The following is a 57,671-nucleotide window of genomic DNA, read 5'->3' on the forward strand; positions in this document are numbered from 1 at the left end:
CGCGTGACGTCGAGATAGGCCTCGTCGAGCGAAAGCGGTTCGACGTCGGGCGTGTAGTCGCGGTAGATCGCCATGATCGCGCGCGAGGCGGTGCGGTACTTCTCCATCGCCGTGGGCAGGATCAGCAGCTCGGGACACTTGCGCATCGCGAGCGCCGACGACATCGCCGAATGAATGCCGAAGCGCCGCGCCTCGTAATTGCAGGTGGCAATGACGCCGCGCTGGTCGGGCCGCCCGCCGACGGCGAGCGCGCGCCCGCGCAACGACGGATCGTCGCGCATTTCGACCGACGCATAAAAACAGTCGCAGTCGCAGTGAATGATCTTGCGAGCGGTGCCTGATGCGGCCGGCGGCGGCATAGCGGAAGATGACGCGTTCAAGGTATCGATACTGTACAAAGATACAGTATTATTTTCAAGACAACTGTCGGCGATCCGTCCCCTGGCTGTACCGCTGCCGCGGCACCATACCGTACCTGTACGCCGTCGAACGCGAGCCTATACTCGTGCGCACCAGACAGCTTGCGGACTGAAGAACGATGATGAAGACAATTGGTGTGATTGGCGGCATGAGCTGGGAATCGTCCGCCGAGTATTACCGGCTGATGAACCAGTACGCCAAGGCGCGTCTTGGCGGTCACCACAACGCACGCTGCCTGATGCTGACGGTCGATTTCGCCGGTATCGAAGCGCTCCAGCGCGAAGGTGCCTGGGACGCACTTGGCGAGCAGATGGCCGAGGCCGCCGCACAACTCGAACGCGGCGGCGCGCAGATCGTGCTGCTCGCAACGAACACGATGCATCGCGTGCATGCTTCGATCGAGGCGGCGATATCGACGCCGTTTCTCCACATCGCCGATCCGACCGGCGCGGCGCTGAAGGCCGCTGGCGTGACGCGCGCGGGGCTGCTCGGCACGCGCTACACGATGGAGCAGGACTTCTATCTGGGCCGCCTGCGTGACCGGCATGGCATCGAAACCGTGGTGCCCGGCGAGCGCGATCGCACCGACGTGCATCGGATCATCTACGACGAGCTTTGCCACGGAATCGTGAAAGCAGATTCGCGGCGTGTTTATCAGCGCGTAATCGAAGACCTGAAAGCACGCGGTGCGCAGGCGGTGATCCTGGGCTGCACAGAAATCACGCTGCTGATCGGCGCCGACGATTCGGCACTGCCCGTGTTCGATACCACGGCATTGCATGCGCGCGCGGCCGTCGATTGGGCGCTTGATTCCGCTTGATGCGTAAAAACGGGGGAAATGCGCAGTGAAAAATGAAAAACCCGCATGACTTGCATCATGCGGGTTTTTTGAAACTTGCTAACGGCTAGCTTTGGTTGCGGGGGTAGGATTTGAACCTACGACCTTCGGGTTATGAGCCCGACGAGCTGCCAGACTGCTCCACCCCGCGTCCGTTAGAGATAAAAATTATAGCCAGCCGCGATCATCGTGTCAAACATTTTCTCGACGCGGGGAAATAGCGCGGTATCAAACGTGTCGCCGGTCTAAACGTTTAAGCACACGGCGCATGCGAATTAGTCTGCACTGCGAAGCGGATCACAATGCTGCTTCAAAACGGAATCGGCGTCGGCGTCGAACAACGGCAGCACCTCCGCTGCCCATTCGAGCCACACCTCCTGCGTGCGTATCCCCGCCTTCAGAATCGCATACTGCAATTGCTGGCCGCGCGTGAGCGACGGCGTTCCGAAGTCGCGCTGCTCGATCTCGCGGTACAGAACAAGCTGCGCCCGGTTCTCATCGATCAGGCGCAACAGTTCGTCGCGAAGCCCCAGCGGACCGACCACCGCATCCGCGCGCAGCTTCAACAGGAACGCATTCCGATCCTCGCGTCCGAGCGGCGTCTCGCGCACCCAGCGCACGACTTCCTCGCGCCCCACCGCCAGCACGCAATAGACCTTTCTGCGCGTTGCGACCTCGGCCTCGTCTTCGACAACGGCGACCCACCCCGCTTCCACCATGCGGCCCAGTTCCCGGTAGATCTGTTGATGCGTGGCGCGCCAGAAAAAACCGATCGCGCGATCGAAGCGCCGCGCGAGGTCGTAGCCGCTGGCAGGCTTTTCCAGCAAGGCGATCAGAATGGCGTGGGGTGTCGACATCCGCTGATTCTAAACCACGGGCTGCGCCGCACCGTCCCTCAAATCATTCGAATACGGGCACTATGCAACTGGTTGCATAGTGCCCGTCGGTTTGCTATGTTTATCTCGTCGAGCCGCCGCGCGCCCCGCCGCGCCGTGGTCTCGGTGCCTTCCGAATGCAACGAACAATATGACGGCGCCCGCCTCCGGCCGCCGTCGCCCTCCCAGGAGATATGGATGTCCCTGCCCGCCGTGCTGCGACGCGGCCTGTCGATTCCGGTCGTCGGCTCGCCGCTCTTCATCATTTCGAACCCCGATCTCGTCATCGCGCAGTGCAAGGCGGGCGTCGTCGGCTCATTCCCGGCGCTCAACGCGCGGCCCGCACACGTGCTCGGCGAATGGCTGGACCGCATCACGACCGAACTCGCCGACTACAACGCAAAGCATCCCGACCAGCCCGCCGCGCCGTTCGCGGTGAATCAGATCGTGCACAAGTCGAATGACCGCCTCCAGCACGATCTCGGCGTCTGCGCCGAGTACAAGGTGCCCATCGTCATCACGTCGCTCGGCGCGCGCGAGGAAGTCAATCATGCCGTGCACGCCTGGGGCGGCATCGTGCTGCACGACATCATCAACAATACGTTCGCGAAGAAGGCCATCGAGAAAGGCGCCGACGGCCTGATCGCCGTCGCCGCGGGCGCAGGCGGCCACGCGGGCACGCTCTCGCCGTTCGCGCTGATTCACGAGATCCGCGAATGGTTCGATGGGCCGCTGCTGCTGTCGGGCGCAATCGGCAATGGCAACGCGATCCTCGCCGCACAGGCGGCGGGCGCCGATCTCGCGTATATCGGCTCGGCGTTCATCGCAACGAACGAAGCGAACGCTGTCGAGGCGTACAAGCAGATGATCGTCGACAGCAACGCGGGCGACATCGTCTACTCCAACCTTTTCACCGGCGTTCACGGCAACTATCTGCGCCAGAGCATCGCGGCGAGCGGGCTCGATCCGGATGCACTGCCCGTGTCCGATCCGTCGAAGATGAACTTCGGCTCGGCGAATGCAAAAGCGTGGAAAGACATCTGGGGTTCGGGCCAGGGCATCGGCGCGGTGAAGGGCGTCGTGCCGGCCGCCGAACTGATCGCACGTCTGAAGCGCGAGTACGAGGCGGCTCGCGAGCGCCTCGGCATCGCGGCCAATGTGGCCACTGCGGCCGAAACGGTCACTGCATAAGCTGCCTGGAGAAGCACAACCGCGAAGCCGGCATGCGCCGGCTTCGCGTTCATCCCCTCTGCGCCTCGATGCGCACGATCTCAGCTTCCACCGCTTCTTCGACCGCATCTTCGACATCACGCGTGCGCGGCGGCAACGTGAACGCGCAAACGCATCAATGCACCCCGCAGCCGAAGCTGCGATCCACGGTAACGCGATTCACGCCGACTGTACGAAGCAGTTCATAATGACGCGTCGTGCGCGCCCGTCGCTGCGGCGCGCATTCCGTTTCAACGCAGTCAGCCGACCGGGCCTCACATGAAAATCGCCACCTGGAACGTCAATTCGCTAAAGGTCCGTCTACAGCACGTCATCGACTGGCTCAAGGAAAGCGGCACCGACGTTCTGTGCCTCCAGGAACTGAAGCTCCCGAATGAAAAATTCCCCACGGCCGAGCTCGAGGCGCAGGGCTACCGCAGCTGGTTCGCAGGTCAGAAGACCTATAACGGCGTGGCGATTCTTGCGCGCGACGGTCTTGTCGTCGACGAAGCGACGGTCGTGCGCAACATTCCCGGCTTCGAGGATCCGCAGCAGCGCGTGATCGCCACGACGGTCGGCGGCGTGCGCGTCGTGAGCGCGTATTTCCCCAACGGCCAGGCGCCGGGCACCGACAAGTTCGCCTACAAGCTCGCGTGGCTCGACGCGATGCACGACTGGCTCGCGCAGGAAATGCAGCGCTATCCGTTGCTCGCGCTGCTGGGCGACTACAACATCGCCCCCGAAGATCGCGACGTGCACGATCCGAAAGCGTGGGAAGGCCAGAATCTCGTCTCGCCGGAAGAGCGCGCGCAGTTTGCGCGCCTGATCGATCTCGGCCTGGTCGATGCGTTTCGCCAGTTCGAGCAGCCCGAAAAGACCTTCACGTGGTGGGACTACCGCATGTTCGCGTTTCGCCGCAACGCGGGCATGCGTATCGACCACATCCTGCTCTCACCGGCACTCGCGCCGCAGTGCAAAGCAGTCGAAGTCGACAAGACGCCGCGCAAGTGGGAGCAGCCGTCCGACCACACGCCGGTCGTTGCGCAACTCGACGTCGCGGGCTAAGCGGCGCGCTCCGAGCGGCGCACGCACACCTCACCACGTCCCGCCGAGCGTCGTCCACAGGAAGCGGAACACGAGCGCGTCGTACTCGGCGCGCTCCAGCGCATCGCTGCCGGGTCCGTGGCCGCCTTCCGTGTTCTCCAGATACCAGGCATTCGCGTGCCCCTGCGCCTGCATGCGCGCAACCATCTTGCGCGCGTGACCGGGATGCACGCGGTCGTCGCTGGTCGAGGTCGTAAAGAGCGACGGCGGATACGTCACGCCCGCCTGCACGCGCTGATACGGCGAATACGCGGCCAGCGCACGCGCTTCGACGTCGTCTTCGGGATCGCCATATTCGTCGATCCACGACGCGCCCGCGTGCAACAGCGGATAGCGCTGCATATCGAGCAGCGGCACTTCGCACACCACCGCGCCGAATAGCTCGGGCCGCTGCACCATGCACGCGGCAACGAGCAGGCCGCCGTTGCTGCCGCCCTTGATCCCGAGTTGCGCGGCGGTCGTGAAGCCCTCGGCAACAAGCTGCTGCGCGACCGCGATGAAATCGTCGAACGAGCGCTGCCGATGCTCGCGCTGTGCGTCGACATGCCAGGCGCTGCCGTATTCGCCCCCGCCGCGAATATGCGCGACGACGGTAATCCCGCCCTGCTCCATCCAGCCGATCCCGGAACTCACGAGATATTGCGGCGTGAGCGCAATTGCAAAGCCGCCATAGCCGGTCAGCAGACACGGCGCGTGCTGGCGCGAATCGACGTCGATCACCGCGCGCGGACCGATCACCGTAAACGGCACGCGCGTGCCGTCCGCCGAGTGCGCATGCGAGCGGATCACGGCAAGCGGCGCGGCGTCGAACTGCGTCGGCCAGCGATCGATTAATTCCCAGTCCTGAAGATCCGACTTTGCGATATCGGCGAGCCAGTATTCGGGCGGTTGAAGGTAATCGTCGACATCGACGAACACTTCGTCGTCGAGCGTGTCTTCGACCGGCGCGACATCCACCTGCGCCGCCTGCAACCCCGCTCGCGCCGGAAACAGGCGCGAGCGCCACGAACTCGCGCCATCGCCCGATGGCGGCTGCCACAGCATCGTGCAGCTTTGCACGTCGTCGAGCCAGGAGACCACGAGGTAATTCTTCGTATTGGTCCAGTCGCACGCGGAGGTAACGGGCGTCGGCGTGAACAGCGCCGTCATCGTGCGGTCGCCCGCAAGGAACGCATCTTCGCGGATCACGAGCAACGCACCGCCCGGATGCGTGACGCCCGCACAGGTCCAGTCGAGACGCGGCTCCAGCAGCAGCCAGCCTTGCCATGCGCCGACCGCGACATGCGTCGGCAAGTCGTACTGCTGCCATGCGCCGTGCGGGTCGAGCCAGTAGTTGTACGCGTCGAAGAAGTCGACGTTGCGCACCACGTCATGACGCCGCTCGACGGGATCGTAATCGGCTTCGACGCCGATATCGTCGAATTCGCCGCGAAACACGACGGGCGCCTCGGCGAGCCGCGTGCCGCGCGTCCAGCGCCGCACTTCGCGCGGATAGCCCGAACGCGTAAGCGTACGGCGGCCGTTTTCCCAGCCCACGTAGACGGTGTCGCGATCGATCCACGAGATCGTGTGCTTGCCTTCCTTCGCGATCGCGAAGCCGTCTTCCACGAACACGCGCCGCTCGATATCGAACTCGCGCACGATCACCGCATCGGCGCCGCCGTCCGAGAGCTGGATCAGCGCGCGGTCGCCGTCCGGATAGAGGATGTCGATGCCCGCGCACACCCACGGCATATCTTCGTCGCGCCCCAGCGCATCGAAGTCGATCAGCGTCTGCCACTGCGCCTTGCCCGCGCGCCAGTCGGCCCACGGCGCGCGGCGCCACAGGCCCTTCGGGTTCGTTTCGTCTTCCCACAGATCGTAGGCCCACTGTTGCCAGCGGCTCGGGATCACGGGACGCTCGCGCGGGAGATACGCCTCGCCAAGACGCTTTTGCAGCGCATCGAAGCGCGCGCCGCCGCGCCATGCGGCACGCGTGCGCGCGTTCTGTTGCTCGACCCACGCACCGGCGGCGAGATCATCGAGCGATTCGAGCGAAATAAAGGGATCGGCCTCGGCGGGCCAGGCGGAATTGACGGGCATGATCGATTGCTGGCAGGAAACAGCGTCGATTATGCCCTGAGCGCGCGACGGCAAGTGAGCGCGACGGCGCGTATCGATCCGCACTTGACGCCGGATCGATACGCCCGCGTCACTCCAGATCGAGTTCCTGGATCTTGCGCGTGATGGTGTTGCGGCCGATGCCGAGGCGCTCGGCGGCCTCAACCTTGCGGCCGCGCGTGAAGTCGAGCGCCTCGCGGATCACGGCGGCCTCGAAGCGGCGCGAGAGCGCGTCCATGACATCCGCGCTGTTCTCGCGCAACAGCCGGGCGACTTCGGTGCGCAAGCCGGCTTCCCAGACGGCCACCGCCGCCGGCGCTGCAACGCCACCGGCAAGGCCACCCGCAACGCCACCCGCAGCGATCCCGCCCGGCACGCTGGCGAGCGCTGCCGCGCTGGCGAACGACGTTGCGCCGGAAGCCGCCGCGTGCATGGCCTCTCCGTTCACGGTCACAGCAGCCGCGTCAACCGGCGCACCATGCACAGGCACGAGATCAGGCGGCAAATCCTTCAACTCGATCGTCTGCGCGGGCGCCATCACCGTCAGCCAGTTCGCGAGATTTTCCAGTTGGCGCACGTTGCCCGGGAAAGGCAACGAAGACAGATACGCAAGCGCCTGGTCGGACACGCGCTTGGGCTCGACGCCCAGTTCACGCGCGCTCTTTTGCAGGAAGTGGCGTGTGAGCAGCGGGATGTCTTCGCTGCGCTCGCGCAGCGCGGGCAGCCGCAGACGGATCACGTTGAGCCGGTGATACAGGTCCTCGCGGAACAGGCCCTGACGCACGCGCGTTTCGAGGTTCTGATGCGTCGCCGCGATCACGCGCACGTTCGCGCGCAGCGGATTGTGCCCGCCCACGCGATAGAACTGCCCATCCGAGAGCACGCGCAACAGACGCGTCTGCAGATCGAACGGCATGTCGCCGATTTCGTCGAGGAACAGCGTGCCGTTTTCGGCCTGCTCGAAGCGGCCCTGGCGCATCGACTGAGCGCCCGTGAACGCGCCGCGCTCGTGGCCGAACAATTCGGATTCGAGCAGATCTTTCGGAATGGCCGCGGTGTTGAGCGCGATGAACGGACCGTCCGCGCGCGGGCTATGGCGGTGCAGCGCACGGGCCACCAGCTCCTTTCCGGTGCCCGACTCGCCCGTGATGAGCACGGTCGCCGCCGAGTGCGAGAGCCGTCCGATCGCGCGGAACATGTCCTGCATCGCGCTGGCCTGGCCGAGCATCTCGGGCGCTTCGGCGGGACGTTCGTCGAGCGGATGCTCGCCGCGCATGCTCTCGTCGACGGCGCGGCGGATCAGTTCGACCGCTCGGTCGACGTCGAAGGGCTTGGCCAGATATTCGAACGCGCCGCCCTGGAACGCACCCACTGCGCTGTCGAGGTCGGAAAACGCGGTCATGATGATGACGGGCAGCCCCGGCAGGCGCTCGCGCACCGTCTGCAGCAACTCGAGCCCCGAGCCGCCCGGCATCCGGATATCGGACACGAGCACCTGCGGGCTGTCGTTGTCGAGCGCGCTCACGGCCTCGCGCACGTTCGAAAAGCTGCGGGTCGCGAGATTCTCGCGGGCCAGTGCCTTTTCCAGCACCCAGCGGATCGACTGGTCGTCGTCTACTATCCAGATCGGCTTCATGAGGTCGGTTAGAAGTCCTGTTGACGTGCGTGCAATGTCAGTAGTCGAGCGGCAGCAAAATCTGAAACTCGGTGTGTCCCGGGCGGCTTTCCACTTCGATCAGCCCGTCGTGCTGCTGCACGAAAGTCTGCGCGAGCGTGAGACCGAGGCCGCTGCCGTCCTCGCGCCCCGAAACAAGCGGATAGAAGATGCGGTCGCGAATGTCCTCGGGAATGCCGGGTCCGTTGTCGGTGATATGCAAGTCCAGTGCCAGCTTGCACAGGCGCTTGGAAATCGTGACCTTGCGCGCGACGCGCGTGCGGATCTCGATGCGCGCATCGCCCTGCGAGATGCGCTCGCGCAGCGCCTGCGCCGCGTTGCGCACGATGTTGAGCAAGGCCTGAATCAGCTGCTCCTTGTCGCCGCGCAGATCGGGCACGCTCACGTCGTAATCGCGCTCGATCGTGAGGCCGCGCGGGAACTCCGCGAGGATCAGCGCGCGCACGCGCTCGCACACCTCGTGGATGTTCACGTCGCCGACGATATGCGGATGCCGGTGCGGTTCGAGCAATCTATCGACGAGCGTTTGCAGCCGGTCCGATTCCTTGATGATGACCTGCGTGTATTCGCGCAGTTCGTCGCGCTGCAGCACGCCCAGTTCGAACTCGAGCAGTTGCGCCGCGCCGCGAATGCCGCCGAGCGGGTTCTTGATCTCGTGCGCGAGATTGCGGATCAGATGCTTGTTGACGGCCGTGAGGTCGTGAATGCGCTCCTCGCGGTCGCTCTTCAGGTGCCGTTCGATCTCGAACAGTTCGAGCAGCACGTAGTCGGGCGCGCTTTCGAGAAAGCCGACGATCGCATGCACGTGCAGCGGCTCGCGGCCCGGGCGTTCGAGCGTCGCGTCGAGGCGCGTCGCGTGAAAGCGGTGCTCGGCAATCGCGGCGATCGTCGAGATCAGCTCGTCGGCGTTCGAAAACAGATCGGGCCAGGCCATCTGCGCGAGTTGACGGCGCGAGAGGTCGAGCATCGCCTCGGCGGAAGGATTCGCGAATGCGACGCGCAGCGTGCGTTTTTCGAGCACGAGCACGACCGTCGGCAGCGCCTCGAAGCCGGGCAAAAAACCCGAGTCGGCGAGTTGCGCGTCGTCCGAAGGCGATTCCGCGTGGCCCTTCCTGGCCTTGATCAGATTCTTGAGCACCATGTGGCTGGACGGGCGCGGTGGGGCGCACCGGCAATGTCTTTGTCGTTCTGGCCCGGCGCACGAGCGCGCAGGGCCCCGGCGCAAGGTGCCGCGCTTGCCGCACAACGAAAAAGGGACGGCGACGCCGTCCCTTTGTGATTGATCGCGGCTATCGCGCGCATCTGGCGAGCGCTTCAGAGCACTTCGCGGAGCGCTTCGCCGCGTCGTCGCGAGCGAAGCGCCATCGCCGAATTACAGCGAGTAGTACAGCTCGAACTCGACCGGGTGCGTGGTCATACGCACGCGTTGCAGTTCGCTTTCCTTCAGGTCGAGGTACGCGTCGATCATGCCGTCGGTGAACACGCCACCGCGCGTCAGGAACTCGCGATCCTTGTCGAGCGCTTCGAGTGCCTGGTCGAGGCCCGCGCAGACGGTCGGGATCTTTGCATCCTCTTCCGGCGGCAGGTCGTACAGGTTCTTGTCGGCGGCTTCGCCCGGGTGGATCTTGTTCTGCACGCCGTCGAGACCCGCCATCATCAGCGCCGAGAAGCACAGGTACGGATTGGCCATCGGGTCCGGGAAGCGCGTTTCGATACGGCGGCCCTTCGGGTTGCTCACGTGCGGAATGCGGATCGACGCCGAACGGTTGCGCGCCGAGTAGGCGAGCTTGACCGGCGCTTCGAAGTGCGGCACGAGACGCTTGTACGAGTTCGTCGTCGGGTTCGTGATCGCGTTCAGGGCACGGGCGTGCTTGATGATGCCGCCGATGTAGAACAGCGCGAATTCCGAGAGGCCCGCGTAGCCGTTACCCGCGAACAGGTTCTGACCGTCCTTCCAGATCGACTGGTGAACGTGCATGCCCGAACCGTTGTCGCCGACGACCGGCTTCGGCATGAACGTCGCCGTCTTGCCGTACGTGTGCGCGACGTTGTGGATGATGTACTTCATCTGCTGGGTCCAGTCGGCGCGCTCGACGAGCGTCGAGAACTTCGTGCCGATTTCGTTCTGGCCCTGGCCCGCCACTTCGTGGTGGTGCACTTCGACCGGAATGCCGATCTGTTCGAGCAGCAGGCACATTTCCGAGCGGATGTCCTGGAACGTGTCGACCGGCGCGACCGGGAAGTAGCCGCCCTTCACGCCCGGGCGGTGGCCCGTGTTGCCGCCTTCGAGTTCCTTGCCCGACGACCACGGTGCTTCATCCGAGCCGATCTTCACGAAGCAGCCCGACATGTCCACGTTCCACTGGACCGAGTCGAAAATGAAGAATTCGGGTTCCGGGCCGAAGAACGCCGTGTCGCCGAGACCGGTGCTCTTCAGGTACGCTTCGGCGCGCTTCGCGAGCGAGCGCGGGTCGCGCTCGTAGCCCTTGCCGTCGGCCGGCTCGACCACGTCGCAGGTCATCACGAGCGTCGATTCTTCGTAGAACGGGTCGACAAACGCGGTGTTCGCGTCCGGCACGAGCAGCATGTCCGACGCCTCGATGCCCTTCCAGCCGGCAATCGACGAACCGTCAAACGCATGGCCGCTTTCGAACTTGTCTTCGTCGAAGTGCGAGACCGGCACCGAAACGTGCTGTTCCTTGCCGCGCGTATCGGTGAAACGGAAGTCGACAAACTTGACGTCTTCGTCCTTGACGAGTTGCATGACGTCGGCCACGGATTTACTCATAACCTTTTCTCCTGATTAACGATTTCGGCGTACTGTGCCGCCGTCCGAATACGTTTGATCCTGAACCTGACGCGCCTCTGCTGGCTTGCTCAGGCTGGCTGCGAATCGATCGCGACCGTTAAAGCAGCTTCCATGCCAGGCATACGCCACGCACATCCATGTACACGCCAGGCAGATGCGAATCCCTTCATCGACATAAGCCTGACGGGAAAGTCCGACCGCCTGACGCCGTCACGCGAAGCCGGTACAGCAGTCGGAAAAAAGCACCGCTTTCGTGCAATCCCAATATTGGCGCACCGAATGCTGCTCATTATGGTGCAAACCAGAATTTTTGCACCATCCGGATGCATGGAGTTTGCGTCACGTGCGCTCCAGCCAGCCGCTTCGGCGCCTGGCTGGGACGCGCCGCCCGGCGTAAATGCCGCGCGCTAGAATGATCCTTTGATCCAACAAGAAACAGGAGATCCGTTGTCATGACTACGCTCGAACAGTTGTACGCCCAGGCCGACCAGCGCCGCATCGAAAATCAGCTGCCCTACGCGGGCGCGATGGCGCCCGCCGAGGCATTCGAGCTGCTGCAGCTCGACCCGCGAGCGCGCCTCGTCGACGTGCGCACGCGTGCGGAACTCGACTGGGTAGGCCGCCCGTTGATCGGCGACGGGCAATACGCTCATGTCGAATGGACCCGCTACCCGGGCGGCGTGCCCAACGCCGAATTCCTCGCCCAGTTGCGCACTTGCGTCGACCCCGAGACGCCGGTGCTGTTCCTGTGCCGCAGCGCCATGCGTTCGAAACTGGCAGCCATCGAAGCCACGAAGGCCGGTTTCACCCAGGCTTACGATCTGCTGGAGGGTTTCGAAGGCGACAAGGACAGCCAGGGCCATCGCAAGACCGTGTCGGGCTGGTGCTTCCGCGGCCTGCCGTGGATCGGCGCCTGAACGCCGCAGGGCAATCGCGCACCGCGCATTGCTCGGCGCTTCCCGGCGTTGCTCCGCGTTTTCTCGACGAGTCACTCTGAGCGACGCATATGACAGTGCAATGATGCGCCGGGCCACGGCACCGCCCATGCTTCGTGGCTGTGCCGGCCGGCGCACCCGCCCGATCCGCTCCACCCGCCGCTCCACCCGCCGCTCGCGCAGCTAGCCGCGCGAGCGCGAACACTCAACTGCCGGCACGCGGCTCGCTGCCGCCCGCCTCCGCCGGTTCCACGATATCGCCGCCGAGCAGATGCACGCCTTCGCGCAACTTCACGAAGGCCGCCGCCACCGCCTCGGGCTCGCCCTTCACGCCCAGATCGATGTGCCGCCGCGCGTAGACGCCGCCGCGCTCGGCATCGCCGACACTCGGCAGGCTGAACACGCGCACGCCCGGGAAATCCTTTTCGATGTGCTCCATCAGCGGCGTCAGCGTCGATTCAGGCAGCTCGAACACCAGCAGCGACTTCTCCGCATGCGGCGTCTGGTGATGCAGGTGCGCGTATTTCGTGTCGAGCACCCATTCGATCATCGGCCAGGCCATCACAGGAAAGCCCGGTACGAAGTAGTGCTCGCGAATCGAAAAACCGGGGATCTTGTTGTAGCCGTTCGGAATGATCTCCGAACCCACGGGAAACGTGCCCATGTGGAAGCGGCGCTGGCTCTCCGGCGAGTCGAAATCGACCGGCTCGCTGCCCTTGTGCATGTCGACGATGCGTTCGCTGATGGCCGCACGCGCCTGCGGATGCAACGCGAGCGGCACGCCGAGCGCCGCTGCCGCGCACTGCCGCGTGTGGTCGTCGGGCGTCGCGCCGATCCCGCCCGTCGAAAACACGATATCGCCCGACGCGAAGCTGCGCCGCAGCGTTGCGGTGATCCGCCGAGGATCGTCGCCGACGTATTCGGCCCATTCGAGTGCGAGGCCGCGCGCGCGGAGCAATTCGATGATTTTCGGCAGATGCTTGTCGTGGCGGCGGCCGGAGAGAATCTCGTCGCCGATGATGATGACGCCAAATGCCATGTGTCGCCTCGTTGTAGTCGCTTGATGTGAAAAGTCAGGGCAGAGTCAGGGCACCGTCAGGGCACGGCGGGCACGTTGTGCTGCGCCTCGGCGCGCATGCGCTGGAGCGCGCGCAGGCAGTAGTTGCCGAACCATAGCGCCGTGAATACGAGAATGAATGCGTAGATCCAGATGGTCAGCGCGGCGACCGCCGGAAACAGCACGACGAGCCACGCCGACGAAACCCAGATCGCCGTGGGCAGCGAGCCGAGCAGCCCGCTCACGATGCCGATCGTGAGCAGCGGCAGCCGATAGCGGCGCACCAGCGCCCGGCGTTCCTCGGCGCTCGCGTGCAGCGCGAGCGCGTCATAGGTCATCACGCGATACGTGAGCCAGCCCCACAGGAGCGGCGGGATCAGCGCGAAGAACGGCGGCACGAGCCACAGCGGCAGCGTGACGATCATGAGCACGATGCAGACGAGCGTGGTCCACAGCGAATACACGAGACTGCCGTACCAGCTTCCGCCGCGCCGCATTTCGAGCGTCGCGTACTGCCGGGCCGACAGATAACGGATCACGCGCGGCATCGAGAGCGCGACGATCAGCAGCAGCACGGTCACGACGATCAGCGGAATGGCGACGGCAATCACGACGAGCGGCGCAATCACGGCGCGCATCGCGCCGAAGCCGAGCCAGTCGAACAGGTGATAGAGCGTGGACGTGAACCCCCAGTTCTGGAGCCAGATGCGCGCGGTGTCGATCAGCGGCTGCCAGAAGGCGTAAAGCAGACCGCCCCACACGATGGCCGCTACGAGAAACGGCAAGAACGTGAGCCACAGCATGACGGGGTGAAACGCGCTGGCAAGCGCGCGTCCGAACGAGCGCATCAGATCATTCATGCGGGCGGAGAACGTCGACAGGATAGGTGAAGAACACGGGATTCGTGGGCGCGATTGACTATAGCCCGAAGCATAAACCAGCGCGCGCGCGGCGGGTGAAGCGGGACGAAACCTCCGCCCTGCTGCTTTGCAGCGCGCGAGCTTCGCTCCCGCCGCCCGCGCCCCCTCCGCTGCGCTCAGTTGCGCTCAGTTGCGATTGCGCAACCTCAGGCGCAGTCAGGCAAAATCACGCGCCGTTCGGCGCCATGACGGGCGCGCGGTCGTAGAAGTAGATGCCGTGCGGCGAGCGGCCCACGGGAATCGTCTTGATGAGCTTTTTCGTGTGCATGTCGATGACGCCGACTTGCTTCGCGAAGCGGAACGTCACCCACAGATAGCGCTTGTCGGCCGAGAGTTCCATATCGTCCGGCCCCGGCAGCAGGTCGCCGATCTCGCCGGTTTTTTCGAGCGCGACTTCGTCGACGATGCTGATCGTGTTCGACACGCGGCTCGACACCAGCACATGGCGGCCGTCCGCGAGCGAGCGGAAGTTGTGCGCGGCCCTGCCCACCGCGATCTGCTTGACGATCTTCTGGTTGCGCCAGTCGACGACGGCAACGTAGTCGGCGCCCGTCATGCCGACGAGAAGGTACTTGTCGCCCGGCGTGAGCCACAGGCCCGCGGGCGCGGAGCCGACCGGCATTTTCCACAGCACCTGCTGCGAAGGCAGATCGACGGCCGCGATCTCGCCCGACGACTGGAGCGACACGAACACCGTGCGGCTGTCGCGCGTGAATGCGAGGTGGCTCGGCATGGCCGAGAGCGGCAGACGCTTTGCGACCGTGAATACGGCGCCGCCCGCGTAGTGATAGATGTCGAGCCGGTCGAGGCGCAGCGCGGTCGTGACGAACCACTTGCGGTCGGGCGAGAAACCGAGCTGATACGGATCTTCGACGTTCTCGACGAGCAGTTGCGGCTTGCCGGTTTGCGGATCCACGAACAGCAGATTGTTCGAGACCGAATTCGCGACGATGAGCGAGCGGCTGTCCGGCGTCGGAAAGAGGTGATGCGGCTCCTTGCCGGTCGGCACGGTGCCCATGACCTGATGCGTCTGCGAATCGATCAGGCTGAGCGTGGCGTCGCCCGAATTGAGCACGATGATGTTGTTCGCGTGCGCGGCCAGCGAGACGAACGATGCGCAGACCAGTGCGCCCGCAGCGGCAAGACGGCCGGCGGCGCGGCGAAATTCGGAGTTACGCATGGGAATTCACGAGGCGGGAGGAGCGTGATTGTAGATCGGCCAGTTTGTCGCAGGATGGCCGGGCTACGGCGAAACGCACCTTATGCGGCAAACCGTCGCGCGCCCGCGACACAGACGTTCTTACCCCCATTGAACGTCCGCCCCGCGCACGCGTTTGCCATCAGCGCTGCATCGATTCCCAGACCTTGTAGAGCCGCTTGACCGACACGGGCATCGGCGTGCGCAGCTCCTGCGCGAAAAGCGAAATACGCAGTTCCTCCAGCAGCCAGCGGAACTCCGAAAGCCGCGGATCGAACACGCCGCCGCGCTGCGACAGCGCACGCTGATACTGCTGCAGGAGCGGTTGGAATTCGGCGAACTGGCGGGCGTCGCGCGCAGCGTCGGCGCGCAGCTTGTCGATGCGCAGCGCAATGCCCTTCAGATAGCGCGGAAAGTGCACGAGCTGCGCATAAGGCGTATCGACGATGAAGCGCTTGCCGGTCAACGCATCGAGCTGGGCCTGCATGTCGACGGCGGCCTGGCCGAATGCCCTGGCCTGCACGAGCTTCTTCGCCACGCTCGCGTATTCGGCAAGAATCTGGCCCACGAGCCGCGCGATCTCCTGCGCGAGCAGCGAGAGGCGTCCGCGGCCCTCGTCGCGGCGCGCGTGAAAAGCGGCGTCGTCAGCGGGAAGCGGGTCCTGAAGGCAGGCACGGTCGAGTGCGAGTTCGATCAACTGATCGCGCAACTCTTCCTGCGTCGCGCGCGCCATGAAATGCATCGCCATCTCGCGCAGCCCGGGCAGGTTCTTCTCCAGATAGCGGATCGGCTCGCGCAACTGAAGCGCGAAAAGACGTCGCAAGCCCGCGCAATGAATGCGCGCCGCTTCCTCGGGCGAATCGAACACTTCCACGTCGCAATGCGTGCCGCGATCCACGAGCGCCGGGTAGCCGAACAGCGTCTGTCCGCCCCGGCGGATTTCCAGCAGTTCAGGCAGCTTGCCGAAATTCCAGGTCGTGAGGTTCTCGTAGAGCGCCGTGGCCGTGACCACCGGTTCTGCCGCGTCGGACGGCACGCTCGTGCGCGCCGCCGCGCCCGGCTGCACGCGTTGCTCGGGCAGGCTCTCACCGGTCTGCGCGACCTGGGCCGTTGCGCTCGCAGCGAGTTTTTGGAACTGCTGCTGTGCCTGCGCGCCCAGTTCGGCGCGCAGTTGCGCGAGATTGCGGCCCATCGCGAGCTGGCGTCCGTGCTCGTCGATCACCTTGAAGTTCATGAACAGGTGCGCGGGCAACGTTTCCAGCTTGAAGTCCGCCAGCTTCAGCGCGATCTGCTTCTGCTCGCGCACATCCTCGATCAGCGCTTCCAGCAGACCGCGTGCGCCGAAGCGCTCGCCTGACACCCGCTCGGCGAAACCCGCCGCGTAGTCGGGCAGCGGCACGCAATGGCGGCGCAATTTCTGCGGCAGCGACTTCAGCAGCAGTTGCGCCTTCTCCTTGAGCATGCCCTGCACGAGCCACTCGCAACGCCGTGCATCGACCTGATTGAGCGCGTAGAGCGGCACCGCGAGCGTCACGCCGTCGCGCGGCGAGCCCGGCTCGAAGTGATACGTGAGCGCCATCGCGACGCCCGACATCGTCATGCGCTTCGGGAACAGATCGGTCGTGACGCCCGCCGCCTCGTGGCGCATCAGGTCGTCGCGCGAGAGATACAGCAGGCGCTGCCTGTCCTCGGGCTGGCCGCTCTTTTTGACTTCATCGCGATACCAGCGCTCGAACGATGCGCCCGAGTAAATGCCCGCGGGAATCGCCTGATCGTAGTAGCCGTAGATCAGTTCGTCGTCCACCAGCACGTCCTGGCGGCGCGACTTGTGCTCGAGTTGTTCGATATCGGCCAGCAGCTTGCGGTTGTGCGCGAAGAACGCGAGCTTCGTGTCGAACTCGCCTTCCACGAGCGCGCCGCGAATAAAGAGTTCGCGCGCGCGGACCGGATCCTGCCTGCCGAACGCCACACGACGGCGCTGATACACGGGCAAGCCGTAAAGCACGCCGCGCTCGTAGGCGCTCACCTGGGCCGCACGTTTTTCCCAATGCGGCTCGGAAAGCGACTTTTTCAGCAGATGCGCGCCGACCTTTTCGAGCCACTCGGGTTCGATCTTCGCGATACAGCGCGCGTAGAGGCGGCTCGTTTCGACGAGTTCGGCGGCGACCACCCAGCGCCCCGCCTTCTTCACGAGCGCCGAACCCGGCCACAGATGGAACTTGATGCCGCGCGCGCCGAGAAAATGCGGCTCGTCGTCGGCTTTCAGGCCGATATTGCCGAGCAGGCCCGTCAGCAGCGCATGGTGGATCTGCTCGTACGTCGCCACCGATTCGTTGATCCGCCAGCCGTGCTCGCGCACGACCGTCAGCAGTTGCGAGTGAACGTCGCGCCACTCGCGCAACCGCAAATGCGAGAGGAAATTCGCACGGCACGAATCGATCAGTTGCCGGTTCGACTTCTTGTGCGCGACGGCCTCCTCGAACCAGGCCCAGATCTTGAGCCACTGCAGGAATTCGGAGCGCTCGTCGGCGAAACGGCGGTGCGCCTGGTCGGCCTGCTCCTGCGCTTCGATTGGCCGGTCGCGCGGATCCTGCACCGATAGCGCGCTTGCGATGATGAGCACTTCGCGCAGCGACTGCTCGTCGCGCGCGCCGAGAATCATGCGGCCCACGCGCGGATCGAGCGGCAGGCGCGCGAGTTCGCGCCCGAGCGGCGTCAGCGCGTTGTCGTCGTCGACGGCACCGAGTTCGCCCAGCAGTTGATAACCGTCCGCAATCGCGCGGCCCGGCGGCGGCTCGATAAACGGAAAGGTTTCGATCGCCGTGAGATGCAGCGATTTCATACGCAGAATCACCGTCGCGAGCGACGAACGCAAAATTTCCGGATCGGAAAATTTTGGACGCGAAAGGAAATCCTGCTCTTCGTACAGGCGGATGCAGATACCGTCCGCGACGCGGCCGCAGCGGCCCGCACGCTGGTTCGCGGCGGCCTGCGCAATCGACTCGATCTGCAGCTGCTCGACCTTGTTGCGGTACGAATAGCGCTTCACGCGCGCAAGACCCGTATCGACTACATAACGGATGCCCGGCACCGTGAGCGACGTTTCCGCGACGTTGGTGGCGAGCACGATGCGGCGCGCGTTCGACGGCTTGAATACGCGCTCCTGCTCCTGGGCCGAAAGCCGCGCGAAGAGCGGCAGGATTTCCGTGTGCGGCGGATGATGCTTGCGCAGCGCCTCGGCGGCGTCGCGAATTTCGCGCTCGCCCGGCAGGAACACGAGCACGTCGCCCGAACCTTCGCGGCACAGTTCGTCGACGGCGTCGACGATCGCATCCATCAGATCGCGATCGCGCGCCGAGTCGCGCTGCGGCTTGCCTTTTTCGCGCCCCGTCGTGCCCTGGGCAGCCTTCACCGCCGGACTGTCCTCGACCACCGGCCGGTAGCGCACCTCGACCGGATACAGCCGCCCGCTCACCTCGATCACGGGCGCGGGCGTCTCCTCGCCGCCGAAATGGCGCGCGAAACGGTCGGCGTCGATGGTCGCCGACGTCACGATGAGCTTCAGGTCCGGCCTGCGCGGCAAGATCTCTTTCAGATAGCCGAGCAGGAAGTCGATGTTGAGACTGCGTTCGTGCGCTTCGTCGATGATGATCGTGTCGTAGGCCTTGAGCAGCGGATCGGTCTGCGTCTCGGCAAGCAGGATGCCGTCGGTCATCAGCTTGACCGAGGCGCCCGGCGAGAGGTTGTCCGTGAAGCGCACCTTGTAGCCCACCACCTCGCCGAACGGCGTGGCGAGTTCGTCGGCGATCCGGCGCGCGGTGGCCGACGCCGCGATCCGGCGCGGCTGCGTGTGGCCGATGAGCCCCGTGCCGCCCGCGCCCAGGCCGCGCCCGAGCGCGAGCGCGATCTTCGGCAACTGCGTGGTCTTGCCCGAGCCGGTCTCGCCGCTCACGATCACGACCTGGTTTTCGGCGATGGCGCGCGCGATTTCCTCGCGGCGGCCGCTGACCGGCAGCGCCTCGGGGAATTTGATGGGCGGAACGGGATTCAGCTCGACGACGCGGCGCGCGGGGCGTTCGGTGCGCTCCTTGTGTTCTTTGCGTTCCTTGCTTTCCTTGCGTTCGCCGTTTGCGGCGGGCGCAGGCGCGGGCACGCCCGCCTGCGGCGGCGCTTCGCGCGAGACGCGCGCTTCGGCCGGTTCAGGCGCGCGCGCTGCCGTGCCCTGCGGCTGGCGAGGCCTGGCGTCGCGCGATCCTGGCGAAGACGTGCGCAGCGCCGGCTGTTGCGCGCGCGGCGCGGCTGGCCGATCGCCCGACGGCTTCGGCGGCTGCGCGTCGCGCCGCTCGGTGTGCGCTCCGCGTGCGGGCGACGGATTGTCGTTGCGCGGCTTCGCGGGTTGCTCGCGACGCGGTTTATGTTGCTGAGGCTGCGGTTGTTGCTGCGGTCGTGACTGTGACTGCGGCTGCGGCTGCGATTGCCGCTGCGGCTGCGGCTGCGATTGGGACTGCGGTTGCAGTTGCGGTTGTGACTGCGACTGCGGTTGTGACTGTGACTGCGGCTGGGATTTCGCCTGTGCCACTGCCTGCTGCCCCGCCTGCCGCTCGCGCGGGTGCGCCGGTTGCACGCGCTCGCTCCCGGATTTCGCCTGCGGTTTCGCTTGCGGCTTCGCTTGCTGCTGCATTTGCGGCTGCGTTTCAGGCTGCTTTTCGCCCGTCGCGGGCTGCTTTTCGCGCTCCGCGGGCTGTTGCCGCGGCTGCGGCTGAGCGAGCGGTTTATCCGCGCGCTTTTGCTGGTTGCTCGCGCCGCCAGGCGGTCCGCCACGCACGAGTTCCGCGAGCCGTTGCGCCGACGCCGGCTTCGGCGCCTCGGCATAGCGCTGCGCGCCACGTTTTTCGTGCGCACCATCGCGCGCCGCGCCGGTCTCGTCGCGGCTGTTGCTGCCCTGCCCGCCGACAGGTCTTTTGGGTACATTCGACATGGGGGCGCATTATAATCCCGGGCATGAATTCCCAAACCGACCTCGTCCCCGCGCCCGCAGGCTCGCCGGCTTCCTCCGGCGCCGCGGAGTCCGTCTCGCAGCACGCGCAGTTCGTCGACTGGATGCGATCGGTCGCACCCTACATTCACGCGTTCCATAACAAGACGTTCGTCGTCGGTTTTGGCGGCGAGGTCGTGCACCAGAATCTGCTCAACGCGCTCGTCGCCGACATCGCGCTGTTGCAGGCCATGGGCATCCAGATCGTGCTCGTGCACGGCTCGCGCCCGCAGGTCGAGGAGCAGATGAGCCTGCACGGCGTCGAATCGGAGTTCTCGCACGGCATGCGCATTACCGACGCGCGGGCGCTCGAATCGGCGAAGGAAGCCGCGGGCGAAGTGCGTCTCGACATCGAGGCCGCGATCAGCCAGGGTCTGCCGAACACGCCGATGGCGCACGCGCACATCAGCGTCGTCTCGGGCAACTTCGTGACGGCGCGGCCCGTGGGCATTCTCGACGGGGTCGACTTTCAGCACACGGGTCTCGTGCGCAAGATCGACGCCGACTCGATCAGACATTCGCTGGCGAGCCGCAAGCTCGTGCTGCTCTCGCCGCTCGGTTTCTCGCCGACCGGCGAGGCGTTCAATCTGTCGATGGAAGACGTTGCGTCGGCTGCAGCCATCGGGCTGCGCGCCGACAAGATTATTTTCCTTACGGAAACACCGGGCCTCATCGACGCGGAAGGCGAGTTGATCCGTGAACTGTCGCTCGACGACGCCTACAAGCTGCACGAAAGCGGCACCGTGCTCGGCGACGCGGCCTTCTATCTGAAGCACTCGATTCGCGCGTGCCGCGGCGGCGTCGGCCGTGCGCACATCATTCCGTACGCGCTCGACGGCAGTGTCCTGCTCGAACTGTTCCTGCACGACGGCGTGGGCACCATGATCTCGTACGAGAACCTGGAGAGCCTGCGCGAAGCGACGCCCGACGACGTCGGCGGCATTCTCACGCTGATCGAACCGCTCGAAATGGACGGCACGCTCGTGCGCCGCGGCCGTCACCAGATCGAGCGCGACATCGACCACTTCTCGGTGATCGAGCACGACGGCGTGCTGTTCGGCTGTGCAGCGCTGTATGCGTATCCGCAGGAGCGCATCGGCGAGATGGCGTGCCTGACCGTGTCGCCCGAAGCGCAAGGCGCGGGCGACGGCGAGCGCCTCCTGCGCCGCATCGAGCAGCGCGCGCGGGCGCGCGGCCTCACGCGCATCTTCGTGCTGACGACGCGCACCGAACACTGGTTCCTCAAACGCGGCTTCGTGAAGGCAACGGTCGACGACCTGCCCGAAGATCGCCGCCGGCTCTACAACTGGCAGCGCAAGTCGCTCGTGCTGATGAAACAGCTTTGAGCGTCCTCATCTACCGATGAAGCGCGACACCCCCCACACAAACGACTACAGGAGTAGCACAGCATGGCCCGTATGATCCAATGCGCAAAGCTCGGCAAGGAAGCCGAGGGTCTCGACTTTCCGCCGCTGCCCGGCGAACTCGGCAAGCGCATCTATGAAAGCGTTTCGAAGGAAGCCTGGCAGATGTGGCTCAAGCACCAGACCATGCTGATCAACGAAAACCGCCTGAACATGGCCGACCCGCGCGCGCGTCAATACCTGATCAAGCAGACGGAGAAGTTCTTCTTCGGCGACGGCGCCGACCAGGCAGCGGGCTACGTGCCGCCGACCGAGGGCTGATCCCAGCCCCGGCCTCGCCCACTCGCGACAGGCCGCCCGCCGGCATGAAGAAATCCGCGCCCCCAGCGCGGATTTCTTTTGTGCACTCTTTTTGCACTGTTTTGCGGCAGTAGCGCGTTACGCGACTAGCTGCGCATGCTCGACGCCTAGTTCGCCCGATTTTCCGATGATCAACATCGCGGCCGAAACGGGCAATCTGAAACGGCGTGGCCCTGCGCTGCCCGGATTCACATAGAGCACACCATCGCGAACCTCCAGCGAAGGCTTATGTGAATGGCCGCTCACGACCACTGCGACGCCCGTGCTCACGGGATCGTCGCGCAGGTCCCGTAATTCGTGCACGACCGCGATCTTCACCCCGCCGAGTTCCAGCACCGTTTGCAGCGGAAGCGCTTCTGCCCATGCTCCGCGATCGTTATTGCCGCGCACGGCGGTCAGCGGTGCAATCGCGCTGAGTGCGGCAAGCACGGACGAATCGCAAATGTCCCCCGCGTGAACGATCGCGTCACAGCCGGCAAGAAAACGCAGCAGTTCGGGCCGAACCAGATTGTGCGTATCGGAAACCAGGGCAACGCGAAGCGAGTTTTGTGCGCGCATGGGTTGTGCAGATGCGGTCTGGCACGCGAAGCGCGTGCAAATGGGGCTCAGGCGCGATTATTGTCGACGGTGTTCAGCGCCTGGGTACGATCGGAAACCCACGACCCGGTTTCAGGCCTCGCCCTCAGCCGCGCCCTCGTCCGCACTGAAGTAAACGGTGAGCCAGACGGTCGGCACCGTCTCGTCGGTCCATGCCACGCGATGCCGGCAATGTGCAGGAATATGCACGTAGTCGCCCGGCAGCAACTGACGCCGAACGGGCATGTCGGCTTCGAATTGCAGGGCCGCGGCGCCAGTCAGCACCACCACCCATTCTTCGCGCGGATCGTCGTACCAGAATCCATCCGGGTTCGCCTGGCCTGTCGATATGATCCGCTCGATCACCAAACCGCGCCGCGTCACCAGCCGGTCGAAGCGCTCGTCGGTCGCTTCGTGCTCGATGCCCACGAACAGGTTGCCGGACGCACCCGGCGAGATCGCGCTCATTTCAGTGGCCTCAGCCCGTCGAGCAGCGTCGGCACCAGCTCGCTCACGGTCGGATGAATATGCATTGCAAACTGCAGCGTCGTGTACGGCGCATCGGCGGTCATGATGTCGATGAACGTGTGGATCGCTTCGTCGCCCTCGATGCCGAAGATCGACGCGCCCAGTATTCGCTTCGTCTGCGCATCCACCAGCGCCTTCATGAAACCGTCCGTCTCGCCGCGCTCACGGGCACGGCCCACGCGCGACATCGGCATGGTCGAAACAAGTGCAGGCCGCCCGCTCTCGCGCACCGCACGTTCGCTCATGCCCACGCGCGCGAGCGGCGGATCGACGAACACCGCGTAGGCCGGGATGCGCTTGTCGGCACTGCGATTCCCGCCATCGAGCAGATTGGCCGCGATGATTTGATAGTCGTCGTATGAGCTATGCGTAAACGCGCCGCGCCCGTTCACATCGCCAAGCGCCCAGACGCCTTCGACCTTCGTGCGCAACTGTCCGTCGACCGGAATGATGCCGTGCGCGTCGCGTGCGATGCCCGCCGCTTCCAGCCCCAGATCATCGGTGTTCGGGATGCGTCCCGTCGCGAACAGCAGATGCGAGACATCGAGCACACCATCGTCGAGGGCAATGCGTGTGCCGCCGTCGCCGAGCGGCTCGACGGCGCGCGGGGCCGTTCCGAAGCGAAACTCGACACCCTCGCGCGTCATCACCTCCTGTACCGCAAGGGCGACATCTTCATCTTCGCGCGCAAGCACGCGCGCACCGCGCACGAGCACCGTGACGCGGCTGCCGAACCGCCGGAAGATCTGCGCGAATTCCAGCGCGATATAGCTGCCGCCGACGATCGCCAGATGCGACGGCAGTACCTCTAGCGCAAGGATCGAGGAATTGGTTTCGTATCGGATACGTTCGAGGCCGGGAAGCGACGGCACCGAGGCGCGCGTGCCGGTATTGAGGAAAATTTCCGGGGCGTCGAGTGCGAGCGACTCTCCACCGGCTACCTCGACGCTCACCGCATGCGGCCCCGTGAAGCGCGCGTGTCCCTGAAACACCGTGACATTCGGCGTCGCACGCAGCCAGCGCTCGACGCCATCGCGCGAAGCACCGATGATGCGGTCCTTGCGCGCCTTCACGAAAGCGAGATCGACGCGCACGTCACCGTCGACCTGCACGCCAAAGTCAGCTGCATGGCGTGCGACATGCGCGGCGCGCGCGCAGGCGACATAAGCCTTGGTCGGCGTACATCCGACGTTCACACAGGTGCCGCCGAACGCAGCGCGCTCGATCACCGCTGTCTTGCGGCCGCTCTTGCCGAGGCGCACGGCAAGCGCGGGCCCGCTCTGCCCCGTGCCGATCACGATTGCGTCGAAATGTTGTGACATGCCGCCTCTCCTTCGTGAGTTTGCGAGAACGCAGTGCACTGACCGCAGTTCCGTAACGATTCGCGGCATCTTACGCCTGTCGTTTTAACGGCGGCGCCCGCGCGCACGTGTGCCGCCAGGCGGTATCCAGAGGCGCATTTTCCGTAAGGAAATCGGGAAAAAAAGAGCCGCCCCGCAGCGCGGCACGGCTCACGGACTCACGCTACAGCACTGAACAAACCGTGCCGGCGCGCGTCAGGGGATCGGGGTTTCGTATCGGCAATCCGGGGCTTCAGTGAACGCATTCACCGTGCGCAGCGCACAACAGTTCGCGCGAGCGTTGCAGAGCGGCACGCGCACTGCGCGTGGCGACGATCAGCCCGACCTGGCTCAAATTGAAGTCGGTCGAAACCATCATCTGCATTAGGTCCACCATGGGTAAAACGAGTGCAGGTTGAAATAACTGGCGTTCGATAAAGGATTTCATAATGGCTCCCGCTTCGCCATCACCTCCCGCGGGATGCCATGGCGTTTCCATGTGTGCCATTCTAGAAACCCGCCATTCCCCGATAAATGGGCCGAATACGAAGTCACTTGTCGCGCAAGATGAACAATCGACGCAGAACAGCCGCTCGGGTCCGGCAGCGCGCCGTTTTTCCGAACCAGATTCCCTTTCGCACGCAGCAGACGTGAATTCGTTTGCTGACGTTCGACGTGATGCGGCGCAGCGTACGGCTTCGCCAAACGCCTTCACATCGTCGCGACAACACGGCGTCACATCACGCAAGGCGCAGCGGTGAAGCGATCGCAAACCCTATCCGACGAAGCATGACGTGTACGCACGCTCAGCTACGTTTCTCGGGCAGCACCTGCTGCACCGCATCACCGCAAAACACGCCAATTCTTGCGATGAATTCCTGAGTCGCGCGAGCAGCAACCGGAAACGAAATCTGGCGGCGGGCATTCGTCGACCGCGCCATGATCGTCTTCGCACTTCGTCTCGCGAACCGCACCGTGACACGCCGTGCGGGCTCACGAAGGCGGCTAGCACAAGGCCTCCAGAACATCGGCGCGTGCAGCCACGGAGGACTCTTCCGTTCGTCCTACCTGGCTTCCAGATCGGCGCCAGATCGGCAACCGTGCCGCCCACAACCAGTCGGCCGCGCTGTCCCGGTTGCAGACGCAACCGTTATCACCCGGCTGGTAACGTTCGGCGCGTGAGTCTGCGGGCCGATTGACACTGAGTCGTCGCAATGCGGCGCAGCATAAGTGCGGCACATCGCGTCATCCCGATTCTTATAGGTTGCAATCACTGCCATGACGCGGCGACAATGCACCGGTATCTGGAGGATCTATGAGAGGACTCGTCCTGCTAGCCGGAGTCAGCGTGCTGGCAGCGTGCACATCGGTAACCGATGTGCACTCGCAACAAGATGGGCATTTGATCGTGACGAGCCGCGCACGCTGGAACATCGTGTCCTGGAATCGCGTGCGCAACGCCGGTATCGGCGAGGCACAGGCCTACTGCAAAAAATTCAGGAAGGAAATGCACACCGTCGAAATGCACACCGAGGGGCTGCGCGACGTAACGGCGCAGTCAGTCGTATTGATCTTCGACTGCATCTGAACCGGTACGTCCACTGCCTGGCGCTGCAGGCCGCCAGGTCCAGCAGGCCGAGCATGCCATCCGATCCGCAACCCTTTCCGTTCGCGACATCTTTCTCATTGTCGAAATAAATTATTGTCGTTCTCCCTAATATTCAGACAGCATTCCTGGGATAAACTGGCGACACATTTCGTTACGCTTCGTCGCAGGTGGTTACATGGTGACCGCATTCCTGATTGTGTGTCCGTTCGGGATTCTTGCCCTGTTTGGTTTCGCCCGGATGATCGATCCGCGCACGGGTCGATTCCGACACCGATAGTCCCTGCCGCTTCAGCCGTTGTTCGCACTGGTAGTCCGAATCACCAGCCACATCGGTCATTCGGGCAGGCGCGATCAACCGGGTTCACCGCGTGGGGTTCGTCGCCTGGTGTTCGCCGCATCGCCGCGGTGGAAACCTTCGCGCGGCAGCGCCCGTCTCCTTCCCCGTAGTTGCACGCAAGCGCAATGCGCTCGGCCTGTTGGTCCACTCGCGCCGGAGCCGCTGTCATGCGCTGCGCGCCCTTGCTACGCGACGCTTGCGCAAGCGGCACCGGTACAACACGGCTCTGTCCTGCGCACAACCCACATCGCCCATCTGGATCTCACATGTCGTCTCGTGCGATCGGTGAAGCCGACACGCACCTGAGTAGCGCTCGATACCCGCCGCGAACGATAAATTCGCATCACTAATGAGACTTGGCTAACAGACGCGCGAAGCACGTCTTGAACCGGTCGCAGAAAAAGCAAAACCCGCGAAGCCTCAGGCTTTCGCGGGTTTGCTGGATCTCCCGGATCGGGCGGGAGAATTCTTGGTGCCGGGGACCGGACTTGAACCGGCAAGCCGTTAGGCGGCGGATTTTCGTCACACCACGTCTTTCGACGCCGCGCGCATCGTTTTGTGCGCGTTCGTGCGCTGGACTATGCCTTCGCCCTAGCCACGCACAGCGTCTTGCACGCCGCGCACCGCCTTAGGCGCCCCCCGTCTAGTCTCTACACCTTCCGCGCCGCCGCGCATGCGCAGCAACCGGCTTGGCTCGGCGTTGCCTCGGTGCCGTTCGCGCTCACGCGCCGCACGGCCCAGGGGGTTCGCCGAATTTGAGGGGTTCTGCACCGGCCGTTTCCGGCCGGGCACTCAAATTTCATTTAAGTCCGCTATGTTTACCAATTTCATCACCCCGGCAAGGGCGGACGCGATTCTACCATTGCCCCACGCCGTCCCCAAACTCGGCGCGTCATCTGCACGTCACACGCTATTTCCATAATCCGCCCATTGAAAACGTTTACAACGTCCGGACCGCACACATGACGTCAACCATCAAGGATGTCGCCGCACATGCGGGATTTTCAATCGCCACCGTCTCGCGAGCGATCAACGCGCCTCACACTGTCAGCCCGGTCACGCTCGCCAAGGTGCGTCAGGCCATCGAGGCGCTGAAGTTTCATCCGAGCCCGCTCGGTCGCCAGTTGCGCGGCGAGCGCACCCGCCTGATCGGCGTCGTACTGCCCACGCTCGCGAACCCCGTGTTCGCCGAGTGCCTGCAGGGCATCGACGAGCTCGCCGCCGAGCAGGGCTTCCGGCTCATGCTGATGACCACGCAGTATGACGAGCAGCGCGAGCGCCATGCGATCGAGACGTTGCGCGCGCAACGCGTCGAGGGCCTCATTCTGACTGTCGCCGACGCGGACACACATCCCCTGCTCGACGAACTCGACGCCGACGGTCCGCTCTACGTGTTGATGCACAACGACACGAAGCGCCGCCCGTCGGTATCGGTCGACAATTACCGGGCCGCCAGCGACGGCGTGCGCATGCTGATCGCGCACGGCCATCGCCGCATTCTGATGCTCGCCGGCACGCTCGCCGCATCCGACCGCGCACGCCAGCGCCATGCGGGCTACACGCACGCGATGCAACAGGCCGGCCTCACGCCCGCGCCCGCACTGGAGATCGACTTCAATGCCGACGAACTCGCGCCCGACGTGCTCGCCCACCTGACGGACAGCCAGCAGTCTCCCACCGCCCTCTTCTGCAGCAACGATTTGCTTGCCATGGTCGTGATGCGCGGTCTGCGTCGCGCACGCATGCGCGTGCCGCAGGACGTGTCGATCCTCGGCTTCGACGGCCTCTCGATGGGCGAACTGCTTGCGCCAGCGCTCGCGAGCATCAGAACGCCGAACCGCGAGATCGGCCGGGCGGCATGGCAGAAGCTGATGGCGCGCATCGTCGGCGAATACGCTGACGCGCCGCTCGCACTCACGTTGCCGCATACGCTGCGCGAGGGCGGCACGATCGCAGCCATCGCGAACACGCCGCTCGCCCGCGCCGGTCAGGCGCCGCACGCTTCGCACGAAAGCGGCGACGCGCTGCTTCCCTGATGCTCCCCTGATCCTTTCGCCATGCCGTGCCGCCCGCAGCCCGGCGGCACAGTGCCAGCAACGCTGCTGTACCAACAACGTTTCTCACCCGACCCGGACATCCGTCATGACTCGCCGATTCGCCTCAGCTATTTCGTTATCCTGCTTTTCTGTGCGCGCAGCCGTCCACGCACTTTCCGCGTCGCTCAAGCGCGCTTCGCGTGCATTCCCGGCCGCTGCTGCCGCTGCATCGATCGCGCTCGCCGCAGGCATCGCGACGAGCACCGCCGCCCACGCTGAACCAACCGCGATCTGCTACAACTGCCCGCCCGAATGGGCCGACTGGGCGAGCCAGATCAAGGCGATCCAGAAGGAAACCGGCATCCGCGTGCCGTTCGACAACAAGAACTCCGGCCAGGCCATCGCGCAGCTAATGGCCGAAGCAAAGAGCCCGGTTGCGGACGTGGTGTATCTGGGCATCTCGTCGGCGGTCCAGGCGAAGGACAAGAACCTGGTCGCACCGTACAAGCCCGCGCACTGGGACGAAATCCCGGCGAACGAAAAGGATCCGCAGGGCTACTGGTTCGCCATCCATTCCGGCACGCTCGGCTTCCTCGTGAACAAGGACGCACTCGAAGGCAAGCCGGTCCCGACTTCGTGGGGCGATCTGCTCAAGCCCGAATACAAAGGCATGATCGGCTATCTCGATCCGTCGAGTGCGTTCGTCGGCTATGCGGGCGCAGTCGCCGTGAATCTCGCGCTGGGCGGCACGCTCGACAATTTCCAGCCCGCCTTCGACTGGTTCGGCAAGCTCAGGGCCAACCAGCCCATCGTGCCGAAGCAGACGGCCTACGCGCGCGTGCTCTCCGGGGAGATTCCAATCCTGCTCGCCTACGATTTCGACGCCTATCGCGCGAAATACAAGGATCACGCGAACGTCGAATTCGTGATCCCGAAGGAAGGCACGATTTCGGTGCCGTACGTGATGAGCCTCGTGAAGAACGGCCCGCATGCCGACAACGGCAAGAAGGTGCTCGATTTCGTGCTCTCCGACGAAGGCCAGAAGCTGTGGGCCAATGCTTATTTGCGTCCGGTGCGCGCAAGCGCGATGTCGCCGCAGATCGCCGCGCAATTTCTGCCCGCGAGCGAGTACGCACGCGCGAAACCGGTTGACTTCGCGAAGATGGCGGCGCAACAGCAGGCGTTCGGCGACCGTTATCTGCAGCTCATGCACTGATCCCTCCACGCACCGATACGCATCGATACACACCGATACGCTCACCGACATGCACGACATCACCTTTCCCCTGCGCTGGCGCGCGGCGCTCGTTGCACCGGCGCTCGTGATCTTCCTCGCGTTCTGGCTGCTGCCGATGGCCGCGCTCGTCCAGGTGAGCGCGGACGGTCATTTCGTCCAGACTTATCGCGCGCTTCTCACGAATAGCCGCTACATGGAGAGTCTCGCCGCGACGATCGCACTGTCCGCAGCCGTCACGGCGGCAACGCTCGTGCTCTCGACGATCTGCGGCATGCTGCTCGTGCGGCGCCAGTTTCCGGGGCGCTCCGCGCTCGTCGCGTTGCTCACGTTTCCGCTCGCGTTTCCGGGCGTCGTCGTGGGCTTCATGGTGATCATGCTCGCGGGTCGTCAGGGGCTGATCGGTGCGCTCGCGCTGCCTCTCACCGGCGAGCGCTGGGTATTCGCCTATTCGATGGCCGGGCTCTTCGCGGGTTATCTGTACTTTTCGATCCCGCGCGTCATCGTGACGGTGATGGCCTGCGCGACGAAGCTCGATACGTCGCTCGAAGAAGCCGCGCGCTCGCTCGGCGCCACGCCGTGGCACATCGTGCGCGATGTGATCCTGCCCGCGCTCGCGCCGGGCCTGATCGCGGCGGGTGCCGTGTGCTTCGCGACGGCCATGGGCGCATTCGGCACGGCGTTCACGCTCGCCACCGACATCGACGTCCTGCCGATGACCATCTACACCGCGTTCACCCTCAACGCGAACATGGTGACGGCTGCGGGCCTGTCGATCCTGCTCGGGCTGGTGACCTGGGCCGTGCTCACCGTCGCGCGCAGCCTGACCGGCTCGGCTGTCGCGGCCACCGCATAAGCGATATCGGGGAACCGCACATGAACTCAGTCGTCACTCCGGTCGCATCCACCGCACGGAGGCGGCTCGCGCCGCCCTCCGCCCGCACATGGCTCGCGTTCGCGCAATGGTGCGTCACGCTTGCCACCTGTGCATTTCTGATCGTGCCCGTCGGGATGTCGATCGTCGCCGGCCTCACGGTCAACTACTTTCGCGGCATCTCGAGCGGCTTCACCTTGCGCTGGCTCGATCAGGTCTGGACGCAGTATCGCGAGTCGGTGTTCCTCTCGCTCGAAATCGCCGCCGCCACGCTCGTCATCACACTCCTCGCCGGCGTGCCCGCCGGCTACGCACTCGCGCGCAGCCGCACGCGTCTCTCGCGGCTGATCGAGGAACTGCTCGTCATGCCCATCGCGCTGCCGGGCCTCGCCTCCGCGCTCGCGCTGCTCGTGGTCTACGGCGGCTTCACGGCGTTTCGTTCGAGCACCGCGTTCATCGTGGTCGGCCACGTGGTGTTCACGCTGCCGTTCATGGTGCGGCCCGTCGCGGCCGTGTGCGCTTCGGCGGACCTGCGCACGCTCGAAGAAGGCGCCGCAAGTCTCGGCGCAACCTTCATCCAGCGTTTTGTCACGATCGTGCTGCCCAATGCGCGGGCCGGCATCGTCGCGGGCGCGCTCGCGGTGCTCACGCTCTCGATCGGCGAATTCAATCTCACCTGGATGCTGCATACGCCCGACACGCGGACACTGCCGGTCGGCCTCGCCGACGCCTACGCGTCGCTGCGCATCGAAGTGGGCAGCGCCTACACGATCCTCTTCCTCATGATGACTCTGCCGTTGCTCGTGGCGATGCAATGGCTCGGCGTGGACGCATCGGGCGGCCAGATCAACCGCAAGGCCCGCAAGCGCCATACCAACAAGGATTCCCGATGAAACTCGATTCCATACCGATCACCCTCACGCGTTGCGCGAAGACGTTTCGCGGCGCGCGCGTGCTGGAGCCGCTCGATCTTGCGATTGACGCGGGTGAAACGCTCGTACTGCTCGGGCCCTCCGGCTGCGGCAAAACGACGACGCTGCGCCTGATCGCCGGGCTCGAATCGCCCGACTCGGGCGGCAGCGTGAGATTCGGCGACGACGACGTAACCGCCCTGCCCATCGAGCGCCGCAAGGTCGGCATGGTGTTCCAGAACTACGCGCTCTTTCCGAATCTCACGGTGCGCGAAAACATCGGTTACGGCCTCAAGATCCAGAAAGTGCCGTCCCACACCGCACGCGAGCGCGTCGACGAACTGTTCGCAATGATGCGTCTCGAAGCGCACGCCGATAAAAACATCGGCCAGCTTTCGGGTGGTCAGCGCCAGCGCGTCGCGCTCGCCCGTGCGCTCGCGTCGCGTCCGCGCGTGCTGCTGCTCGACGAACCGCTCACGGCCCTCGACGCGCGCCTGCGCGATGCGCTGCGCAGCGACATGAACGCGCTGCTGCGCGAACTCGGCGTGACGACCGTCTACGTCACGCACGATCAGGCCGAAGCGATGGAGCTTGGCGACCGCATCGTCGTGATGAGCGCGGGCCGCATCGAGCAGATCGGCACGCCGCGCGACATCTACTATCGTCCGGCGAGCCGCGCGGTCGCGCAGTTTGTCGGCACGCTTAACCGGCTCGCGGGACAATGGCAGGACGGCCTGCTGCGCACGACCGGCGGCGCCGTACCGGCCGCCGCGCCGCACATGGCGGGTGCGAGCGAGCTGTATTTCCGCCCCGAGGACGCCACGCTCGCCGATCCCGCCACCGCGCACCTGCGCGGCGTGATCGGGCGCACGACGTTTCTCGGCGAACGCACCCGCCTGACGATCGAGGGCGCGACGCACGACGCGCTCGTCATCGACGTCGCCGGGCGCGTCGAACTGGCTCCCGGCACGCCGGTCGGACTTTCAATCGCAGCCGACGCACTGATCGCGCTCGCATAAATTCTGGCGACAATTGCATTTACGACAATTGCGCCTTACCCGGAGAGAACACCCATGCTGCTCGCCCAGATCAGCGACCTTCATATCAAGCAACCCGGCGTGCTCGCCTACCGGCGCGTCGATACAGCGGCGCGCCTCTCGCGTACGATTGCGCGGCTGAACGCACTCGCGCCGCGCCCGGACGCGGTCGTCATAACCGGCGATCTCGTCGACCGCGGCTCGACCGAAGAGTACCTGCACCTCAAGGCGCTGCTCGCCCCACTGGAACTGCCGTACTGGCTCATGGTCGGCAACCACGACGCACGCGAAGCGCTGCGCGAAGTCTTTCCCGAGCGCGCCGAACTGCGGGCGGGCGGCGAGTTCGTGCAATATGCCGTCGACATCGGCGAGATGCGTCTGATCGCGCTCGATTCCATGCAGCCCGGGCAAAGCGCCGGCACGCTGTGCGCGCAGCGGCTCGCATGGCTCGCGGAGCAGCTCGACGCCGCGCGCGGGCGTCCCGTGATCGTCGCGCTGCATCACCCGCCGTTCGATTGCGGCATCGGCCACATGGACGCGATCCGGCTCGATGACTCAGCGGCGCAGGCACTGGCAGCGCTGATCGCGCAGCATCCGAACGTCGAGCGCGTGATCTGCGGCCACGTCCATCGGCCGATGTTCGTGCGCTTCGGCGGCACGATCGCTTCGACCGTGCCCGCACCCGCGCATCAGGTGACGCTCGATCTCGCGCCCGGCGCGTCCTCCTCATTCACGCTCGAACCGCCCGCGTTCGCGCTGCATCGCTACGATCCGCGCGGCGGCCTCGTCACCCACCACGCTTACGTCGACGAATCGGAGGGCCCTTATCCGTTTTACGAACCCACGGGCGGCCTGATCCCCTGAACGCAGCGCGCGGGATGCACACGGGTACGTACAAGCCGTGCGCATCCCGCGCGCAACTCGCTGATTTCCGCGCTGGTATCGGCGCTGGTATCCGCGCTGGTATCCGCTATTCGCAGGCGAAATCGCGCTCGCTCCGGTATGATCGGCACCCTTGATTCCAGCCCTTCGTTTCGCCGGGTGCCGCCCGCTCCTGACCCCATGTCCACTTCCGTTTCCGCACCCGCTGGCGACAACCAGTCATTGCGCAGCCTCCTGCTCCTGCTGGCGACCATCGCGGGCGTCTCGGTCGCGAGCATCTATTACAACCAGCCGCTGCTGGACGATTTCCGCAGATCCTTCCCCGAGAATTCCGCGTGGATTGGCGCAGTGCCCGCCGCGACGCAGCTCGGCTATGCCGCCGGGATGCTGCTGCTCGCGCCGCTTGGCGACCGCTTCGACCGCCGCCGCCTGATCCTCATGCAGATCGCGGGCGTCTGCATCGCGCTGCTCGTCGCGGCCACGGCGCCGAACCTTGCCGTGCTGATCGGCGCGAGCCTCGCGATCGGTGTGCTCGCAACCATCGCGCAACAAGCCGTCCCCTTCGCCGCCGAGCTCGCGCCGCCCGAGGCGCGCGGCCACGCCGTGGGCACCGTCATGAGCGGCCTGTTGATCGGCATCCTGCTCGCGCGCACGGTGGCCGGGTTCGTCGGCCAGTACTTCGGCTGGCGCGCCATGTTCGGCGTTTCCATCGTCATGCTGCTTGCGCTCGCGGTCGTCGTCGTTCTGAAACTGCCGCGCAGCCAGCCCACGTCCACGCTCGGCTACGGCAAGCTGCTCGCCTCGATGTGGCATCTCACCGTCGAATTGCGCGGACTGCGCGAAGCCGCCACCACGGGCGCGTTCCTGTTCGGCGCATTCAGCATGTTCTGGCCCGTGCTCACGCTGCTGCTCGCGGGCGAGCCGTTCCATCTCGGGCCGCAGGCGGCCGGACTCTTCGGCGTCGTCGGCGCGGCGGGCGCCATGGCCGCGCCGGTTGCGGGCCGCTTCGCCGACAGGCGCGGCTCGCGCGCCATCATCACGATGTCGCTCTGGCTCATGGCGCTCGCCTTCGTGATCTTCGCGTTTTCGGGCAAGAGCCTCCTCGGGCTCGTGATCGGCGTGATCGTGCTCGACATCGGCGTGCAGGCCGCGCAGATTTCGAACCAGTCGCGCGTCTACGCGCTGCGCCCCGAGGCGCGCAGCCGCGTCAATACGGTCTACATGGTCGCGTACTTCATCGGCGGCGCAGCCGGGTCCGCGGTCGGCGTGACGACCTGGCACCTGTTCGGCTGGGTCGGTGTGTGCATCGCCGGGCTCGTGTTCACGGCGCTCGCGGGCTGGGTTCACGTGGCCATGCGCCCTCGCCCGGGGCAACGCGCCCAGGTGTCGTGACGAGCCCGGGCTCGAGCGCCCGGGCATGCCGCATGCGGCACGGCGCGTGACCTGATGCGCCGGAGGAACGCTCATGAAACGCCTGATTGCATTGATGCTCATCGCCGCCTCGGCGGGCACGATCGCCGCCTGCAATACCGTTGCGGGTGCCGGGCAGGATTTGTCCGCAGGCGGTCACGCCATCACGAACAGCGCGGAAATGGCGAAATAACCGGCGCAATAACCGGCGAAGTAACCGCCGACGTCACGGAAAATCGCGCAAAAGCGATCGCGACCTGTTTCGGCCCGCAGCATCCGGCCAATTCACTTTGCAAGCGCGCCGCCATCGGCACCACAGACAGGGGCAAGCGTCACTTGCCAGATTGTCGCAACGCGGTGTATTGTTTGCCCTGCTTACGCGGGGGTCCTGCGTCATGCGCCGTGACGAACGAAAGTCGAGCGGCGTATTGCGCGGGTGAGAAATACCCTTTGAACCTGATCTGGATAATGCCAGCGCAGGGATGCGTCCGGATTTCGCGGCAGCACCGGCCTCACCTCTTCATCGCGAAATTCGTCCACGTTCCGTCTCGCCTCCTGCTAAGCCGTAGTTTTCACATCGCTTTGCATGAGACCAGCGTCAGGCGCTAAAGCGCCGACTCTGGTCGACCGCCGTACCGGCATGGGACCAGAGTAAGGCGCTGAAGCGCCAACTCTGGTCGACACAGGAGAGAGAGAGTCATGAACGCGAACCCGAAGTTCGTTTCCGCCAACGCGCACGTCGACGAAGCCGCGGTAGCCCCGCTGCCCAATTCCCGCAAAATCTACGTGACTGGTTCGCAGCCGGACATTCGCGTGCCGATGCGCGAGATCACGCAGTCGGATACGCCCACCGCCTTCGGCGGCGAGAAAAACCCGCCGATCTATGTCTACGACACCTCGGGTCCCTACACCGACCCCGAAGCCAAAATCGACATTCGCACCGGTCTGCCCGCACTGCGCGAGCGCTGGATCGAGTCGCGCGGCGACACCGAAGCGCTGCCGGGCCTGACTTCGGAATACGGCCGCGAGCGCGCCGCCGATGCGGCCACCGCGGAACTGCGCTTCCCCGGCCTGCACCGCACGCCGCGCCGCGCGAAGTCCGGCAAGAACGTCTCGCAGATGCACTACGCGCGCCAGGGCATCGTCACCCCGGAAATGGAGTTCGTCGCGATCCGCGAGAACCAGCGCCGCGCCGAATACCTGGAAAACCTCAAGGCGAGCGGCACGAACGGTGCGAAGCTCGCCGCGATGATGGGCCGCCAGCACGCGGGCCAGGCGTTCGGCGCAGCCGCATACGGCGCCAACCCGCTGCAGGAAATCACGCCCGAGTTCGTGCGCGAGGAAATCGCGCGCGGCCGCGCGATCATCCCGTCGAACATCAACCACCCGGAAAGCGAGCCGATGATCATCGGCCGCAACTTCCTCGTGAAGATCAATGCGAACATCGGCAATTCGGCCGTGACGTCGTCGATCGGCGAGGAAGTCGACAAGATGACGTGGTCGATCCGCTGGGGCGGCGACACGGTCATGGATCTGTCCACCGGCAAGCACATTCACGAAACGCGCGAGTGGATCATCCGCAATTCGCCGGTGCCGATCGGCACGGTGCCGATCTATCAGGCGCTCGAAAAGGTCGACGGAAAAGCCGAAGACCTCACGTGGGAGATCTTCCGCGACACGCTGATCGAGCAGGCCGAGCAAGGCGTCGACTACTTCACGATCCACGCGGGCGTGCTCCTGCAGTACGTGCCGCTCACGGCCAACCGCATGACGGGCATCGTCTCGCGCGGCGGGTCGATCATGGCCAAGTGGTGCCTCGCGCATCACAAGGAATCCTTCATTTACGAGCACTTCGAAGAGATCTGCGAAATCATGAAGGCCTACGACGTCGCCTTCTCGCTCGGTGACGGCCTGCGTCCGGGTTCGATCTACGACGCCAACGACGAAGCGCAGCTCGGCGAACTGAAGACGCTCGGCGAACTCACGCAGATCGCGTGGAAGCACGATGTGCAGGTCATGATCGAAGGTCCGGGCCACGTGCCGATGCAGCTCATCAAGGAGAACATGGACCTGCAGCTCGACTGGTGCAAGGAAGCGCCGTTCTACACGCTCGGGCCGCTCACGACCGACATCGCGCCGGGTTACGACCACATCACCTCGGGCATCGGTGCCGCGATGATCGGCTGGTTCGGCACCGCGATGCTCTGCTACGTGACGCCGAAGGAGCACCTTGGCCTGCCGAACAAGAACGACGTGAAGGAAGGCATCATCACGTACAAGCTCGCGGCGCACGCGGCCGATCTCGCGAAGGGTCATCCGGGCGCGCAGGTGCGCGACAACGCGCTTTCGAAGGCGCGTTTCGAGTTCCGCTGGGAGGATCAGTTCAACATCGGCCTCGACCCGGACAAGGCGCGCGAATTCCACGACGAGACGCTGCCGAAGGATTCGGCGAAGGTCGCGCATTTCTGCTCGATGTGCGGTCCGCATTTCTGCTCGATGAAGATCACGCAGGACGTGCGCGATTTCGCGGCCAAGCAGGGCGTGAGCGACGAAGAAGCCTTGAAGAAAGGCATGGAAGTGAAGGCCGTCGAGTTCATCAAGCAAGGCGGCGAGATCTATCGGCGCCAGTAACGGCCGATGCGCGCCCGAAACCCTGGCAGGCCCACCCGGCAAAAGGGTGGGCCTGCCGGGGCTTCAATGCACGAAACACTCTTTTACGACTCCAACGGCTCTCTGACAATCGCGCACATCCGGATACGGGTTTGCTGGATACGATGGGTGTAGTAGCCGCGCGGCCTGCGTCCCGCATGGGCCGCGCCGCTCGAAACCACCCCGGAGTCAAACATGAAAACCCTCGGACGCGCACGCACCCTTCTCACCCTCACTGCGCTCGTGACGGCCGTCTCGAGCCTCTCCGCTTGTGACAACCTGTCGAGACGCGACCGGGACACCATAATCGGCGCGGGCGTTGGCGGCGTGGCCGGTGCGGCGCTCGCCGGCGGCGCGCTCGCGACAGTCGGCGGTGCGGCGGTAGGCGGCATCATCGGCAACCAGGTCGGCAAGTAAGCGCGCACGCGCTGGCACAGCGAACGGCAAAACAGCACAACCGGACGCACCTATAACGACAGGCAAAAACGCGAAGATCAGAGAGGCTGAGCGGCGCATTCCCGGTTCACGGGATGCGCCGCTTCTCTTTTGGGGCACTCCAACCGTACGAAACACACCTGCGCGTTTCGTCCGCTCCACATTCGCAAACACGTAGCGCGCGCACCCATTACGTGCCGGGGGGAATGCGCCTGCATGCCCGGTGCGCGGCTGTCGCCGCAGGGTCTATCCTGCGTGCTATTCGCGCACTATGCGCGGCCCGTCCGAGGCCGAAACGCGCCCGCCGCATCGTTGTTTTTAGCGGTCGTGGCAGGCGCAAACGCGGGCCGCGCACCCCGCGTCAAATCGCCGTCCGCGCCCGGCCGCAACGTCGTTGCGGCCGCAAATGCCGCACCCCGAACTGGGCTTGACGGTAGTTTCCCTGCTTGACGCCGGTTCCGTCTTTTATATGCTGCTAGGGGGCATCGGGGAGTGAAGCAATATCTTAATTACACACCCGTCTTCACCAGCGCCCCCGCGTATCGGAGAGCATCTTTCGCGCCGAATCGAACACGCATAAAACAGGAGACGTCATGTTCCACCAGTTGTTAACTCCAATCGGCAATTCGCTATTCCTGTCCTTCTTAATCGCAGCCTTGCCGATCATCACCGTGCTCGCCCTGCTGGGCTGGGCGCGGCGACCCGCGTGGCAGGCCTCGCTCGCCGGCCTGGTCGTCGGCCTGCTCGTCGCGATCCTCGGCTGGCAGTTCCCGGTCGGACTCGCGTTCAACTCCGTCTTCGCGGGTGCCGTGTTCGCGCTGTGGCCTGTCATGTGGATCGTCGTCACCGCGATTCTGCTTTACAACATCGCGCTGCGCTCAGGCCGGTTCGCCGCGTTTCGCATGTGGCTGCTCGACCACCTGCCGAACGACCGGCGCATCGTGCTCGTCGTGGTCGGCTTTTCGTTCGGCGCGCTGTTCGAAGGCATTTCGGGTTTCGGCACACCGATCGCGATCACGAGCTCGCTGCTGATCATGCTCGGCTTCCCGGCGCTCGAAGCACTGACGTTCACCCTGATCTTCAACACCGCGCCGGTGGCGTTCGGTGCGCTCGGTGTGCCGATCACCGTGCTTGGCGCCGTCACCCACCTGCCCGCCGATGCGCTCGGTCAGATGGTCGGCCGCCAGCTGCCGTTCTTCGCGCTGGCACTGCCGTTCTACGTGATCGGCATCTACGCGGGCTTTCGCAACATGCTGCGCGTGTGGCCGGTCCTGCTCGTCGCGGGCGGCAGCTTCGCGCTCACGCAGTTCGTCACCGCGAACTTCATTAACTACAGCCTGACCGACGTTCTCTCGTCGCTCGTTTCGCTGATCCTCACGATTGCATTCGTGCACGTCTGGAAACCCGCTCCCGATCCGAAGTTCGAGATCAAGGTCGACCGCTCGAAGGAAGTGCGCGCCGACGTGCCGGGCGTGCAAGGCTGGTATCCGTGGCTGATCGTGTCCGTGGTCGTGATTCTGTGGACGATCCTGAAGGTGTTCACGCACGGCGAGGCGAAGATTCCCTGGCCGGGCCTCGACAAGGCCGTGTTCATCACGCTCTATAACACGCCCTATGGCGCGATCTGGGACTTCCAGCCGCTCGCCACCGGTACGGCCATTCTCGTCGCCGCGCTGATCACGGCGTTCATCGTGCGTCTGAAGTTCTCGGACTTCTGCGCCGCGATCTCCGACACGTGGGTCCAGACGCGCATCGCCATCTTGACCGTGGCGACCATCGTCGGTCTCGCCTATCTGATGAACTACTCGGGGCTCACCTACACGCTCGGTCTCGGCGCGGCTTCGGTGGGTGCGTTCTTCCCGCTCATCTCAGCATTCCTCGGCTGGGTGGCTGTGTTCCTCTCGGGCAGCGACACCTCGGGCAACGCGCTCTTCGGCAACCTGCAGGTGGTCGCCGCGAAGCAGCTGAACCTGAACCCCGTGCTGATGGCGGCAACCAATTCGTCGGGCGGCGTGATGGGCAAGATGATTTCGCCGCAGAACATCTCGACGGGCGTCGCCACCACCGACCTCAAGGGCAAGGAAGGTCACGTGTTCGCGAAGACCTTCAAGCACTCGATCCTGTTGACCGTCCTGCTCGGCATCCTCGTGTGGCTGCAGCAAAACGTGTTCACCTGGATGATTCCTCCGCACTGAGCGCCGTTGCGCCCGGCGTAAAAAAACCCGCCTGCGTTATGCGCAGGCGGGTTTTTCAATGGAGGCCCGGCGTGCGGGCCGCAAAAGCGTTACTGCAGTTGCGACACGACGAGGTTCATGATCTCGCGAGCCGGGGTCGACGTATCGGTCTTGCCGGCGTCGTCGACGATCGCCACGCGCGTCTGGGTCTCGGTAATGGCGCGGACGTTCAGCTTGTACAGCTTCGCGACCTTCTCCTTGCGGCCATGGAACACCTGGTCCCAGAAACCCTGCGAGTCGGAAGTCATGTCCTTCGGGTCGACGTAGCGCACGTAGTAGATGCCCTTCGTGCGGTCGCGCTCGTCCACGGTGAAGTTCGCGCGGTCGAGCGCGATGCCCACACGCAGCCACGCGCGGTCATACGACTCGCCGAGCGTGAGTTCCGTCGACGTGTACTGGCCGCCCGACGACGACAGGCCGCGCCCGGACTGCGCGGAAGCAGCGGCGTCCTGCGCTGCAAGGCTGGCGTTCTGCGCGGCGACGGCAGCAGCAGCCGGGTCCGCCTTCGACGCGGTCTTGTCGGCCTTGTCGTTGTTCTTTGCGTCCGGCTTCGCGTCCGCTTCGGCGACGGCCTGCACGTCGGGCACGCCCGGCTTCGCGTTCGCGAGCGTCACCATCAGGCGCTTCAGGTATTCGGTTTCGAGCGCGGGATCGTTGGGCTTCGGCGCCCACTTCGTGTTGTCGTTGTTGACGCCACCAACCTGCTCGCTCAAACCCTTCTGGCTGATGAAGATATAGGTGCCGCCGGCCGGCGACGTTTCGAGGCGCGTGCGGTACTTGTTGCGCTCGGCCCCGACATACGAATTGCCCATTGCCCACGACAGCGTGTTGCGGATCAGACCGTCGCTGATCTTCTGGTGCGTTTCGTTCCAGTCGGTCTCCATGACGCCCTTGTCGCGCTGGTCGACCACCAGCAGGAAACCCTGTTCCTGCCAGAAGCGGCGCACCTGCGGCCAGACCTCGTCGGGCTTCTTGTTGTCGATGACGAGCCAGCTTTCCGTACCGTCACGCTGGATATGCATGCCCGCCACCTGCGGGAGCACGCGCGTATCGTCGGCCGACGACGGCGGCGCTGCGGTCTCGACGCGCTGGAGCGCGGAGAGCGAAGTCTCGCCGCCCACCGGCGGCAGCGAACGCTGGTCGGACGTTTCGTCGAGCATGTTCGGCGGAATGGCCAGCGACGACTCCTTGGCCTTCGTTTTGATGTCGCTGCGGTAATCGATCTTGGGAGCCGACGGCGAGCTGCAGCCGGCGACCAGCCCGCCTGCCATCAGGAATGCGACAGCACGGATGGCAAGACGTTGATGAAAATCACTCATGTTCGGGTAATCCCTCGGCTACGCCACGGCCAGTTTGCGTGGATCAACCAATTATTTTACCGGTCCCGGGAGCCCCTGTGCAAAATCCGCGCCCCGTCACTGATCGACGCACCGGCAATTGCGCCGCTGCCGCGTTCGTCTTCGGTCGAAAACGGGCTCGCGCGAAACCCAAAATCCGGATTTTTACTTTGATATCAACGCACTGGCGATCGTTTTTGCGTCCGGATACGATCTGCGCACCATAGTCGCGACCGTCCCATGCGAGTGCGTAAAACGCGCCGTTGACCGTAAAAAGGTTCGGAGCGCTTTATGAGCACACGGAAATAGAGGCGGATGCCGCCTCGCGTGATTCGTCCGTGCGGTGTCAATCGGACGGGGTGCTCGGGTCGGGCGTGGTCTTCGCGAGCGACGCCGGCGCGAGCCAGCGAAACGACTTGAGGCCCGACTCGTCGAATGTGCATTCGGCGGCGGCGGGCGTTTGCCGCGGTTTCTTGATGCCGAGTTTCTGCGTAAGCACGTCGACCGGCGTAGTGAGTTTGGGTGCGGCCTTGGCCGCCGAAGCCTCTACTGCCGCCGAAGCTTCTACAGTCGCCGATTCCTCTTCGGCCGCCAACTCCGCGGGCGCTGAAGCCGCCGACACAAGCGCGGCCTTTGCATCCGAAGCATCCGAAGCATCCGAAGCGCCGGAAGCGGCGCCGGCTTGATGCGTCGCTTTGAGGTGACCTTCAACCACGACGCGGCTACCGCGATACGCGACTGCGGTGTGCACGACCGTCAGCTCGCCGTGCGACGCGTCTGCGAGACGGCTGCGCATTTCCTGTTGGCACGCGCTGGAATTGCGGTACTGCGCAGCGCATCCTGCGAGCAAGGTGGCGGTGGCCGCGAGGCCGACGAGACATACTTTCCGAGTAATCATTGCTGCTCCATTTTCAGGCTGCAGCAAGTGTAGCGTAAGACCCCGTGCGCCTTTCGGGGCGCCCGCACGCTCCGTGCGGGCTTGCCCTCTTCCCATCCGCTTACGGGACGAAATTTCGGCGCGGCAGGACGGCGCGTTTGCGATCCAGCCGTCAACGGCGATTCGAGCCTGACACGACGTCGATCCACACGGCGAGCACGAGAATGCCGCCCTTCACGATCATCTGCCAATAAGCGTCGACATCGAGCATCGACATGCCGTTATCGAGGCTCGCCATCACGAGCGCGCCGATCAGTGCGCCATACACGGTGCCGGAGCCGCCGCGCATCGACGTGCCGCCGATGAAGCAGGCCGCAATCGCATCGAGTTCGCCCATCGTGCCCGCCGAGGGCGAGCCCGCCGCGAGACGCGCCGAATTGACGATGCCTCCGAACGCGCACATGAGGCCCATCAGCGCGAAGATCGCGAGCTTCACGCGGTTCGTGTTGACGCCCGAAAGACGCGTCGCTTCGAGATTCGAGCCCACGGCGTAGATGCGCCTGCCGAATACCGTCTGCGTCGCGATCCACGTGAAGATGCCGACGAGCGCCAGCAGAAGCAGCACGGGCACGGGAATGCCGCCATAGCTGTCGAGCATGACGACAAACGCCAGCACGAGCGCGCCCGCGCCGACGATCTTCACGCCGTCCTGCCACAGCGGCGCGACCGGCAACTGATAGCGCCGCCGGTTCGCACGCTGGCGCACGGTCAGCAGTGCGAGCAGCGCAAACAGCACGAGCGCGAGCGCGTCGCCCGCGAGTCGCGGCAGATAACCCTGGCCGATGAACACGAAGTTGTCCGAGACCGGCGCGATCGTGGACCCGCCTGTAATGCCGAGCAGGACGCCGCGATAGGCGAGCATGCCGCCGAGCCCGACGATGAACGACGGCACGCGCCGGTACGTGGACCACCAGCCGTTCAGGAGCCCGACGAGCACGCCGAGCGCAAGCACCACAGGCACCGTTGCGACGATGGGCCAGCCGCGGTTCACGTCCAGAATCGCGGCCACGCCGCCGAGCAGGCCGAGCAGCGAGCCCACCGACAAATCGATCTCGCCCGCGATGATGACGAACACCATGCCGCACGCGAGCATGCCGGTGATCGACATCTGCCGCAGCAGGTTCGAGACGTTGCGCGGCGTGATGAACGCGCCGTGCGTGAGGGCCGAGAAGAACGCCCAGATCGCAGCGACCGCGAGCAGCAACGCGAGGATCTTGTAGCGCGCGAACAGCTGCTGGAAGCGCATGCCGAAGCTGTTGCCGCCGTGCTCGGCGTCGTCGCGCACACTTTGGGAGGTGACGTCAGGGGTCATGCTGCACTCGCTCTTTCAGTTTGACCGAGGGATGGGCTGCGCCGGCTCTGGATCGCCGCGCCGAGAATATGTTCCTGCGTGAGACCGCGATTGACGAAGTCGCCGCGCAACTCGCCCTCGCCGATGACGAGCACGCGGTCGCTGATGCCCAGCACTTCGGGCAACTCGGAGGACACCACCACGATCGCCACACCGCGCTTCGCAAGCTCGAAGATGAGCTTGTAGATCTCGTACTTCGCGCCGACGTCGACGCCGCGCGTGGGCTCGTCGAGAATCAGCACCTTCGGGCCGGTCAGCAGCATTTTCGTCAGCACGGCTTTTTGCTGGTTGCCGCCCGAAAGACTCGCAATCGAGAGCATGGGATTGGCCGCGCGCACGGACAGCCGCTGCATTTCCGTGCGAATGGTGTCGAGTTCTGCAGCGGCATCGATGCGTCCGCCCTTCGAGAAGCGTTCGAGCACGGCGAGCGTGATGTTGTGGCCCACACCCAGTTGCGGCACGATGCCGTGACGCTTGCGGTCTTCGGGCACCATCGCGACGCCGGCCTCGATCGCATCGAGCGGCGAGCGGATCTTCAACGGCTTGCCGTCGAGCAGCACGCTCGCCGTGCACGCACCCGGATACGCCCCGAAAATGGCCTGCATCGTCTCCGTGCGCCCCGCGCCCACGAGCCCGGCCACGCCCAGAATTTCGCCGCGCCGCACCGAGAACGACACATCGTCCACACGCTTGCGGCGCGGGTTCGTGACGTCGAAGCAGGTCACGTTGCGCGCTTCGAACACGACGTCGCCGATCTCGTGCGGCTCGCGCGGATAGAGGTTGCGGATCTCGCGGCCCACCATCATCGCGATGATGCGGTCGGTCGTGAGCAACTGCATGGGCTCGGTCGCCACGTGCTTGCCGTCGCGGATCACCGTGACCGTGTCGCACACGGCCGCGACTTCGTCGAGCTTGTGCGAAATGTAGACGCATGCCACGCCGCGCCGCTTTAGATCGCGCACGATATCGAGCAGAATCTTCGTTTCGGCGGCGGTGAGCGACGACGACGGCTCATCGAGAATCAACAGCTTCGCGCGCTTGTTGAGCGCCTTCGCAATCTCGATGAGCTGCTGATGGCCGCCGCCGTAGTTCATCACGGGCTGCGCGACGTTGATCGCTTCGATGTTCAGTTCGCGCAGCAGTTCGTCGGCGCGGCGGTACATCGCCGCGTAATTCATGCGGCCGCCCGGCAGCGTGATCTCGTTGCCGAGGAAAATATTTTCGGCAACGGAAAGCTCCGGCACGAGCATCAGTTCCTGATGGATGATGACGATGCCCGCGCGCTCCGTGTCGCGCACGTTCGCGGCCTTCAGCGGCTCGCCTTCCCAATCGATCTCGCCGCTCCACGTGCCGTGCGGATAGACGCCGGACAGCACCTTCATGAGCGTCGATTTGCCCGCGCCGTTTTCGCCGCACAAGCCCACGCATTCGCCGGGCCGCACGGTGAGATCGATGCCGTCGAGCGCTTTCACGCCCGCAAAGGATTTGACGATGCCGCGCATCGTCAGCAATGGTTGTGGTTGGGTCATACGCTTTGCACCTCGCTGCAACGGGCCGCGCGCGACGCCGCACGAAACGGCGCGCGCGCTCCGCATGCCGTTACTGGCTCGCCAGTTGTGCCTGCGTGTAGAAACCGTCCTTGACCACGACGTCCACATTGCTCTTCGTGAGCAGCGTCGGCTGCAGCAGGACCGTATCGACCTTCTTCTTGCCGTTGTCGTACTGCGCGTTGTACGCGGGCTTGTTGCCCTTCGCGAGATCGACGGACAGTTTTGCCGCCTGGCTCGCAATCAGCTTGAGCGGCTTGTAGACCGTCATGGTTTGCGTGCCCGCGATGACGCGCCTCACTGCCGCGAGGTCCGCGTCCTGGCCCGAAACCGGCACTTTGCCCGCCAGATGCTGGGCCGCCAGCGCCTGGATCGCACCGCCCGCCGTGCCGTCGTTCGAAGCGACAACCGCGTCGATCTTGTTGCTGTTCGCCGTCAACGCGTCCTCCATGATGCGCAGCGCCGTCGAAGCGCTCCATTCCGGCACCCACTGCTGGCCGACCACCTTGATGTCGCCGCGGTCGATGGCGGGCTTGAGCACCTTCATCTGGCCTGCGCGCAGCATCTTCGCGTTGTTGTCGGTCGGCGCGCCGCCCAGCAGGAAGTAATTGCCCTTCGGCTGCGCGTTGAAGACGCCCTGTGCCTGCAGTTCGCCTACCTTCTCGTTGTCGAACGAGATGTACGCGTCGACGTCGGCGTCGAGGATCAGACGGTCATACGAAACCACCTTGATTCCGGCCTTTTTCGCTTCGGCCACAACATTGCCGAGCGTCTTCGAATTGAACGGCACGATCACGATCACATCCACGCCGCGCGAGATGAGATTTTCGATCTGGGAAATCTGGCGCTCTTCGCTTGCGTCGGCGGACTGCACCGAAACCTTCGCACCGAGTTTTTCGGCGGCTGCGACGAAGTAGTCGCGATCGCGCGACCAGCGCTCGACACGCAGATCGTCGATGCAAAAACCGATCTCGGGATGATCCTTGCTTGCATGCGCGAGCGGCGCGGCGAGCGAGAGGCTCGCAAGCACGGCCCCGCAAACGAGCGAGCCGAGAACCGAACGACGTTTGGCAAATTTCATGTCTCCAACTCCTTTTCCTTTTTGTTGGCCCGTAGCGGTCCCGCCGATATGCGGATCCGGTGCGCCAATGTTTGCAAGACGCACGCGCCCGCGAAAGGACACGGCGGCATGACAACAGGACTACTTATCTTCCTGCACGGCTACTCCGGCCGGGCAGCTTTCTGCTTCCCCGGCGCCCCAGTCAGGCTCCGGTTGCAAAAACAGGTTCGAGCGCGCGATAGAGCGCGCGAAACGTCGGTCTGCGCGCCTCACGATACCAGGCGTGGCGCGCAGCGTCCGGTTCGCGCACGGCCAGCGCAGGCGGTTGCGGACACACCGATTCCAGCGGCGCGTCCGGCTCCAGCGCAAGGTGCGCGAGGCGTGCCGCGCCGAGCGCTGGACCCACCTCGCCGCCCGCGCGCAGCGTCAGTGCGCGGCCGCTGATATCGGCGAGCATCTGCGTCCACCAGGCACTGCGCGAACCGCCACCGATCACCGTGATCGAATCGGGCACGAGTCCCGCGGCGTGCAACGCATCCATGCCGTCGAGCAGCGCGAAGCCCACGCCTTCGAGGGTTGCATTCGCGAGATCGGCGCGCGTGGTCTGCGCCGTCATGCCGTAAAAAACGCCCTTCGCGTTGACGTTGTTATGCGGCGTGCGCTCGCCGCTCAGATAAGGGAGAAACCAGGGACGGCGCGCATCGGTTTGCGCGTTCGACTGCGCTTCTGCATCGGCGAGCAGAGCCGCCACGCTCTCATAACCGGTGCATTGCGCCGTGAAATCGATGCAACTGGCGGCATTGAGCATCACCGACATCAGATGCCACGTTTGCGGCAGCGCATGGCAGAAGCTGTGGACAGCCGACTCGGGATTCGCGCGAAAACCGTCCGATACCGCGAAATAGACGCCGGATGTGCCGAGCGACAACATCGCATCGCCGGGACGCACAATGCCGACGCCGACCGCGCCCGCCGCATTGTCGCCGCCGCCCGCGACCACGGGAATCTCGCGCAGCCCGAATTCGCGCGCCAGTTCCGGACGCAGCGTACCGGTGATCCGGTTGCCCTCGAAGACCGCAGGCATCTGCTCGCGCGCAAGCCCGCACGCAGCGAGCAACGCATCGTTGTAGTCGCGTTTCGCGATGTCGAGCCACAGCGTGCCGGAAGCGTCCGATGCATCCGTCGCGAATGCGCCGGTGAGCAGATAACGCAGATAATCCTTCGGCAACAGAACCTGCGCGATGCGCGCGAATACCTCCGGTTCATGCTTGCGCACCCACAGCAGCTTGGGCGCGGTAAAACCCGGCATCGCCAGATTTCCCGCGATGGCATGCAGTTCCGGCATCGCGCGTTCCAGTTCGACACATTCGACGTCGGAACGGCCATCGTTCCACAGGATCGCGGGACGCAGCACTTCACCGCCTGCATCGAGCAGCGTCGCACCATGCATCTGGCCGGTCAGGCCGAGTGCCTCGATTCGCGCAGGCTCGACGCCCGCAGCCGCAGCCTGGTCGAGCAACGCGCGCAGCGCTGTCTGCGTGGCGCGCCACCAATCCTGCGGCGCCTGCTCGGACCAGCGCGGCTGCGGCCGGCTTGCCGCGAGCGGCGCGCTCGCGCTGCCGAGCACGTCGCCCGCGCGGTCCAGCAGCACGGCCTTCACGCCCGATGTCCCGAGATCGATACCGATGAACATGTGTCTATCCTTGCCGGTCTCGCCAGCGGCTAGCGCAGCCCGTAAATCGCCTGATTGACGATGTTTTCGAGCCGTTCCTGCTGGCCGCTCGCGTGCTGCGGGTTCATGCCGTGCGCGGTGGCATCGGCGGCGAGCGAAGACAGCGAATAGCCGCCCGTGAGGATCTTGCGGCCGAACTCCGTATCCCAGCCCGCGTAACGTTGCTTGCGAAACTGTTCGAGACGGTCGTGTTCGACGAGCACCGCGGCGCGCTCCAGCGCGATTGCGAGGACATCCATGGCGCCGACGTGGCCATAGAAGAGATCTTCGGCGTCGCTGCTCTGGCGGCGCACCTTCGCGTCGAAATTCATGCCGCCGGTCGAGAATCCGCCATGACGCAGGATTTCGTAAAACGCGAGCGTGAGTTCCTCGACGCTATTCGGAAACTGGTCCGTGTCCCAGCCGTTTTGCTGATCGCCGCGGTTCGCGTCCACGCTGCCGAACACGCCGAGCGCGAAGGCCATGGCGATTTCGTGATGGAACGAGTGGCCCGCGAGCGTCGCGTGATTGGCCTCGATATTGACGCGGATTTCGTTTTGCAGGCCGTATTGCGCGAGAAAGCCGTAGACCGTCGCGACGTCGTAATCGTATTGATGCTTGGTGGGCTCCTGCGGCTTCGGCTCGATCAGCAGCGTGCCCTTGAAACCGGTACGGTGCTTGTGCTCGACCACCATCGAAAGGAAGCGCGCGAACTGCTCGCGCTCGCGCGTGAGGTCGGTGTTGAGCAGCGTGTCGTAGCCTTCGCGGCCGCCCCACAGCACATAGTTCTCGCCGCCGAGCTTGTGCGTGGCATCGAGCGCGTGGCACACCTGCGTCGCGGCGTAGGCGAACACTTCGGGGTTCGGACTGGTCGCCGCACCGCCCGCATAACGCGGGTTCGAAAAGAGATTCGCGGTGCCCCACAACAGCTTCACACCGCTCGCCTGCTGACGCTCGCCGATGTAGTCGACCATGCGCGCGAAATTCTCGGTGTAGTCCTTCAGGTCCTTGCCCTCGGGCGCGACATCGGTGTCATGGAACGTATAGAACGGCGCGCCGAGCTTGGAGAAAAACTCGAATGCGGCATCGGCCTTCTGGCGCGCGCGCTCCATGGCGTCGCCCGGCTGCTGCCACGGACGATGAAACGTGCCCTGCCCGAAAATATCGACGCCGGGCCACACGAACGTGTGCCAATAGCACACGGCGACACGCAAATGCTCTTCAAGGGTTTTGCCGAGGATTTTCCTCGAGCGGTCGTAATGGTGGAAAGCGAGCGGATTGTCCGACTGCGGGCCCTCGTAGCGGATCGCGGGAATATGTTCGAAATACTGCATGGCGACTCCTCTCATGTTGCGGCGCAACGGCACGCGCCCGGCTGTGTGAGAGCCATACTGCCCGCGCCGCGCGACGCGGGGCAATTGCGAAATTGCGGGAGCCCGATAACGTTTCCTGCCAACCGCACGCGTGCCGCCCACGCACCGCAAAATGTCGGCCTAAAATAACCGCACGCTTAATAAGCAAAACCCGAAGCGAAACCCGATACAAAACCCGAGCCGAAGCCAGAGCCGAAACAGCGCCGCGCAGGCAGCACGTGCGCGGCGACCGACAAGGAACAAGGAGACGATGGCGTCGACAGCCCCGCGCCCGCCGGCCACGGCCCGCCGCGATGTCGCGCCCGACATGCCATGAACCGCGCCCCCGCTTCCCAGACGCCGCACCGCATCGCGCTGCTCTTCAACGCGAACAAGGTCTACGACCGCGAGATCATTGCGGGGATCGGCCATTACCTGCGTTCGACGCGCGTTGCGTGGGACCTGTTTCTCGAAGAGGACTTCCGCTGCCGCCTCGCGGGCATCGAGCGCTTCGACGGCGACGGCATCATCGCCGACTTCGACGACCCCGCCGTGGCCGAGGCGCTGATCGGCTGCCGCCTGCCGGTGGTCGCGGTCGGCTCCTCGTTCGAGGACCCCGCGCACTACCCGCCCGAGCTGCCGTATATCGCCACGGACAACGCCAAGCTCGTCTCGCTCGCGTGGACGCATCTGATCGGCGCCGGACTGCCGCATCTCGCGATGTACAGCCTGCCGGTCGCGCAGGAGAACCGCTGGGCGCAGGAGCGCGAACTCGCCTTCCAGAAGCTCGCACAGGACGAAGGCGTCGCCGCGCCCGTCTACCGCGGGCTCGCAACGAGCGCGCCGGCCTGGAACCAGGCCATCGAGCAGTTGAGCGAATGGCTGCACAGTTTGCCCAAGCCGGTCGGCGTGATCGCCGTCACCGACGCGCGCGCGCGGCATCTGCTGCAGGCGTGCCTGATCCACGGCATCGCGGTGCCGGAACAGGTCGCGATCATCGGCATCGACAACGACCCGCTCACGCGCACGCTCACACGCATTCCGCTGTCGTCGGTAATCCAGGGCACCGAGGAAATGGGCAAGACGGCGGCGCACCTGCTGCACCAGATGTTGCGCGGCGCGCGATTTCCGGGGCGGCGCATTCTGGTTCCGCCGGTCGGCATCAACGTGCTCGAATCGACGAAACACGAACCGCTCTCAAGCCCGTACGTGATGCGCGCACGGCACTTCATCCGGCAATACGCATGCCAGGGCATCAAGACCGAACAGGTCGCGGATTACGTCGGCATCTCGCGATCGTCGCTTGAAGAATATTTCCGGCGCGAACGCCAGTGCACCGTGCACCAGGAAATCCTGCGTCACAAGCTCGACGCCGCAAAGGCGATGCTCGCATCGCGCGACGCGGCAAGCGCCGAGGTCGCCATTCGCTGCGGATTCACTTCGCTTCAGTACATGTACGCCGTGTTCAAACGCGAACTCGGTTGCACGCCGCGCGAGTATCAGGACAGCGTTGCGCTTGAAGCGACGCGTTCCCCAACGTCCGCGCGTCCGGACTCCGGCCACGGCCGCCAATGAATCTCTCCGACTCCAGCCCCATGAACAGCTTCGCCCATCTGCCTGCCGAACCCTGGGGCACCCTGCCCGGCGGCGATCCCGTCCGGCTCTACACGCTGCGCAACGCGCAGGGCATGAAGCTGACGATCAGCGACCTCGGCGCGACGCTCGTCTCGTGGCTCGCGCCCGACCGCGCCGGGCGCCTCGCCGATATCCTGCTCGGCCACGACACGCCCGCCCAATACTACGCAGCGAGCACCTACATGGGCGGCCTCGTCGGGCGCTGGGCGAATCGCATCGGCGGCGCGCACTTCACGCTCGACGGCATCGAATACACGCTCGACCGCAACGAGAACGGCAATTTGCTGCACGGCGGCGCGAACGGCTTTCATCGAGCGATGTGGCAGGTCGAAGACGATCGCGGCGCGCTGGTGCTGCGGCTCGACTCGCCAGAAGGCGACGCCGGATTTCCCGGCAACGTGAGCGTGCAGGTGCGCTATACGCTCGACGACGAAGGCACGCTCACGATCGACTACGAAGCCGTGAGCGACGCGCCGACACCGCTCAATCTCACGAGTCATCCGTACTTCAATCTCACCGGCGAACCCGGCTCGGACATTCGCGGACACGTTCTCACGATCGACGCCGATGCGTTTTTCGAAGTCGACCCGCAGTTGATCCCGGTCGGCATCGCCGACGTGTCGGGCAGCGCCTTCGATTTCCGGCACGGCGCGCCGCTGGGCGCGCGGCTCGACTGGCCGAACGCGCAGCTCGCGCGCACCCGCGGCTTCGATCATTGCTACGTACTGCGCGAACCCGTTGCCGAACCTGGCACGGCGGGCACAGCGCAGGCGGTGCGCAGCGTTGCGTGCGTCTACGATCCGGGCAGCGGGCGCGAACTGAGCGTCGCGACCGACCAGTGCGGCCTGCAGTGCTATACGGGGAACTATCTTGACGGCATGCCGGGCCGCCATGGCGCGACGTACGTGCGCCATGCGGGCCTGTGCCTTGAAGCGGGTGGCTTCCCGAACCAGATCAACATGGAAGCCCCCGAGCGCGACGCCGTAGTGTTACGGCCCGGCGCCACGTATCGTCAGGTCACGCAGTACCGCGTGGGCGTGCGCACCTGAAGCGGCTTGGCGCGATCACCGCGCGATCACTGCGCGATCACTTGTCGTAGCGATACACACCTTGCCCGGTCTTGCGGCCAAGCTGGCCCGCCGCGACCTTCTCGCGCAGCAGCGGACAGGCACGATACTTCGAGTCCCCGAAGTCTTTCAGGAACACGTCCATCACGGAGAGGCACACGTCGAGGCCGATCAGGTCCGCCAGCGCGAGCGGCCCAATCGGATGATTGGCGCCGAGCTTCATCCCGGCGTCGATCTCCTCGGCGCTCGCCGTGCCTTCCGCGAGCACGAAGAATGCTTCGTTGATCATCGGCACGAGAATGCGGTTCACGACGAAGCCCGGCGAATTCTTCACGTCGATCGGCGTCTTGTCGAGCCGCTTCGCGAGTTCATGCACGTCCTGCGCGATCTGCGCGCGCGTCTGCAGACCGCGGATCACTTCCACCAGCGGCATCATCGGCACCGGATTGAAAAAATGCATGCCGATAAAGCGCGATGGATCGGCTAGCGTCGTCGCGAGCGCCGTGATCGAAATCGACGACGTGTTCGACGCGATGATCGCATCCGGCCGCGCAGCGGCTTCGATCTGCTTGAGAATGCGCGTCTTGAGTTCGGCGTTTTCGGTGGCGGCCTCGATCACGAGATCCACACCCGCGAGACGCTGGTAATCGGTGGAAGTCTCGATGTGCGTGAGCGCCGCGTCGCGCACGTCCGCGGCGAGCTTGCCCTTCGAAACGAGCCGCTCGAGGCTATGCGTGAGCGTCGCCACGCCTTTTGCGAGCGCCGCGTCGGTCACGTCGATCATCACCGCCTTCAGGCCCGCGACCGCCACCGCCTGCGCGATGCCGTTGCCCATCGTGCCCGCGCCCACAATCCCCACCGATTCGATAGCCATGTGTCGTCCTCACTCGTCTGTCTGCGACGCCGGCGCATCGCGTGTAAGAAATGCCGGCGATGCGGTGCACGTGGTGCACCGCATCAATGCTCGACAGTTTAGCGGGTGCAGGAAATGGGTGGTGTGGGGGTGGGCGCACGTTCGGCGCTGAAATGGCGCGCAGTGCGGCACTTCGAGTGACGCTTCGTCGGCAAGGCTGAGGATGCCCTATCCGATTCATCGGTGGTCGGTGTGATCGGGCCAGTCCGAATTTTGAAATTCTTTCGTTCCCGCAATGCGTGCATCACACATGAAAAACATCATGCGTTGTGTTTAGCCGTGCAAATCCGCAATTTTTGGACACGCCGTCGCATCGTTAAAAATTTTTAACGATGCGCGATATCTTAACCAAACCATTCTCCAGGAGAGTGCAATGGCAAATATCCCTAGTGTCATCACTTATAAGCTACCTGAGCTCGCTGAGTTCCCGTCAAACATAGCGAAATGGAAAGTAGATACCAATAGGGCCGTCTTTTTGATACACGACATGCAAAAATATTTTATTCGATCATTTGATGATGAAATTAAAATTAAATTGATCAGGAACATTTATTTAATAAAAAATTGGTGCATCGAAAACAATATACCCGTCGCCTACTCTGCTCAGCCCGGAGGCATGAACGAGGAGCAGCGTGGATTATTAAAAGATTTCTGGGGCGCGGGCATGAAGATAGCCGCAGAAGATCGAGAGGTTATTGATGAAATCTCGCCAACATCAGGAGATTGGCAATTCGAGAAATGGCGCTATAGCGCATTTCATCGCTCAAATTTACTCGAAAAAATAAAAGAAAACAAAAGAGATCAACTCTTGATAACTGGCGTGTACGCCCATGTTGGAGTCTTGGCAACGGCAGTGGAATCCTTTACCAACGATCTTGAAACATTTGTGGTAGGGGATGCTATTGCCGATTTCTCCCATAGCCATCATCGACTGACAATGGAATATGCCGCAGAACGTTGCGCCGTCGTGATTCCTACTCAGGAGATTTTGTCATGAGCACGATAAATTCGTCTGCCACTATTAACGTTAACGAATTAGCATCAATTTTTTCCCATTGCCCAGAACCATTTGCCATTATATATCGACCAGAAAGCTCCCCCGATGAATCAGTGGATGTATTCACCTGCGACGTAAAAATCGTCGAAGAGATTAGTGAAATTACAATTAACAGAAAACGCAACAAAACCGGAGACAATTCCTACTCCACTCTCGCACTAATTCCGTATAAACAAATCAAGGAGAGAGGATTTGACTTTGTTGATGATCATACACCTCTTGTTGTCATGGAAATCAAAACTCAAACAAAGCTACCTAAGAAATCTCTCGTTGAATATATTAACAGCATCCCCATTACGTTAGCCGAAGGACACTACGACATAGACGATGATGAATATGGGGAGATAGCCAGATCGATTATTACCGAGGAAATCAGGAAAGGCGCTGGCGCCAATTTTGTATTAAAAAGATCCTACATATCAAAAATTGGTGACTACAACATTCAAAAAGCCCTCTCGATTTTCAGGAATGTACTGGAGCGGGAGGTGGGAGCATATTGGATTTTTATCGTCTATACCGGCGACATGACTCTAATAGGAGCAACCCCAGAACGGCATGTAAGCCTGTCAGAAAGGAAGATAACGATGAACCCCATCAGTGGGACATACCGTTATCCGAAAACCGGCCCCACAGTTAGAGGGCTGATGGACTTTCTGGAGGACAATAAGGAAGTAGAAGAACTTTACATGGTAGTAGATGAAGAGTTGAAGATGATGTCTCGAATATGTGACGCTGAACCGACTCTCACGGGTCCGTATATAAAAGAAATGACAAAATTAGCCCATACGGAATATCTCATCGAGGGGACAACCTTTCTGAGCCCACAAAAAATAATTAAAGAAACACTTTTCGCCCCCACTATTACAGGCAGCCCCCTGGAAAACGCCTTTCGTGTAATAAAAAAATACGAGCCAAATGGAAGAGGATATTATGGAGGCGTAATTTCTCTATTCGGCTCGGACAAAGATGGACTTGATTACATCGATTCATCAATATTAATTAGAACGGCGCAAATCAAAACTTCCGGCGAGCTTAAGATAAGCGTCGGATCAACCCTGATTAGAAACTCCAATCCAATAACGGAAGCTTTTGAAACCACAACAAAGGCCGCAGGATTATTGTCCGCAATAGAACAAGCACAGAGCGAAAAGAACCCAAACAGCCCCACCTTCAACAGGATTAATTTTCACGAACTACCAGAGGTCCAGAACTCACTAAAGTCACGTAACAGTTTTATATCAAATTTCTGGCAAAAAGAATTCAAGCAAAAGCACGGATATGTTAGCTCGCTTCAAGGGTTAAAAACATTAATAGTCGATGCAGAGGATACGTTTACATCCATGCTATTCCACGTTCTTCGAGCACTTGGGCTGAATGTTGTGGTGGCTAAATATGACGAACACTACAGTGTTAAAAATTTTGATGTGATTGTACTTGGTCCGGGACCAGGAAATCCAGAGAATGCAAATGACATTCGAATTATCAATATTGGGAAGACAATAGAAAATGCTATTTTCGAAGGAATTCCATTTTTGGCTATTTGCCTGAGCCACCAGATACTTTGCTCGTATCTGGGGATCAATATTCCCCTAAAAGAATCGCCAAATCAAGGACTTCAGAAAGAGATTGACCTGTTTGGCGATAAAGAGCGCGTGGGATTTTATAACTCCTATACTGGAATATCCACAACGAATAAGTATTCGACGGATCAGCTGGGCGTAATTGAAATATCCAGGGATGAAATCACAAATGAGGTATACGCCTTAAGAGGTGAAGCTTTTTCATCAATGCAATTTCATCCTGAATCCATCTTGACTCAACATGGAGTTGATATTCTCGAAAAAAGGCTTGTCGAAATTTTTTCAAATAAAAATAAAAATCTTTTTATGCTTGCCTGAATTTTTCAACAATTAACAAAAAGGACGAAGCATGAATCAGATAATATCATCAGAGCATAAAGCAGATAGTAGAGCCTGGCTTGGGCTCACGGTCGTTTTAAGCCTGGTTTTGCTGGTTGCCATGGATGGCTCTGTGCTGTACCTGGCAATGCCGAAAGTTACAGCATCCCTACAACCAACAGCCGACCAGGCATTATGGATATTAGATATATACGGATTTATTGTGGGATCGCTATTGGTGGCTTTCGGAAATATCGGAGATCGTTACGGCAGACTCAAGTTGCTAGTCGCAGGGTCTTTAACATTTGGACTGGGTTCAGCTTTTGCGGCATATTCAACATCGGCGGAAATGCTAATCATGTCACGGGCGATTATGGGGCTCGGTGGCGCAACACTATTACCCTCCGGGCTTGCTATTGTAAGTAATCTATTTTTGAATCCTCGACAACGTGCACAGGCAATAGGAATTTTTGCGGCCACATTTGCCGGAGGGTTCGCTATTGGCCCAATTATCGGGGGTACTTTACTGAGCAGGTATGATTGGGGCGTGGTTTTTTTAATTAATATACCAGTAATTTTTTTATTTCTTTTAGGAGCTTGGGGGCTGCTTAAAGACGTCAAGCACGAAACTTATGGGAAAATTGATCTATTGAGTTTGGCACTTTCTTTTGCTGGAATTTTGTCTTTCATATATTCGTTGAAACATGGCGCCACAGAAGGAATATCACTGAGCCAGACTGCCATCGGGCTTTTTGGCTTCGTTACTTTATTTTTGTTCATAAGACGCCAAAAATATATAAAGTACCCCTTGCTTGAACTCTCTTTATTTAAAGATCGAATTTTTTCAATTGCGATAGGTACCGGGTTATTGTCCTTGGTGGTATGGGCGGCATCGGGCTATTTAACGGCAACATATCTACAATCAGTTCTCGGATATGACGTATTAACCGCCGCATACCTGGCCATACCTGGAGCATTAGTCCTGACCGCGACTTGCATTTGGACCAACGAAATTGTCGAGAGAGTTGGCAGGAAGAGCGCACTTATTATGACGCATATTCTAATAAGCCTTGGCGTTCTTATGTTGCTTTTGACTACCGCGGATAACGGTGTTGCCGTATTCATTGCTTCAACTATGATTGCTGGGGTTGGATATGGCCTTTCCTTTAGCTTGGTTGCAGAGATAGCAGTTTCTGCGGTTCCCAAAGAAAGGGCTGGAGCTGCGGCCTCTTTGGCAGAGACTAGCAATGAAATAGGAAATGCTCTTGGTATTTCTATACTAGGTTCGGTGGCTGCTTTTCATTTCAGGATATATGGCCCAGATATAGCCGGCACATTTAATGAAACTCTTATAAAAGCTGCGCAGTCAGCAGAGGTCATTGATGAAGCCAGAAAAACATTTGTCGATGGAATGCATATAGCCCTCGGGGTAGGCGGAAGCATCATACTGACATTAGGGGTTTTGGCGATATTCTGGCTGCCCAAGAAGCTTCCTGAATAAAGTAAACCGTCTTAACAATGATCTAAATGGTTGGAATATGCGCCTAGCTCGAATTGTTTCTCAAGTAATGCAAAAGAATTCAAACTTCCCTGCTATTGGAGAGCGTGAAAAAAAATACATCACGGATACAAAAACTGGTCAGGTTCGCATAGAACTGGTAAATAGCTACAGGACAATTACGTTTGGTCAGATGTGGGCCAAAGCGGAGGCAATTGCAAATAATTGGTATCGCAGTAGCCACTCTATTCTGAGGGAAGGAGATCGAGTTGCAATAATTGCATTTACTAGTGGCGACTACGCTACTATAGATCTCG

46 protein-coding genes, 1 tRNA gene, 1 pseudogene and 1 riboswitch (1 of these 49 running past the window's edge) are annotated in these 57,671 nt (G+C 63.1%); of the genes and pseudogenes, 24 read left to right on the top strand and 24 right to left on the bottom strand.

Features of this window, described 5'->3' with window-relative positions; all coding sequences use genetic code 11:
- Window positions 1-359, bottom strand: a pseudogene (locus tag Q0L30_RS21265) (DNA polymerase IV); the annotation flags it as partial.
- Window positions 360-541: 182 nt separating this feature from the next.
- Here Q0L30_RS21265 and Q0L30_RS21270 point away from each other — a divergent pair.
- Window positions 542-1,240, top strand: coding sequence for an aspartate/glutamate racemase family protein (locus tag Q0L30_RS21270; RefSeq protein ID WP_296661773.1), 699 nt, complete (start codon window positions 542-544; stop codon window positions 1,238-1,240).
- A gap of 92 nt (window positions 1,241-1,332) precedes the next feature.
- On the opposite strand, the gene Q0L30_RS21275 is transcribed toward Q0L30_RS21270, so the two are convergent.
- A tRNA-Met gene (locus Q0L30_RS21275) sits at window positions 1,333-1,409 on the bottom strand.
- Between the two features lie 124 nt (window positions 1,410-1,533).
- On the bottom strand, window positions 1,534-2,115 hold the full coding sequence (locus Q0L30_RS21280) for a PadR family transcriptional regulator (protein ID WP_296660802.1): 582 nt from the start codon (window positions 2,113-2,115) through the stop codon (window positions 1,534-1,536).
- A gap of 216 nt (window positions 2,116-2,331) precedes the next feature.
- Between Q0L30_RS21280 and Q0L30_RS21285 the strand changes: the two genes are divergently transcribed.
- Both Q0L30_RS21285 and xth read left to right on the top strand, forming a co-directional pair.
- Window positions 2,332-3,324, top strand: a complete 993-nt coding sequence (locus tag Q0L30_RS21285; protein WP_296660807.1) for a nitronate monooxygenase family protein — start codon at window positions 2,332-2,334, stop codon at window positions 3,322-3,324.
- A 297-nt stretch (window positions 3,325-3,621) separates the two neighbouring features.
- Window positions 3,622-4,407, top strand: coding sequence for an exodeoxyribonuclease III (xth, locus tag Q0L30_RS21290; protein WP_296660813.1), 786 nt, complete (start codon window positions 3,622-3,624; stop codon window positions 4,405-4,407).
- A 30-nt stretch (window positions 4,408-4,437) separates the two neighbouring features.
- Here xth and Q0L30_RS21295 read toward each other — a convergent pair whose 3' ends face one another.
- From Q0L30_RS21295 to glnA, 4 genes are all read right to left on the bottom strand, one after another.
- The gene (locus Q0L30_RS21295) at window positions 4,438-6,528 is read right to left on the bottom strand and encodes a prolyl oligopeptidase family serine peptidase (protein ID WP_296660816.1); all 2,091 of its coding nucleotides are present in this window, start codon (window positions 6,526-6,528) and stop codon (window positions 4,438-4,440) included.
- 109 nt (window positions 6,529-6,637) lie between these two features.
- Entirely contained in the window at window positions 6,638-8,182 is a 1,545-nt protein-coding gene (ntrC, locus tag Q0L30_RS21300) for a nitrogen regulation protein NR(I) (RefSeq protein ID WP_296660819.1), read from the bottom strand.
- Between the two features lie 37 nt (window positions 8,183-8,219).
- A complete protein-coding gene (gene glnL / locus Q0L30_RS21305; protein ID WP_296660821.1) occupies window positions 8,220-9,362 on the bottom strand; it encodes a nitrogen regulation protein NR(II) in 1,143 nt (380 codons plus the stop codon).
- Window positions 9,363-9,593: 231 nt separating this feature from the next.
- The gene (gene glnA / locus Q0L30_RS21310; protein WP_296660823.1) at window positions 9,594-11,009 is read right to left on the bottom strand and encodes a type I glutamate--ammonia ligase; all 1,416 of its coding nucleotides are present in this window, start codon (window positions 11,007-11,009) and stop codon (window positions 9,594-9,596) included.
- A 473-nt stretch (window positions 11,010-11,482) separates the two neighbouring features.
- Between glnA and Q0L30_RS21315 the strand changes: the two genes are divergently transcribed.
- Complete coding sequence (locus tag Q0L30_RS21315) at window positions 11,483-11,947, top strand: rhodanese-like domain-containing protein (RefSeq protein WP_296660825.1); 465 nt, start codon at window positions 11,483-11,485, stop codon at window positions 11,945-11,947.
- A gap of 223 nt (window positions 11,948-12,170) precedes the next feature.
- Here the strand turns inward: Q0L30_RS21315 and Q0L30_RS21320 are convergent, their stop codons facing one another.
- The 4 genes from Q0L30_RS21320 to hrpA all read right to left on the bottom strand — a co-directional run bounded on the left by Q0L30_RS21320 (window position 12,171) and on the right by hrpA (window position 20,118).
- Window positions 12,171-13,004 carry a molybdopterin-binding protein gene (locus tag Q0L30_RS21320; protein WP_296660828.1) on the bottom strand — a complete coding sequence of 278 codons (834 nt, stop codon included), beginning with the start codon at window positions 13,002-13,004 and terminating at the stop codon, window positions 12,171-12,173.
- 56 nt (window positions 13,005-13,060) lie between these two features.
- On the bottom strand, window positions 13,061-13,882 hold the full coding sequence (locus tag Q0L30_RS21325; protein WP_296660830.1) for an EI24 domain-containing protein: 822 nt from the start codon (window positions 13,880-13,882) through the stop codon (window positions 13,061-13,063).
- Window positions 13,883-14,108: 226 nt separating this feature from the next.
- On the bottom strand, window positions 14,109-15,122 hold the full coding sequence (locus Q0L30_RS21330; protein ID WP_296660833.1) for a beta-propeller fold lactonase family protein: 1,014 nt from the start codon (window positions 15,120-15,122) through the stop codon (window positions 14,109-14,111).
- Window positions 15,123-15,282: 160 nt separating this feature from the next.
- Window positions 15,283-20,118: an ATP-dependent RNA helicase HrpA gene (gene hrpA, locus Q0L30_RS21335; RefSeq protein ID WP_296660836.1), complete on the bottom strand. Its 4,836-nt coding sequence runs from the start codon at window positions 20,116-20,118 to the stop codon at window positions 15,283-15,285.
- A 23-nt stretch (window positions 20,119-20,141) separates the two neighbouring features.
- Between hrpA and argA the strand changes: the two genes are divergently transcribed.
- Entirely contained in the window at window positions 20,142-21,521 is a 1,380-nt protein-coding gene (gene argA, locus Q0L30_RS21340; RefSeq protein ID WP_296660839.1) for an amino-acid N-acetyltransferase, read from the top strand.
- Between the two features lie 63 nt (window positions 21,522-21,584).
- Window positions 21,585-21,860: an oxidative damage protection protein gene (locus tag Q0L30_RS21345; protein ID WP_293034265.1), complete on the top strand. Its 276-nt coding sequence runs from the start codon at window positions 21,585-21,587 to the stop codon at window positions 21,858-21,860.
- Window positions 21,861-21,977: 117 nt separating this feature from the next.
- Here the strand turns inward: Q0L30_RS21345 and Q0L30_RS21350 are convergent, their stop codons facing one another.
- The 4 genes from Q0L30_RS21350 to Q0L30_RS21365 form a co-directional block, all read right to left on the bottom strand.
- Window positions 21,978-22,457 carry a metallophosphoesterase family protein gene (locus Q0L30_RS21350; RefSeq protein ID WP_296660843.1) on the bottom strand — a complete coding sequence of 160 codons (480 nt, stop codon included), beginning with the start codon at window positions 22,455-22,457 and terminating at the stop codon, window positions 21,978-21,980.
- Window positions 22,458-22,568: 111 nt separating this feature from the next.
- Window positions 22,569-22,943, bottom strand: a complete 375-nt coding sequence (locus Q0L30_RS21355; protein WP_296660845.1) for a cupin domain-containing protein — start codon at window positions 22,941-22,943, stop codon at window positions 22,569-22,571.
- A complete protein-coding gene (locus Q0L30_RS21360; RefSeq protein WP_296660848.1) occupies window positions 22,940-24,325 on the bottom strand; it encodes an FAD-containing oxidoreductase in 1,386 nt (461 codons plus the stop codon). Before Q0L30_RS21360 ends, Q0L30_RS21355 begins: the two co-directional genes overlap by 4 nt.
- A 271-nt stretch (window positions 24,326-24,596) precedes the next feature.
- Entirely contained in the window at window positions 24,597-24,791 is a 195-nt protein-coding gene (locus Q0L30_RS21365) for a hypothetical protein (protein WP_293034269.1), read from the bottom strand.
- An 867-nt stretch (window positions 24,792-25,658) separates the two neighbouring features.
- Between Q0L30_RS21365 and Q0L30_RS21370 the strand changes: the two genes are divergently transcribed.
- Complete coding sequence (locus Q0L30_RS21370) at window positions 25,659-25,931, top strand: hypothetical protein (protein ID WP_293034270.1); 273 nt, start codon at window positions 25,659-25,661, stop codon at window positions 25,929-25,931.
- A 172-nt stretch (window positions 25,932-26,103) separates the two neighbouring features.
- Here Q0L30_RS21370 and Q0L30_RS21375 read toward each other — a convergent pair whose 3' ends face one another.
- Complete coding sequence (locus Q0L30_RS21375; protein ID WP_296660851.1) at window positions 26,104-26,289, bottom strand: hypothetical protein; 186 nt, start codon at window positions 26,287-26,289, stop codon at window positions 26,104-26,106.
- A 962-nt stretch (window positions 26,290-27,251) separates the two neighbouring features.
- On the opposite strand from Q0L30_RS21375, the gene Q0L30_RS21380 reads away from it, so the two are divergent.
- The 11 genes from Q0L30_RS21380 (at window position 27,252) to Q0L30_RS21430 (ending at window position 39,952) form a co-directional block, all read left to right on the top strand.
- Window positions 27,252-28,325: a LacI family DNA-binding transcriptional regulator gene (locus Q0L30_RS21380; protein WP_296660854.1), complete on the top strand. Its 1,074-nt coding sequence runs from the start codon at window positions 27,252-27,254 to the stop codon at window positions 28,323-28,325.
- 106 nt (window positions 28,326-28,431) lie between these two features.
- Complete coding sequence (locus Q0L30_RS21385) at window positions 28,432-29,541, top strand: ABC transporter substrate-binding protein (protein WP_296660857.1); 1,110 nt, start codon at window positions 28,432-28,434, stop codon at window positions 29,539-29,541.
- A gap of 49 nt (window positions 29,542-29,590) precedes the next feature.
- Window positions 29,591-30,415 (top strand): ABC transporter permease, encoded by an 825-nt coding sequence (locus tag Q0L30_RS21390; protein WP_296660860.1) that lies wholly within the window; start codon window positions 29,591-29,593, stop codon window positions 30,413-30,415.
- Window positions 30,416-30,435: 20 nt separating this feature from the next.
- Window positions 30,436-31,326, top strand: coding sequence for an ABC transporter permease (locus Q0L30_RS21395; RefSeq protein ID WP_296660863.1), 891 nt, complete (start codon window positions 30,436-30,438; stop codon window positions 31,324-31,326).
- Window positions 31,323-32,363 carry an ABC transporter ATP-binding protein gene (locus tag Q0L30_RS21400; RefSeq protein WP_296660867.1) on the top strand — a complete coding sequence of 347 codons (1,041 nt, stop codon included), beginning with the start codon at window positions 31,323-31,325 and terminating at the stop codon, window positions 32,361-32,363. Before Q0L30_RS21395 ends, Q0L30_RS21400 begins: the two co-directional genes overlap by 4 nt.
- A 54-nt stretch (window positions 32,364-32,417) precedes the next feature.
- Complete coding sequence (locus tag Q0L30_RS21405; protein ID WP_296660869.1) at window positions 32,418-33,245, top strand: phosphodiesterase; 828 nt, start codon at window positions 32,418-32,420, stop codon at window positions 33,243-33,245.
- Between the two features lie 198 nt (window positions 33,246-33,443).
- The gene (locus Q0L30_RS21410) at window positions 33,444-34,655 is read left to right on the top strand and encodes an MFS transporter (RefSeq protein WP_296660871.1); all 1,212 of its coding nucleotides are present in this window, start codon (window positions 33,444-33,446) and stop codon (window positions 34,653-34,655) included.
- 73 nt (window positions 34,656-34,728) lie between these two features.
- Window positions 34,729-34,866 (top strand): entericidin A/B family lipoprotein, encoded by a 138-nt coding sequence (locus Q0L30_RS21415; RefSeq protein ID WP_296660874.1) that lies wholly within the window; start codon window positions 34,729-34,731, stop codon window positions 34,864-34,866.
- 178 nt (window positions 34,867-35,044) lie between these two features.
- A riboswitch (TPP riboswitch) is annotated at window positions 35,045-35,174 on the top strand.
- Between the two features lie 198 nt (window positions 35,175-35,372).
- Window positions 35,373-37,304, top strand: a complete 1,932-nt coding sequence (gene thiC / locus Q0L30_RS21420) for a phosphomethylpyrimidine synthase ThiC (RefSeq protein ID WP_296660876.1) — start codon at window positions 35,373-35,375, stop codon at window positions 37,302-37,304.
- Between the two features lie 213 nt (window positions 37,305-37,517).
- Window positions 37,518-37,739: a glycine zipper 2TM domain-containing protein gene (locus tag Q0L30_RS21425; RefSeq protein ID WP_296660879.1), complete on the top strand. Its 222-nt coding sequence runs from the start codon at window positions 37,518-37,520 to the stop codon at window positions 37,737-37,739.
- A gap of 611 nt (window positions 37,740-38,350) precedes the next feature.
- Window positions 38,351-39,952, top strand: a complete 1,602-nt coding sequence (locus Q0L30_RS21430) for an L-lactate permease (RefSeq protein WP_296660882.1) — start codon at window positions 38,351-38,353, stop codon at window positions 39,950-39,952.
- A gap of 89 nt (window positions 39,953-40,041) precedes the next feature.
- Here Q0L30_RS21430 and bamC read toward each other — a convergent pair whose 3' ends face one another.
- The 7 genes from bamC to xylA form a co-directional block, all read right to left on the bottom strand.
- Entirely contained in the window at window positions 40,042-41,310 is a 1,269-nt protein-coding gene (gene bamC / locus Q0L30_RS21435) for an outer membrane protein assembly factor BamC (protein ID WP_296660884.1), read from the bottom strand.
- 364 nt (window positions 41,311-41,674) lie between these two features.
- Window positions 41,675-42,226, bottom strand: coding sequence for a hypothetical protein (locus Q0L30_RS21440; RefSeq protein ID WP_296660887.1), 552 nt, complete (start codon window positions 42,224-42,226; stop codon window positions 41,675-41,677).
- Between the two features lie 151 nt (window positions 42,227-42,377).
- The gene (locus tag Q0L30_RS21445) at window positions 42,378-43,577 is read right to left on the bottom strand and encodes a sugar ABC transporter permease (RefSeq protein WP_296660890.1); all 1,200 of its coding nucleotides are present in this window, start codon (window positions 43,575-43,577) and stop codon (window positions 42,378-42,380) included.
- Window positions 43,574-45,145 (bottom strand): D-xylose ABC transporter ATP-binding protein, encoded by a 1,572-nt coding sequence (gene xylG / locus Q0L30_RS21450; RefSeq protein ID WP_296660894.1) that lies wholly within the window; start codon window positions 45,143-45,145, stop codon window positions 43,574-43,576. Before xylG ends, Q0L30_RS21445 begins: the two co-directional genes overlap by 4 nt.
- A gap of 70 nt (window positions 45,146-45,215) precedes the next feature.
- Window positions 45,216-46,244 carry a D-xylose ABC transporter substrate-binding protein gene (xylF, locus tag Q0L30_RS21455; protein ID WP_296660898.1) on the bottom strand — a complete coding sequence of 343 codons (1,029 nt, stop codon included), beginning with the start codon at window positions 46,242-46,244 and terminating at the stop codon, window positions 45,216-45,218.
- A 181-nt stretch (window positions 46,245-46,425) separates the two neighbouring features.
- Window positions 46,426-47,916: a xylulokinase gene (gene xylB, locus Q0L30_RS21460; protein WP_296660901.1), complete on the bottom strand. Its 1,491-nt coding sequence runs from the start codon at window positions 47,914-47,916 to the stop codon at window positions 46,426-46,428.
- A gap of 29 nt (window positions 47,917-47,945) precedes the next feature.
- The gene (xylA, locus tag Q0L30_RS21465; protein WP_296660902.1) at window positions 47,946-49,268 is read right to left on the bottom strand and encodes a xylose isomerase; all 1,323 of its coding nucleotides are present in this window, start codon (window positions 49,266-49,268) and stop codon (window positions 47,946-47,948) included.
- Window positions 49,269-49,619: 351 nt separating this feature from the next.
- Between xylA and Q0L30_RS21470 the strand changes: the two genes are divergently transcribed.
- Together Q0L30_RS21470 and Q0L30_RS21475 are read left to right on the top strand one after the other, a co-directional pair.
- Window positions 49,620-50,861: a DNA-binding transcriptional regulator gene (locus Q0L30_RS21470; RefSeq protein ID WP_296660905.1), complete on the top strand. Its 1,242-nt coding sequence runs from the start codon at window positions 49,620-49,622 to the stop codon at window positions 50,859-50,861.
- A 20-nt stretch (window positions 50,862-50,881) separates the two neighbouring features.
- On the top strand, window positions 50,882-51,970 hold the full coding sequence (locus Q0L30_RS21475) for an aldose epimerase family protein (protein WP_296660908.1): 1,089 nt from the start codon (window positions 50,882-50,884) through the stop codon (window positions 51,968-51,970).
- Between the two features lie 37 nt (window positions 51,971-52,007).
- Here Q0L30_RS21475 and Q0L30_RS21480 read toward each other — a convergent pair whose 3' ends face one another.
- Window positions 52,008-52,862, bottom strand: coding sequence for a 3-hydroxybutyryl-CoA dehydrogenase (locus tag Q0L30_RS21480; RefSeq protein ID WP_293042496.1), 855 nt, complete (start codon window positions 52,860-52,862; stop codon window positions 52,008-52,010).
- 412 nt (window positions 52,863-53,274) lie between these two features.
- Between Q0L30_RS21480 and Q0L30_RS21485 the strand changes: the two genes are divergently transcribed.
- The 4 genes in view from Q0L30_RS21485 to car are tightly spaced (at most 31 nt apart) and all read left to right on the top strand, a layout consistent with a single transcriptional unit that may run on beyond the window.
- Window positions 53,275-53,898 (top strand): isochorismatase family protein, encoded by a 624-nt coding sequence (locus Q0L30_RS21485; RefSeq protein ID WP_296660912.1) that lies wholly within the window; start codon window positions 53,275-53,277, stop codon window positions 53,896-53,898.
- Window positions 53,895-55,856: an anthranilate synthase family protein gene (locus Q0L30_RS21490; protein WP_296660915.1), complete on the top strand. Its 1,962-nt coding sequence runs from the start codon at window positions 53,895-53,897 to the stop codon at window positions 55,854-55,856. The genes Q0L30_RS21485 and Q0L30_RS21490 overlap by 4 nt, the downstream gene beginning before the upstream one ends.
- A 31-nt stretch (window positions 55,857-55,887) precedes the next feature.
- Complete coding sequence (locus tag Q0L30_RS21495) at window positions 55,888-57,357, top strand: MFS transporter (protein WP_296660937.1); 1,470 nt, start codon at window positions 55,888-55,890, stop codon at window positions 57,355-57,357.
- Window positions 57,350-57,671: the 5' portion of a carboxylic acid reductase gene (gene car / locus Q0L30_RS21500; RefSeq protein WP_296661774.1), read on the top strand. It continues 3,152 nt past the right edge of the window; only the first 322 of its 3,474 coding nucleotides appear in the window; the start codon lies at window positions 57,350-57,352; its stop codon lies beyond the right edge, outside the window. The genes Q0L30_RS21495 and car overlap by 8 nt, the downstream gene beginning before the upstream one ends.

The sequence above is a fragment of the Paraburkholderia sp. genome (assembly GCF_024281035.1).
Taxonomy (GTDB): domain Bacteria; phylum Pseudomonadota; class Gammaproteobacteria; order Burkholderiales; family Burkholderiaceae; genus Paraburkholderia.

Excerpts from the sequence above, each read along its gene's own strand:
- xylA (WP_296660902.1), bottom strand. The coding sequence starts at position 49,268 with ATGCAGTATTTCGAACATATTCCCGCGATCCGCTACGAGGGCCCGCAG.
- argA (WP_296660839.1), top strand. The coding sequence starts at position 20,142 with ATGAATTCCCAAACCGACCTCGTCCCCGCGCCCGCAGGCTCGCCGGCT.
- Q0L30_RS21325 (WP_296660830.1), bottom strand. The coding sequence starts at position 13,882 with ATGAATGATCTGATGCGCTCGTTCGGACGCGCGCTTGCCAGCGCGTTT.
- Q0L30_RS21280 (WP_296660802.1), bottom strand. The coding sequence starts at position 2,115 with ATGTCGACACCCCACGCCATTCTGATCGCCTTGCTGGAAAAGCCTGCC.
- Q0L30_RS21490 (WP_296660915.1), top strand. The coding sequence starts at position 53,895 with ATGAGCACGATAAATTCGTCTGCCACTATTAACGTTAACGAATTAGCA.
- Q0L30_RS21355 (WP_296660845.1), bottom strand. The coding sequence starts at position 22,943 with ATGAGCGCGATCTCGCCGGGTGCGTCCGGCAACCTGTTCGTGGGCATC.
- Q0L30_RS21390 (WP_296660860.1), top strand. The coding sequence starts at position 29,591 with ATGCACGACATCACCTTTCCCCTGCGCTGGCGCGCGGCGCTCGTTGCA.
- thiC (WP_296660876.1), top strand. The coding sequence starts at position 35,373 with ATGAACGCGAACCCGAAGTTCGTTTCCGCCAACGCGCACGTCGACGAA.
- xylF (WP_296660898.1), bottom strand. The coding sequence starts at position 46,244 with ATGAAATTTGCCAAACGTCGTTCGGTTCTCGGCTCGCTCGTTTGCGGG.
- bamC (WP_296660884.1), bottom strand. The coding sequence starts at position 41,310 with ATGAGTGATTTTCATCAACGTCTTGCCATCCGTGCTGTCGCATTCCTG.
- Q0L30_RS21385 (WP_296660857.1), top strand. The coding sequence starts at position 28,432 with ATGACTCGCCGATTCGCCTCAGCTATTTCGTTATCCTGCTTTTCTGTG.
- Q0L30_RS21320 (WP_296660828.1), bottom strand. The coding sequence starts at position 13,004 with ATGGCATTTGGCGTCATCATCATCGGCGACGAGATTCTCTCCGGCCGC.
- Q0L30_RS21350 (WP_296660843.1), bottom strand. The coding sequence starts at position 22,457 with ATGCGCGCACAAAACTCGCTTCGCGTTGCCCTGGTTTCCGATACGCAC.
- xylB (WP_296660901.1), bottom strand. The coding sequence starts at position 47,916 with ATGTTCATCGGTATCGATCTCGGGACATCGGGCGTGAAGGCCGTGCTG.
- Q0L30_RS21395 (WP_296660863.1), top strand. The coding sequence starts at position 30,436 with ATGAACTCAGTCGTCACTCCGGTCGCATCCACCGCACGGAGGCGGCTC.
- Q0L30_RS21360 (WP_296660848.1), bottom strand. The coding sequence starts at position 24,325 with ATGTCACAACATTTCGACGCAATCGTGATCGGCACGGGGCAGAGCGGG.
- Q0L30_RS21285 (WP_296660807.1), top strand. The coding sequence starts at position 2,332 with ATGTCCCTGCCCGCCGTGCTGCGACGCGGCCTGTCGATTCCGGTCGTC.
- Q0L30_RS21495 (WP_296660937.1), top strand. The coding sequence starts at position 55,888 with ATGAATCAGATAATATCATCAGAGCATAAAGCAGATAGTAGAGCCTGG.
- ntrC (WP_296660819.1), bottom strand. The coding sequence starts at position 8,182 with ATGAAGCCGATCTGGATAGTAGACGACGACCAGTCGATCCGCTGGGTG.
- Q0L30_RS21430 (WP_296660882.1), top strand. The coding sequence starts at position 38,351 with ATGTTCCACCAGTTGTTAACTCCAATCGGCAATTCGCTATTCCTGTCC.
- glnL (WP_296660821.1), bottom strand. The coding sequence starts at position 9,362 with ATGGTGCTCAAGAATCTGATCAAGGCCAGGAAGGGCCACGCGGAATCG.
- Q0L30_RS21405 (WP_296660869.1), top strand. The coding sequence starts at position 32,418 with ATGCTGCTCGCCCAGATCAGCGACCTTCATATCAAGCAACCCGGCGTG.
- xylG (WP_296660894.1), bottom strand. The coding sequence starts at position 45,145 with ATGACCCAACCACAACCATTGCTGACGATGCGCGGCATCGTCAAATCC.
- Q0L30_RS21475 (WP_296660908.1), top strand. The coding sequence starts at position 50,882 with ATGAACAGCTTCGCCCATCTGCCTGCCGAACCCTGGGGCACCCTGCCC.
- Q0L30_RS21415 (WP_296660874.1), top strand. The coding sequence starts at position 34,729 with ATGAAACGCCTGATTGCATTGATGCTCATCGCCGCCTCGGCGGGCACG.
- Q0L30_RS21295 (WP_296660816.1), bottom strand. The coding sequence starts at position 6,528 with ATGCCCGTCAATTCCGCCTGGCCCGCCGAGGCCGATCCCTTTATTTCG.
- hrpA (WP_296660836.1), bottom strand. The coding sequence starts at position 20,118 with ATGTCGAATGTACCCAAAAGACCTGTCGGCGGGCAGGGCAGCAACAGC.
- xth (WP_296660813.1), top strand. The coding sequence starts at position 3,622 with ATGAAAATCGCCACCTGGAACGTCAATTCGCTAAAGGTCCGTCTACAG.
- Q0L30_RS21315 (WP_296660825.1), top strand. The coding sequence starts at position 11,483 with ATGACTACGCTCGAACAGTTGTACGCCCAGGCCGACCAGCGCCGCATC.
- Q0L30_RS21330 (WP_296660833.1), bottom strand. The coding sequence starts at position 15,122 with ATGCGTAACTCCGAATTTCGCCGCGCCGCCGGCCGTCTTGCCGCTGCG.
- Q0L30_RS21480 (WP_293042496.1), bottom strand. The coding sequence starts at position 52,862 with ATGGCTATCGAATCGGTGGGGATTGTGGGCGCGGGCACGATGGGCAAC.
- Q0L30_RS21440 (WP_296660887.1), bottom strand. The coding sequence starts at position 42,226 with ATGATTACTCGGAAAGTATGTCTCGTCGGCCTCGCGGCCACCGCCACC.
- Q0L30_RS21470 (WP_296660905.1), top strand. The coding sequence starts at position 49,620 with ATGAACCGCGCCCCCGCTTCCCAGACGCCGCACCGCATCGCGCTGCTC.
- Q0L30_RS21375 (WP_296660851.1), bottom strand. The coding sequence starts at position 26,289 with ATGACCGATGTGGCTGGTGATTCGGACTACCAGTGCGAACAACGGCTG.
- Q0L30_RS21410 (WP_296660871.1), top strand. The coding sequence starts at position 33,444 with ATGTCCACTTCCGTTTCCGCACCCGCTGGCGACAACCAGTCATTGCGC.
- Q0L30_RS21485 (WP_296660912.1), top strand. The coding sequence starts at position 53,275 with ATGGCAAATATCCCTAGTGTCATCACTTATAAGCTACCTGAGCTCGCT.
- Q0L30_RS21445 (WP_296660890.1), bottom strand. The coding sequence starts at position 43,577 with ATGACCCCTGACGTCACCTCCCAAAGTGTGCGCGACGACGCCGAGCAC.
- Q0L30_RS21370 (WP_293034270.1), top strand. The coding sequence starts at position 25,659 with ATGAGAGGACTCGTCCTGCTAGCCGGAGTCAGCGTGCTGGCAGCGTGC.
- Q0L30_RS21380 (WP_296660854.1), top strand. The coding sequence starts at position 27,252 with ATGACGTCAACCATCAAGGATGTCGCCGCACATGCGGGATTTTCAATC.
- glnA (WP_296660823.1), bottom strand. The coding sequence starts at position 11,009 with ATGAGTAAATCCGTGGCCGACGTCATGCAACTCGTCAAGGACGAAGAC.
- Q0L30_RS21270 (WP_296661773.1), top strand. The coding sequence starts at position 542 with ATGAAGACAATTGGTGTGATTGGCGGCATGAGCTGGGAATCGTCCGCC.
- Q0L30_RS21345 (WP_293034265.1), top strand. The coding sequence starts at position 21,585 with ATGGCCCGTATGATCCAATGCGCAAAGCTCGGCAAGGAAGCCGAGGGT.
- Q0L30_RS21425 (WP_296660879.1), top strand. The coding sequence starts at position 37,518 with ATGAAAACCCTCGGACGCGCACGCACCCTTCTCACCCTCACTGCGCTC.
- Q0L30_RS21365 (WP_293034269.1), bottom strand. The coding sequence starts at position 24,791 with ATGAAATCCTTTATCGAACGCCAGTTATTTCAACCTGCACTCGTTTTA.
- Q0L30_RS21400 (WP_296660867.1), top strand. The coding sequence starts at position 31,323 with ATGAAACTCGATTCCATACCGATCACCCTCACGCGTTGCGCGAAGACG.